Raw genomic sequence first — 57,671 nt, forward strand, 5'->3', positions numbered from 1 at the left:
AAGCACGTGGCCCTGGTCATCCAGAGAGCAAACGGTGTGGCTATCGATGTGTTTCTGGTAGAGCGTTCGAGGCGTATTCATGGCTGATTCTTTCTCTGTCTTATTCGAGATCACGGGTACAACATGCTTACAGCATATTGATCCCCGATCACGCATCAAGAGCGTGAAAGTGAACGCGTTCAGCACGAATTGTGAATAATCGAAGTGGCGCGTTCTCAGTATGATTGCTCTATTCGCCTCAAGCTTTAGAGATCATCAAGGCAGCACTCACCATAAGAAACAGACAAAACCAAGTGCGTAGTGACCTTTCGGGTAAAGCGTGGGCGAGCTTCACTCCCCAGCTGACACTTAGCAGGCCACCTACCGCCATGGGCAGGCCAAGATGCCATTGGACATGGTCGTGGAGCGCATAGGTCAGCAGTGTTACACCCGTACTCGGAACGGCCAGTGCCAGCGATAACCCCTGAGCGACTACTTGGGTTGTACCGAAGACGGTGGATAAAACGGGGGTGGCCAATACCGATGCTCCCAACCCGAAAATCCCGCCCAAGATCCCGGAGCCCGATCCCAAGACCATTAACCATGGCCATGGATGTCGCAGCTCTTTGCTTGGCGGCGGTTTGGGTAAGTACATCTGTAAATAGCTGTAGGCCGAAAGCAGCATCATGAAGACCGCAAAACCTATGCGCATCGCATCGGGATCCAAGCCTACGGCAATGATCGATCCTATCCAGGCGAAGACAAACCCTGCTGCCGCTAATGGCGCCGCATGACGCAGTAAAATTCGTGTTCGTTGGTGGTACCGCCACAGCGCGAGCATCACGTTGGGCACGACCATAACGAGCGTCGTCCCCTGAGCTAGCTGTTGATCCATCCCGAACATCAACACCAAAGCCGGGATTGCAATGAGTCCACCACCGATCCCGAATATCCCTCCGAGCGTACCCATTGCAGCACCCAGCAGCAGGTACATAGCCCAATCGATCATATGAGGCTGCCCGCCTTTAGCTTATGAGTTAGAGGGTTGATAGAGACTCGCGCGCATTGCATCGCGCTAACAAAGAAGTAAATTGAGTACCGCTCGTGGGGATGAGTCGGCGAGCCTGAGAAGTTAAAGCGGACAGCCCTTTGCCCGCAAAATAGCGTCGAAGCGATTCGGGTCTAGTGTGCCGGCTTCAATAGCCTTCAATGTTGCCTGCTCGCGTGCAAGCAAATCGTGGCAACGCACAAGCAATTCAGGCAGCTCTGAACGGGCGGCAGCAACTACACCATCGCCGTCGCCGATCATCAAATCACCAGGTGTGACCAGCATTCCAGCGCAGGAGATCGGGACATTGATTTCTCCTCCACCATCGGTGCTTGGCCCTCGATGCACCCCGCCGATAGCGTAGGCTGGCAACTCGCCGGTCTGCCACTCATCGAGATCGCGCAGAGCGCCATTGATTACCACGCCAACGATCCCGGCCTTTAGCGCCATAGCTCGCATGATGCCCCCGAAGACGGCTCGCGTGAGGTCTGCACTACCGTCAATCACGAGGACATCGCCAGGACGTGCCATCTGCATCGCTTTTAGGATCATCAGATTATCGCCAGGTCTGACTCTTACCGTCAGGGCGCTGCCAAGCATTGGCGCATTTCCGTGAAACGAACGTAATCCTAATCCACCGACATTGCGTCCAAGGCAATCACTGACAGCCGCAGCAGGGATTTTGCTGAATTCTTTGAGCCATTTTTGATCCAGAGGTTCTACGTTTGGATTGATCAGGTAGCCAGCAGGCCATTGGCCCGAAGATACAACATTAAACATAAAACCCTCGCTGCCAGGCCGCACTGGCTATTGTTGGGGAAATTCGCGGCCACGAGCGTAATTACGTTGCTAGCTTCAAACAATGGCGATTCAGTGATCAAACACTTCACGAATCGTGGCGTATTCACGGGCTTAAGTTTTCTTCCGCTCCGATACTTGAAGAAGGGCTGCGGTGGTCTACCCATCGTGGCGTGCGACAATCGATGTCACGCAGAATCTTGCGGAAGCGGAGTACTACAGATGGTCTTTGCCTTCACCCTTAAATACCAACTTACGTCTGACGAGAGCGATATGGACTCGCTTGTGGAACGCTTGGCTGAAGAAGGCTGCGATGATGCATTGGTCGGAATCGGACAACCAGATCGCCTGGCATTGGAGTTTGTCCGTGAAGCTCCCTCTGCGGATGACGCAATCGAGGGTGCCATAGAAGACGTGCGCCGAGCCGTACCTAACGCACGCTTGATCGGGGCAGCTCTCGCTCCAGCCTGACTGCAGGCGCCATACATTGCGCGGGTGGTTCATGTGAGATTCGATAGACGAGATGTTGGGCTGCGGAGCTTAAGATATTTTGCTATCGCTCCTTCGGGCTTAAGCCCGGCTCGACCCCAAGTCTTCTCATACCCTGGTCGAGTCACGGAAGCGCATCACGGCGACCTATTTTTTCTAGGCGTTGCCAAGCTGTCCGCTATCCCAGGCCTCGGTGAGCTCGTCTATTCGATCCGCAATCTGAGGCGTTTTTGATAGGACTAGGCAGCGCGTGTTGCCGATAAATTCTTCAATCAGATACACGGCGTCGCCGACATCGAGTTCCAGTTCCTGCAACGCCTCATCAGGAATTCGAATCGCACCGTCACCATCCCATTCTTCGATGATGATTTTCATAGGTGGCTTTTTCACGTGTGGTCTCCGTTGCTATGAGCAGGCAAGCCGTTCCCGTCTTTAGATTCTCAGTGGCACGTTTACAGATCAGGATAATCATCAAGCTTAAGGCTAGGAGCGCCTCCGTCCTCCGGTTCGCGCTTAGGCGTATGTATGACTCCAGCTTCAGCATCAGCACGCATCTGCTCGAGCTCTTTGTGAAATGCCTTGTCTTGAACCGTGGGTTTGCTGGTGTACGGTTTTCGGTCAGGTACAGGCTGGGCTGCATAAGTCGTTACCGCGTCTGGGTCGTGTTGCAGCTTCTCTTGAACTTGCGATTCCAGCATTGCACGGAGCGCGTCTTTGTCGGGACGATTCAGCAATTTGTTTATCCTATTCGGAAGCCAAGCACTAACTATTCGATTGGTACATTGAGCAGTTGGTGAGGGCAGGGCCGTTTATATTTGTGGTCACATCGCAGATTGGCAGTTGCCCGGATTGCAGGTTAAAAATCCTGGTAAGCCTACCAAGCCTTGGCGGCAACCGCCTGTGATGAAAATGATGTCATAGCTACGGTCTTGGATGCAGTTTTCGAGATAACTGAAGTGACCAAACCCTCACCTGCCTTTTTTTGCATGGAGGTTCAGAGGGCAGTGAGCAATCTTTCGAGCTGTTCTCGCTCCCAGGCGCTCAATAGCTCGATGGGATCGGCGCCGTCGCGCTGTCAGAGTTCAAGTGTACCGACTCGGCCATCAGGCGACCTGCAGTACTCGCAGTAATCCAGGGTGTCACAGTCATTGAAGAGTGTGAGCTGCCAGCCATCAATCTCCACAGGCATGAGGCCGTAGTAAATCTCATTCCATGATTGAATCGAGCTTCGCATCATGAAGCGTTTGCCGAGCGCGATGTCCGTCAGCACCTGGCAGACCTCGAGGGCGGGGAGAGGAGAGGTTGTGTTCAAATCATTCTGCGCTCGAGTCATCGCTTGCCCGGCTAAGCGGTGGTGTGCAGTGAATGGAGAGATCGCTCCTTCGGGCCAATGGGCCCGGCTCACATAATCAGCCGAGCATCTCCTTGATGATAGATGCAACGTTCTTGGCATCGTCGATTCCTCGGTGATATGTACCCTGCCAAACTAGGCCCATGGCCTCTACCGTTTGCTTAAGACCCTTCTGTTGGATGTCGTATAGGCCGGCATGCCATTTCCTGGCATTGAAATGTGGCACGCCTTCGAGAAGGGAAGGGCAGGCAGCAAAGCCAGCATCGCGCTCAAGCTGTCTCGCATCGTAGTCACCCCATGACGCCCAGGCAGCGTTTGGATACCGCGCAACAAATATCCGTAGCTCTTCGCCAACCCTTTGATAGGTACGGGCACCGTCCACGTCGGCTTGTTGAATGGAGGTAAGTTTTATGCAGAAGTCGGTCAGGGTAGGGTGGATTTGAGGTCGGACGAAACGCTGGAATTCATCGACGATCTCAAGCGATTCCAGGTCGACAACTACCAGGCCAATCTCTATCGTTTCCATCTGTTCGGGGGTGACTATTAGCGGTCTTGTTGACTCCGACTCGTCCACCTCATCGCAGGTTGCCTCAAGGTCTACGCAATACAGATAGTGGTATGGCGCGAGCAAGTTATGGATTGCTTGAAGGTGAAGGAGCTTTGCTTCAATGCTCATGGCAAGGATGTCCTAACTTTGATCTGTCCAAGATACATCGACACGTGTATACAGCCACGTTCTGACTGAGTTGTAAGAGGCATGCTGCTTTTGTTCAGGCGTAGAGGCTAGGCGATTTGTTGGGCTTCGGAACTAGCTTCAGTGGCTATCGTTCCTTCGGGCTTAAGCTCGGCTCGACCTCACGTTTTCACGTTATGTGGCCTACCGCACCGCTCGGCTATCATTTAAGTGCCCAATCGCGAAGGTATCCCTCATGGCTACTGCCACTGTGAATTCTAAAGGCCAAATCACCATCCCTGTCCAGGTAAGGGCTGCTCTAGGCCTGCAACCAGGAGATGAGGTCGAATTCGTCAATCTGGAGAGTGGCCAGTTCGCCATGGTGGCAGCAGTGTATTCCGTTGAGCGACTGAAGGGCATGATTCGCAAACCGAAGGTCATCGTGAGCATTGATGACATGAACGCAGTTTTTTCGCCGAAGGAGTAAATGCTCGTCGATAGCGTTTACTAAGAAGAAAGGCTGGCTAAGGTTTCTCTCGTGCTTCGTTCCAAGGCGGCTTCTGAGATGGGTTGTTGCTATCGCGTGTTCGGGTCTAAGACCCGGCTCGTCGAGTCACTGCTTTATTTCACCTCGGCGTTACCAGGCTGTCCACTACTCCAGGCTTCAGTGAGCTCGTCTATTCGATCAGCGATTTGAGGCTTTTTCGATAGGACAAGGCAGCGCGTATTGCCGAAAAACTCCTCGATCAAATACAGCGAGTCGCCAACATCGAGTTCCAGTTCCTGCAGCGCCTCATCGGGAATTCGAATCGCACCGTCACCATCCCATTCTTCGATCCTGATTTTCATAGGTGGCTTTTTCACGTGTGGTCTCCATTGCTTTGAGTCGGCAATGGTAACGTGCTTTTGCGTCCAGGCTTATAGGGCCGCGAGCAAAAGTTTGAGCTGTTCTCGCTCCCAGGCACTTAAAGGTAGACAGCCAATGCGATACCGCTGAGTTTGCTTCACCCACTAGCAAATGCCGTGAACTCTGAGAGGGCTGATTTGCCCATCGACCTCGCTCGCCCCAAGTTACAAACCAGGGCGGCATCAACTCGACACCCTCAAGGCACTATAGTCAACAGGTCACTTCGTGATGATCAGGCATCATATCAAGGGCGCCACTCATGATTGATATGGCAGCAGCTGCAATGCACGTTTAGACCCCTGACTGTGTAGGATTCATTCTGAACTGATGAAATCTGCGGGATAGGCTGCGGTATCGAGACACTATTTTGTATGCTCGTTCTGATGGTTTTTTGAGTAGCTTCAATTGAACCCACCCAGTCCCGACCATTCTCATAGGGAATGAATCCCAGTCTTATCGCCAATGCTGAGGCGTTGGAGTTGGCCCATTCGATAGCCAGATCGCATATCCCGTGAGTCGATTTCATGATGTCAAACCAGTGCATGCGTTCGGCCAACACACCTTCCTGACCCCGACGCCAAAGGGATGCTGTCCTCCTAATTTGTTGCGCACCCGCGTCGAGGGCCTCGCCAATCAAATGGCCGGTACCATAGGTGCTACTGGTACAGGCATCGCGCTGGCCGACCGCAACCAATTGCAATCCACTGGCCTCGGCCATTTCAATGATCGAGTGTGACTCATTGTCACAAACGCAAAGATCAAAGATCAAAGATCAAAGCCTGCGGCAGCTCTACGGGATCACGTGTATGTGGAATTTCACGGTTGTACTCGGTCGGCGTAGGAACTTGCGAAGGCTCGGGCCGCGTTCGGACGATCTTTTGATCTTCACGATGTTACTTCCTACGAGGGAGCGTCAGTCTGCGGCAACAGCTGCACACCCAGGAACAGCGCCAGCATTCCATCGAGCCGCAACGGATCGACTCCGCTCAGTTCGGCAATGCGCTCCATCCGGTAGCGCAGACTGTTGCGGTGTATTCCCAATGCCTCGGCACAGGCCTGGCTCTGGCCGTCGTGTTCACACCAGCTGCGCAGGGTCGCGATCAACTGGCCGTTGTTTTCCTTGGCGATGACCTTGCGCAACGGGTTGAGCAATTCATCGATAGCATCATCGTTTCGATGACGCCAGAGCATCACCGGCAGGCGATAACGGTTCAGGATCAGCAAACGATTCTGCGGCAAGACATCACGGCCGTAGGCCAGCAAGTCGGTGACTCGCCGGTAACAGCGCCGCAACCCCTGCAGACCTTCCGCCTGACCGCCCACGGCAATCCGCAGAATACTCCAGCCCTGACCGTCGAGTTTTTCCAGCAGTCGTTCATTTTCTATCGACTGGGTCGTCGCACGACACCACAGCAATGACGACCTGGCCGAACTCATGCACCAGCTGTCCGGATAACGTGAAACCAACCAGGCACTCAAGGCTTCAACCGACTGCCCGGGGCCATGCTCCACCCCCAGTTCGAATAGATAAGGAATGCGCGGCAGTTGAGGCTTGAGTCCCAATTGCTGAGCTTCGTCAATCAAACGCGGCGAATCACCGGCCTCGCTGAGCAACAGGGCCAGCAGGGCATCGCAACGCTGGCGCCGCCATTGCTGTTCGTCCTGCTGGTTACGCTGGCCCAACAGCATTTCGGCAGTCATGCGTACCAGCTCGGCGTAGGTTCGCAGTTGCTCCGGTTCACCGGTGATGCCCAGCACCCCGATCAGTCGCTGGTCGAGGAACAGGGGCAGATTGATCCCAGGCTGCACGCCTTTTAGGTGTTTGGCGGTCTGCGTATCGATTTCCACCACGCGACCATTCGCAAGAACAAGCTGTGCACCTTCGTGACGGGTGTTGACCCGCTCCGGCTCGCCACTACCGAGGATCAGGCCCTGGCTGTCCATGACATTGACGTTGTAGGGCAGGATGGCCATTGCGCGGTCGACGATGTCCTGCGCCAGGTCATGATCCAGTTCGAACATAGCGGCGAGATCCTTGAAGGCAGTTGCTTGTGGGGTGTTCAGCGGCACAGGCCGAGCATCCAAACCCTGTGCGCAGGCACAAAGACAGGAACCCTGGGGTGACCGAGACTCTGGGTGCGGTCAACGTTACCCTCGTATCGCAAAAAATCATAATAAAGAGAGAGCCGTCATGTCACAGAGCGCCCCCGCCACCCTGGCCACAGCTGACGATAAAAATGCCGTCTACAAGCGTATTACCCTGCGCCTGATTCCCTTCATTTTCATCTGCTACTTGTTCAACTACCTCGACCGGGTCAACGTTGGATTTGCCAAGCTGCAGATGCTCGATGCCCTGAAGTTCAGCGAAACCGTGTACGGCCTCGGGGCCGGGATCTTTTTTATCGGTTACGTGCTGTGTGGCGTACCGAGCAACCTGGCGTTGACCCGGTTCGGCCCCCGGCGCTGGATTGCGCTGATGATGATCACCTGGGGCATCCTCTCGACCTGCCTGCTGTTCGTCACCACCCCAATCGAGTTCTACACCTTGCGCCTGTTCACCGGTGCGGCTGAAGCCGGGTTCTTCCCCGGTGTGGTGCTGTACCTCTCGCAGTGGTTCCCGACCTTCCGTCGTGGCCGCATCATGGCGTTGTTCATGTCGGCGATCCCGGTTTCAGGCCTGCTCGGTGGCCCGTTCTCCGGCTGGATTCTCACCCATTTCGCTGCGGGCCAGGGCGGCCTGGCCGGCTGGCAGTGGATGTTCCTGCTGCAAGGCATCCCGACGGTGATTCTCGGCGCGCTGGCGTTTTTCCTGCTCAGCGACAGTTATGCCAACGCCAAGTGGCTGAGCCCTTACGAGCGCTCGGTGCTTGAAACCGATCACGCAGAAGACCTGTCCCACAAGCCGAAAACCACGACCGATTCGCTGTTGGCAGTGTTCAAGAACCCGACGATCTGGGCGTTTGGGCTGATTTACTTCTGCATCCAGAGTGGCGTCTACGCGATCAACTTCTGGCTGCCGTCGATCATCAAGAACCTGGGCTTCAGCGACAACCTGGTAATCGGCTGGATCAGTGCGATTCCCTATCTGCTGGCCGCACTGTTCATGTTGATGGTCGGCCGCTCCGCCGACCTATGCAAAGAGCGTCGCTGGCATTTGGTGGTTCCGATGCTGATGGGCGCGGTCGGCCTGCTGATTGCGGTCAATTTTGCCGCCTATCCGGCCATCGCCATCCTTGGGCTGACCATTGCCACCATGGGTGCCCTCACCGGTCTGCCAATGTTCTGGCCGGTGCCTACGGCAATGCTAAGCGCTGGTGCGGCCGCCGGTGGCCTGGCGCTGATCAACTCCATGGGCCAGATGGCCGGCTTTCTCAGCCCGTACCTGATCGGCTGGGTCAAGGACAGCACCGGCTCTACCGATGTCGCGTTGTACCTGCTGGCTGGGGTGATTATCGCGGGTAGCCTGTTGGCGCTACGCATGACGCGTACATTGCGGGTGTAACAAAGCTAGAAGATCAAAGGGTGCAGCCTGCGGCAGCTCATACACCGACCCTGTACATCCGTGAATTTCCGGATGTACATCAGTCCTTTGCAGGAGTTGCCGCAGGCTGCGATCTTTTCCCACGGGTAACGCGAATCGCAAGCCGGCAGCATTGAGAGGGAACGCAGAACGGTGTAATAAAGAACCGGGACAGATTGATTTTAACCAGCGACAAAATGTCGATCAGAGAAGCAAAGACCTCTGCCCACCCGTCTCTATTCATGAGGGATGCGGTTTCGTCGAGAATCTCGGCAGGAGGGAGAGTGATACTGAAGGTTTCGTCAGCAGAAACATTTATGAGCTCGCGAGGTACAATACAACCAGCTTGTAGCGACGTTTCTGTTGGCCCTCCAGTCTGTACTGACCTCACTGAAGAGCGGTGCCTCAGACCCTGTATAGCCTTAGAATATATCTGTACCGTTTCTTGAGATTCCCACATGAGTAACACACTTACGGAAGAAGAGATGCGCCGTGCCCTGTTCGGTGCATCAGATCCTGCTCAACCTATCACCGAGCCAAAGGCCATTGTGCAGCCACCTTTGGCTAGCCCGTCGGCCCCCAAGAAAGCGTCCAGCAGGCCAACGTCTCCTAAGCTGAGGGTTACGCTGCATGTGACCCGGGAGTTCGAGGGGGAGGGAGAGATCTTCACTTATGATGCCAATACACTGAGCACACTTGTGGCTGAGCAAGAAGCGAAAAATGCAGCCAAGAAGAAAAAATTCAGATATTTCGACGTCGTCTCGATCAACCCCATCTGATGGCTGTGTTAATCGTTTTGGCCTCCAAACCGGAAATACGTCAGCCAGACTGACTCGTCTTGGCCTATGGGCTAGCCTGCTTCGTGCAGCAGTATCACATGGTAAGCGGTCTCTTGATGTGTCCAGCCCTCAAGCTCTAGTTAGATCGACTCCTCAGGGCTTCCGGTATCCGCCTCAATGGCTAGCAAAATCTCGCGTACCACATCCTTTTCAAGCTACATCGCACGATCCCATTGGTTTATAGATGACTCCATACACAACTGATCGATTCAGACGCCGTAGCGCTTGTTTCCACCGGAAGTGATGCAGTACCGACCGCCTCTCGGCCCGATACAAATATTTCCAGAAGAACAAGGACAGGAGGATCCGTACTCGGGAGTCTGCCTGCGGGCCGGCTGTAATGGTGGAGGCGAGGGTTTTGGTTGTGAAGCGACGTAGCAGTTTGACCCGCTGCAAAGGCTTTTGGATGAAAGCCATTTTGCGGGTTTGCCGTCGATGCTTATACGCACCCAATCATTTCGCTTTTCGAAGACCTGAACCCTGTCCCCACGCTTCAGCTTGGAGATGACTTTTCCGCCTGGTTGATCCCTGATGTTGAGCTTGTCCGCGCTCACGTACTGGTCAATTGGCGAGACCGACGCTGGGGAAGAAGGGGAGGGAGTTGAAACTAAAGAGGTTGGTATGCTCTGAGGGCTTGGCTGGGTTGGTGCAGGAGGGGTGTCTTTTTTACCCATGGCCCATAGAACGACGCCAAGAATTAGTAGCGGGACAAACCATGACTGAGATTTTTTGCGCATATCCATCGCTCTAGTTCAGCAAGCAATACGAAGGTTATCTTCCTAGACAACCCGGCTTCATCGGCTACTGCGAGCTTAGCCAAGCTTCCATTTTTTGCAGCCTACCTAGCTCGTAAAGCTTGGGTTTTCCCAAATACAACATCGCAAGCAACTGCTGTCTTTCGGCTTCAGAAGGAAACCACTCATCGATCTCAACATTGCAGCGCCGGGCCTCGCTCAGTGTCCACTTGATGACCATGTCGGAAGCTGCTCTGTAGTGATCCGCCATGAAGAGTCCGTTGCCTTCCACAATCCGTGTACGCCCACCAGAATGTGGCGTGCGCTTCATGGCCGAAGCAACCACCGGAATTTGGTGAGCGGCCCAGTTCGCGTGGTCTGCAGCCGACCGGATCGAATATCGGGGGTTTTATCTCTCAAGATATCGACACAGGGCACCGGAATTCTTTGTACGCCGACCGGAATTTGGTGAGCGCTTTCTGGGCGAAGCAACCACCGGAATTTGGTGTGCGGCCCGGTTTACGAGGCCTGCAGCCGACCGATATTGAATATCGGGGGGGTTTATCTCTTAGCCTCCAGCAGCATCTCTCCTTCGTCTCTGCACTCACCAACTCCGTATGTTGTCGCTGAACACTCCGTGAGCTTTCACATGTTCGTTGTAGGCATTAACGGCTTCGCTGTTCTCTGCCAGCCATTGCTCGCACTGTTTCCTACTCAGTGCCTCAGCCAAAGCCTGCTCCAATTGAAATCCTTCGTGAGTTTGCATGGTCTTGTCCCCTCAACCGCGATACCCAAGTTTACCCTTAAGCAAGCACCCCATTTCAAGGCGGCTAATAGAACCGTTCATGATTGGAACATTCCAACTCGCACGGCTAGCCGCTTACGCGAAGAAGCGACTGCATCAGCGGATGTCGGCTGGTACATCGACCGTACCACTTTGCTCAGATTGATCAGAAGATCATCCAATCCGGGATACGAAGGCAGCTGAGAGACAGCATCTCCATGAAAACCGCAACGCCTTCGAGCTGAACAAAACACCCGCAGATCTCTACCCCTTGTCGACTGCCTTGACTCTTGATTTGACCGCAAACCCATTTCAGCGGTTTACTGTACGAACATACAGTATTCGGCGATTTGTATTATGGTCACCATCCTTGGGCCGCTATCCAGCAGCGGCGTTCAGCTTCCGTTTTATTCCTACCGTGTTCCTGCAGGCTTTCCGTCGCCAGCGGCGGATCACCTTGAACAAAAGGTCTCATTGGACGAGCTCCTGGATCTTCGCGCTCCTCACATGTATCTCGTGCGCATCGAAGGCGACAGCATGATTGGTGCCGGTATTTTTCCTGGTGATCTGGCCGTTGTCGACAGATCCATGGAAGCGGAGTCCGGCCATATCGTCATTGCCGCCGTGGATGCCGAGCCTGTCTGTAAGCGGCTGGTCAAGGAGTGCGGGCAGATCATTCTGAAGTCTGAGAACCCGAAATACCCTTCGCGGTACATGATGGATGGAGAAGAGCTGTTGGTCTGGGGCGTCGTGATGTACAGCGTGCGCAGCCATGAAAAAGCCTGAGCCGGCCTTCGCCCTAATCGACTGCAACAGCTTCTACGCATCCTGCGAACGTGTATTCAGACCCGATTTGCGCAACACCCCAATCGTCGTGCTCAGCAACAACGACGGGTGTGTGATTGCCCGGAGCTACGACGCCAAGCCATTCGTGAAAATGGGTGAGCCGTATTTTCAGATCAAGCACAAACTCAAGCAGCACGGCATCGTCGCGTTCTCGTCGAACTATGCGTTGTATGGCGACATGAGCCAGCGCGTGATGAGCGTGATCGAGTCCCTCGTGCCTGCGGTTGAGGTCTACAGCATTGATGAAGCCTTCGCTGATTTGGCTGGGGTGCCTGGTGATCTTGAAGCGCTTGGACGGCGGATCCGTGCCCAGGTTTATCGGAGCACTGGCATCCCAGTCGGTGTAGGTATCGGCGCCACGAAAACCTTGAGTAAGCTCGCTAATCACGCAGCGAAGAAATGGCAGGCACAGAGTGGTGGAGTGGTCGATCTTCGAGATCAAATCAAGCGCGATTGGGTGCTGAAGAAATGCTCGGTGTCAGACGTGTGGGGTGTAGGACGAAAGATGACTCTTCACCTCGAAGGCATGGGCATCAAGACAGCATGGGATCTTTCCAAAACCGAACCCTGGATGCTTCGCAAAAAATTCAGTGTGGTGATCGAGAAAACAGCGCGTGAGTTAGCCGGTACTCCGTGCCTTGAGCTCGATGAACCTGATCCACCCAAGCAAGAGGTTTGCTGCAGCCGGATGTTCGGAAAGCGTCTCGCAGAGATGGCACCAATCAAGGAGGCCGTGGCCACTTACATGATGCGAGCCACGGAGAAGCTCCGAGCCCAGCAGTCCCTTTGTAAGAAAATCAGGGTGAGTATCCGTACCGGCATGTTCAATCCGGAGGAGGCCAAGTACGCCAATGGTGTGTTGGTAGAATTGCCCTATCCAACGGATGACGTACGGTTGATGACAAAAGCTGCGGTGGAAGCAGTGGATCGGATCTACCGTCCTGGATTCAAGTACAGCAAAGCAGAGGTGCTCCTTATTAGCCTTTGCCAAAAAGGCGAGTACACCGAAGACCTTTTCTCCATCTCGCAGCCACTCGCAACGGAGAAAGTGATGAGCGTTTTGGATGCCATCAATGGTCGATGGGGCCGAGGCACCATGCGCTTGGCGAGTGTGCCGATCGATCCGGATTGGGGTATGCGAAGGGAGATGATGAGCCAGAGCTTTATAACGAGGGTGGATGAGCTTGGGACAACTGCTACCAACCAAGCCAGTGAGCGTGCCTCCGCCTTTCTCATCCTGAGAGTGTTCGCCGCCACCGCATCAAACTACACAGCGAAAAAGCAGACCTTAAATAAGTGAGCTAGTCTCTGATTCAAGGACGAAATGGCATTGCTGTAAAAATAGGTAGGTTGCTCATGAGTCAAATGAACAAGCGTTATTAAGTTTGTCGATTAAAGGCAGCCAATGGATTTTATCTATTCTAATGCTTGCGGCTTACAGGCGTTTGTCGGGAGGTCATATGAACAGCACAACCTTAAAGGTTAATTTTATTGGCGATGAGTTATTGGGAAAAAACTTACTTGCTGAAAGCTTAATGCGATTTTTAGAGGATGAGGTTGCTGGTGTTAATCCACATATTCAAAGAGAGAGTGGTAACACCATGGATATGGGTGCCACTCTTGCAATAATCTTAGGTTCAGCATCAATTACTGCTATAGCCAAAGGTATCGGGAATTGGATAAGAAAAAATAATGAGGCTTCAATAATATTGACGATGGGAGATCGAACTCTCGACGTGAAAAATGTTAGAGCTAGTGACATACAGCAGATAATTTATGCGTTTATGTCAGAAAATGAAAAATTTAAAGGTTGATGCTGCAATATTTTTAGGTGCGAGTTCTTATCCAAAAGCACCGCACCTTAATGATGGAGGAAGCTCTTTCAAAAGCGCGCACTATCGCTTGAAAGTTGAATTGATGAAATCGCTTGTAGATGAAAGTATGGTTTTGGATCTATTTGACTCAATCTGGTCAGCAAGCGATCAATATGAGAAGATTGAAGAGTTTTTGTTGGCTTCAATATCATCGCAGCCATCAATAAAAAATCTTTTTATTTTCTACATAGGTCATGGAGGGGTTAGTGATTCCGGTCAGGAGTATTTTTTAACAATCAGAGATACGAGACGGTCATCATTGTACCAGTCGAGTTTACTCGCAAAAGTGGTTGCTAGCTTGCTGCGAAAGAACGCGAGGGAGTTAAGGCGCTTTATCTTTTTGGACTCTTGTTTCTCTGCGGCTGCCATTTCTGCCTTTCAGGGCGCGGAACAAAGTGTTGTCAAAGAGAAATTGTCTGAAATACGATGGGATACGCCTAACACAGTGGCCGGTGGTACAGCAATTATTTGTGCAGCGGCTAAAGGGGATGCGGCAAAATACTTACCAGATGGAACCATGTTTTCAAATGCGCTTTTAAGTGCGCTGACTCGTGGGGATACTAATAAGGGTGAGTTTTTAACTTTTGAGGATATTTATGAGGTTGTTAGGTTTAATATAGAAATTGAGCATCCGGATGATGGTGTGCTGCCAGAACTACACACTCCAGATCAAAAACATGGCCTTATTCATAGATTGAATATATTTAGAAATCCGTGCTGGGTAGCTAATTCTGAGCATTCAAAAGGAAATGATTTTAACGACATAGCCTCCGCACATGCTGGAGGTGCTCTGGATCTTGAAGTAAGCGATCCCAGTGAAGCTAATGACGACGGCTCGAAAGTAGATGTAAATGTTGGTGCTCCTACCGAATTGGCCGATGCTGTGCCTGAGGTGAAGCAATCACTTTTTGAAAAAACTGTCGCTAGGTTTAAAATTAAGTATGCGGTAGTATTAATAGTTAATGCTGCATTAGTGGTTAGTATTTACTTTACATTTCCCTCCGTGGCGGAGTTTTTTTCAGCGGGTAAAAAGACGCAAGGAGAGGTTGAGAAGCCTATCGATACTCCTCCTGCAGCTCCATCAGAAGCGCCTGCGCCTGCGCCTGCTCCTGCTCCTGCTCCTGCTCCTGCTTTGGCTAAAAAAGTCTTCATTGATGTAGATCCAAAGGATGCAAAGATAGAAGTGGTGGGGGAGAAGCTATATGACGCAGGGATGGAGCTTTTACCAGGTAACTATAATTTACGTATTTCCCGTCCAGGCTATGTAATCTCTAATGAGAAACTGCAGGTCGGAGGTGATGCGGATAGCGTTCATAACAATTACTCACTTAAATTTAGAGAATTTAAGGAGGTTAGGAGAGTTTCTGGGGCTGGGTTTGGTTGGCACAATGTCGCGGTATCTTTCCCTCGTATGGAGCTGATCGCGTGCAAGAGATCAAGCGAGCTGTATGTCAAAGATGTAGAAGTTTATGATCTCTCAACGTTAAAAAAGAAAAAAGATATAAATTCGGATTATTGTGCAGGGGTATATGCAATTGATGACGGGGATTGGTTTTATCAGTGGAGATTAGGTGATGATTGGGCTGTTGTTAACGCTAATTCAGGGGCATTAATTGAATTTAAATTTCAAGGTGATAACGATGGTGTAAACACACCTCAGGTTGTGACAAAAAAGAACAAGGCTTACCTTGAGAGGTTAAAGTGCAAGTCCGAAAGTTCAGTTTCTAAATTTGTTTATTCAGGTTGTAACATTTCTTTGAAGTACGGCCCTCCAATGGCGGGTGGTCAGTTGCGGCAGAGAACCAACGAATGGTTTTTTAACGAGAATAGAATGTGTTGGGGGGTTTTTAATGGTAAAACTTACTGTGCTGACGCTTCAGGATTTAATTTGAAAATTGATGCAGGGATAATGCTAAAAGGACATGCATGGGATATAACTGATGTCGACTGGATGGATGATGAAAAAACAATCGTAACATCAAGTCGGGATGGGACGATTAGACTGTGGGATAAAAGCAGTGGCAAGCAGTTAGCTGTGCTTCAGTGGTTGCCGGAAGCAAGAGAGGTTTTTACATTTACAAGTGACAGTGGTGATGATTTTATATTAGGCAGATCTAGCAATTTCTTCGTTTTATGGAAGCGTGAATCTGAGGGCTCATAAAAGTGAATGCTTTTATTTTGAGCCTAAAACAAATTTCAGCACCGACTGAGAGGGGGCGCGGACGACTCTATAGTTGCGGGAAACAGTCTGGCGAAAATTCGATTGCTAATATTTGCGTAATCCTATTTATAATATATTTTTAGGCACTAAAAAAAAGAGATTTCCTATGTCCAAACTCCCCGAATTTTGCCAGCTTCAAGGCGCTTAGCCGAACAGCTTATTGAGCTTGAAGCAATGAACGGTAGCCTCCAACAGGAAATTGATTTCGAAAAGAAGCACCGTGCCTTGCTTGCCGAATATGGCTGTAGCCTGAGAATGTGGTCAGCCTCCTTGATCCACAAACGTCCCGTCATGCACCGACTGTTGACGTAAAATCTAGCACTCGCAAGCTGCGCCAGTTGAATATCTATAAAAACGCAGAGTCTCGTGAAGTCGTCGAAACCAAAGGCGGCAACCACAAGACTCTGAAAGAATGGAAAGCGAAATTCGGTTCTGACACGGTGGAGTCCTGGCTCGCCAAGTGAGGTTGGTTTGAGTACAAAAGGGCCCCTAGGGGCCCTTTCTGCTATCTGAAACTGATTAAGGTAGGTCAGATATTCTCACTGTGAATTTGCGCCTGCATCGGTCTGGCTATTTGATCAATAAGCGTCACAGCTGCGGGAGCTGGAAAACTCCTGCAGTTTGAGTTTCGACTCAGCGGTTGGCGTCGGCCAGACCCATCTCAATGAAGCGTACTGAGTTTTCCATCGCCTGCTGACCTTCTGGCAGCATGTTGGCGTAGAAGTGCCAGGCGTGGAACATCGCAGGCCATACTTCCAGGTTGACGCGAACGCGGTTATCAGCCAAGTGAGTTGCAAGACGCATCGCGTCACTCAACATCAACTCGTTCTCGCCGATCTGCACCAAAATTGGCGGAAGACCAGTGACGTCCGCGAACACAGGAGAGGCCAGAGGATGATTGGCCAATGTGTCGCCCAAGAACGCTCTGGCCAGGATATCCAGCACAGGCTTGGAGTTCAGAGGATCCAGACCTTCACGATTGCTCATGGAAGCACCGGTGTGTTCAAGGTTTGCCCATGGCGAAATGGAGGAGCCAACCGCAGGCAATGGAAGTCCTTTGGATTTTGCCGCAACCATCACGCTGACAACCATCGCGCCGCCAGCTGACTCGCCAGAGAATGCAATCTTGTTAGCTGGGATTTTCTGCTCAAGCAACCACTCGTAGGCGCGCAATGTGTCGTCAATGGAAGCTGGGAACTTATGCTCAGGGGCAAGGCGGTAGTCCGGCATGTACACACGAGCGCCGAGCATTTTTGCGTAGTTACCGCCGATGCCGTGGTAGCCGTCTGGACGGCCAACAATGTACGCCCCGCCGTGTATGTACATCACGACTGCGTCGGTTTTGATCTCGTCGGGAGTGACCAGTGTGCCCGGTACGCCGCCCATATCGACCGCTTCGAATTTGACGCCAGCAGGCGCTGGATTTTGCGCGAGCATTTTTGCGTAGGAGTCGCGGATGTCGCTCATTTTTGTGGTGGTATCAATTCCCTTAAGAACGGGTACCAGATCGCTAAGGCTGTTGGCCCAGGTTTGGACGGCTGCTTGTACTTTAGTGTTCATAATGACCTCAATTGATCGTTGGGCAATGGATTAGCTAATTGAGATACTATGCTTAGTATTGGGGAATATGGTTCCCCATAACAGGTGCCAAACCGCCCGAACGTTGAGACTCCTGAGGCCCCCATGGAACTCCATAACCTGAACGATATCGCAGCGTTTGTAAGCTCGGTAAACGCTGGAAGCTTCACTGCGGCTGCAAAGCAACTTGGCCTTACTCGCTCGGCGGTGGGGAAGTCGGTAGTCAGGCTCGAGGCTCGTTTACAGGTACGTCTACTAAATCGCACCACGCGTAGTTTGAGCATGACGGATGACGGCCAGGTTCTTTATGAGCGCTGTGTGGGCGTTCTTCAGGATCTGGACGACGTGGAGGATGCCCTTGCGTTTCGTCGTTCGACACCCAGTGGCCGGCTGCGGATGAGCCTGCCGGTTGCGTTGGGCAGACTTCATGTCCTTCAGCACATTGAGTGCTGTCTTAAGGATTGGCCCTCCCTGAGCGTGGATATCACCTTTTCTGACAGGCTGGTCGATCTGATCGATGAGGGATTTGATTTGGCCATGCGCATCGGGCCACCTAAGGAAGACTCTCGGTTGCTCACGCGTACCGTGGCCTACCAACAAATGATTACCTGCGCTTCACCCAAGTATCTGGCTGAGCATGCCGAGCCTAAAACGCCTGAGGATTTATCCGAGCACCAGTGCCTGCATTTCGTGAGCGGTGGGAGATTGCTTCCTTGGAATTTTCGAGTGAATGGGAGCTCCGTGCCCGTTACTCATGGTGGAAGGCTACAGATGGACAGTGCTGAGTCATTACACCAGTCAGCTGTCGCTGGCCTGGGCATCGCGACTCTTCCTTCCTACGTGGTGAACGACGATTTGAGGAGCGGCAAGCTTGTTCAATTGCTCGCTGGGTATGCAGAGGCCGCAGAGCCTATTCGGGTGATCTACCCTAGCAAGCGGCACCTATCTCCAAAAATTCGACTCTTCATCGATAAGCTCGTGGAGGCTTGGTCACCATGCCCACCATGGGAGCAGCATTCTGCGGAAGGCATTCACTCTGCCTGACCCGTGAGCGAAGCCCGCGCGGCTAATCAATACCTAGTATATGCATCACGCATTCATCTCACTTGAGCATCGACTTCCAGGCGTGGGCACTGCGCCCGTATTCCGTGCATCTGCCAAAGGAGCCAGTGCCTCAGAGGCTTAGTGCGCCGGTGTTTTCCACATCCTCAATATGATTGGTGAAGATGCTCATGACTGCGTTTCGTAGGAGCTACTGGCGCTCCTTGCGGGGGAAGTGACCGTGCAGACGCTTGACAGCGGTCAAATATCCTAATAAAAATGAAGCGCTTCATAAATATCTCTTTCGAGAATAAATACAAAAAATAGAGTCGTGAACAGATCACGGATTTTGTTGGCTTAGGGCCGCAGGCTGTGAGAATGAAACGATTCATATTTGCCGTTTTCCTAGGCAAGTCTGGAGATCATAATGGTCACTGCATCATTAGCCTTCGCTCGGTCAATCACGCCGGCAGCCCGCGCCACTCTCTTATCTAAAGTCACCGACCGCTCCGGCACGGGGGCACTGGCTTCGCCACGCAAATCTCCTAAAACCACCCGCCTACATGATTCCGAAATTTTCGGTCAGCCACTGCGGCATTGGACGCGTGTGAGCATCACCGCGTCTTGTTTCTGTTTTTTCAGCGCGGGGAATTTGGCATGACGAATCTTAGACATTCAGGACGCACAGTTCTCATTACCGGGGCGGGGGGAGGTATCGGTGCTGCGATCGCCCGGCTGTATTGCGAAGAGGGCGCGCGGGTTGCCTTGGTAGATTTCGACGAACAGTCAGTTTCCGAGCTTTCCCGGCAACTAATTGCTGCCGGACATGTGGTGGCCTGGGCGAAAGCTGACGTGTCAGATTTCGCTCAATGCAGTCGAGCCTGTGTTGAGCTTACCGAGCAGCTCGGCCCGATCGACACCTTGATTAACAATGCAGGTATCTCACCCAAACACGAGGGCGCACCAGCGCCGATTTGGGAAATGGATCCTCAGGAATGGGATCGCGTCGTTGGTATCAACCTGACAGGCTCATTCAACTTGGTCAGAGCTCTCGCACCAGCGATGGTCGAACGCCGTTTTGGAAGAATAGTGAACATGTCTTCCGTTGCTGGCAGCGCTTACCTCCCTATCGTCGCGGCGCATTACAGCGCCACGAAAGCCGCAGTTATCGGTTTCACCCGTCACCTGGCAGGTGAGCTCGGGCCCTATGGCATTACGGCAAACGCACTGGCTCCGGGACGCATCGAAACGCCGCTTCTTAAAACCGTTTCTGCGCAAGCGAACCAGGCAGTCGTTGATGAGACTCCGTTGGGCCGTCTTGGAACGCCAATTGAGGTAGCTAAAGCAGCATGCTTTTTGACTTCAAACGACAGCGACTTCATCACTGGCCAAGTCGTGGATGTGGCAGGTGGCTGGTTGATGCGCTGATCCAGCCGGGCTCGTATTCAACGTAACGATTTATCTCACGGTTTTTTTTAAGCAGCGGGTGGTGGCATGGTTCGAACAATGGGTTTTCCTGGCCGATACGAGCAAGGGCCTGGCGCGCTAAAACAGCTTGGCAGAATCCTTTCGGATATGGGGCAATCGCGCCCTTTGGTGTTATGCGACGAGTTTGTCTCGAGGCACTTATGGCCTGAAGTCGGGAATGCATTGTCCGAGCATGGCATCGAGGCGAGCAGTATCGTTTTTCCTGGTGAATGCACCAAAGCGGCAATTTCCTCCCTCTGTGAGCGATCAGCAGATTACGAGCCAGACACCATCATCGCTTTGGGTGGGGGAAAGACAATTGACACTGCTAAGGGGATGGCCGCCCAGCTCAACGTTCCGATCGTCGTATGCCCGACGATCGCATCGAGCGATGCCCCAACCAGCCGATTAATTGTGCTCTACGACGAAACGCATAAAGTCGTCGGTGTCGAGTACCTGAATATGAACCCTTCTGCAGTGGTCGTTGACACTGAAGTCATCGTCCGTGCGCCTGCAAGGTTTTTCGCCGCCGGTATCGGGGACGCCATAAGTAAAAAATTTGAGGCGCAACAATGTCAGTCTGCCGGAGGCAATAACTCTTTTGGTACTCCTGCGCTGAATACAGCGTTGCTGCTAACCGAAGCAGTGTTTACGACACTCATGACCTACGGATACAGCGCTTACCAAGCAGTATGCCGGCACGAAGTTAATGATGATGTCGAGCGGGTTGTTGAAGGAACCGTCCTTATCAGTGGCGTTGGGTTTGAGAGTGGCGGCTTGTCGCTAGCCCATGCGCTTGTGCGAGGTCTTACGGCAATTCCTGCGATTACTTCCATGCTGCATGGTGAGCTTGTCGCATTCGGGACGCTGGTGCAGATGTCCGTCGAAGAGCGCTCAGACTCAGAGATCCTAGAGGTCGCTCAGCTTCTGAATGATGTGAATCTTCCCGTTACCCTCTACGGCCTTGGCCAGACGTCTCCGTTTACCTCTGAGGAACTGGACATTGTCGTCCAGGCAACACTGGGTGCGGTGTACGCGAAAAATATGGCGCCAGCCCTTACGGCTGAACGACTCATCCGAGGACTCGCTCGTGCTGACGAGCTTGGACAACGATTTGAACGTTTCAACTAACCGCTAAATGCAGCACAGCTAATCCAAGAATAAAAGAGGCTCAGAAAATGACAGACAAGACCGTTCCGCACATTCATGACTTGCTCAAAGACTCCCCTAAGAACTGGGGGAAGTGGGGCCCGGATGATGAGGTAGGTTCACTCAACTACCTTACAGGTATCGAAGTGCTCCAAGGGGTCAAAGAGGTTAAGCAAGGCAAGACATTTACTTTGCAGGTGCGGATGGCTGATCCTGCAGGTGACCCGGTCTGGCCTGGCCGCTCCCAGTCAAAACGCATGAATATCATGGATCGTGGTCACTACAACTGTGGCAAAGGCCCACACTTTCCGGGTTCTTACGAGTTCGCCGACGACGTGATGTTTTTTCATCTTCAAGGGTCAACTCAGTACGACGCCCTTGGGCATGTCTGGTACGACGATCAGATTTGGAATGGCTACAGCGCCGATACCACTATCGGCTCCCTGGCCAAGGCGAGCGTTGCTCCATTGGGTGAAAAAGGCATCGTTGGCCGAGGCATTCTGATCGACATAGCGCGCCACCGTGGTAAAGACGTGCTGGATGCAGGTGAAACTTTCAACCATGAGGATCTAATGGCTGCGGCCCGGGCTCAAGGCGTCTCTATCAACAAGCGCGACATTCTCATCATCCGCACTGGATGGATTGGCTCGTTTTATAAACGCGACCCGGAAGAGTTCTACAAAGACTTTATCGAGCCAGGCCTGACCTACAGCCCTGAGCTGGTGAAGTGGTTTCAGGAGATGGAAATTCCGAACATTGTCACCGACACCATCGCTAACGAAGTCACCGTCGATCCCGTGTCAGGGGTTGCGTTGCCGTTGCACAACGCACTCATGAGGAACTTGGGCATCACTCTCACTGAGATCGCTCAGCTTGATCCTCTCGCTGAGGACTGCGCTGAGGACGGTCAGTGGACGTTCCTCTACACCGCAGCCCCTCTAAAGGTCGTTGGCGGAACCGGAGCTCCTGTGAATCCGATCGTCATTAAATAAGTGTCTTTGCCTGGGGGCAGCAGAAACGCTGTTCTCAGGTTCTTCCCTTCAATTAACGGCTCCCGAACGGCAGGCTGTTGGCTTATCATCCTCTGCGCAAATCGAGGGCGTTCTTCTGATCGTCCTGTCTCCGCGCTACGATTGAGGATGCTGAATCTCCAATGAAAAAAATCGAGAAACCGAAGCTCAAGGATGTGGCTGAATTGGCGGGCGTCTCGATGGGGAGTGCTTCAAGAGCATTGGCTGTCCCGCACTTAGTGAAACCTGCAACCCTGGCCAAAGTACAAGCAGCTGTTCAAGAGCTCGGGTACGTGCGAGACGGGGCCGCGCGTGCTTTGGCATCCAGGCGCACGCACAGCATCGGAGCCGTGTTTCCTACTTTTAACAACCCTGCGTTCGCTGAAGCTGTCCAGGCCCTCCAGTTAAGGCTAACGGAGCTTGGGTATCACCTAATCATTTCTTCCCATGAATACGACCAGGCGCAAGAACTGGTAAACGTAAGGAACATGATTGAGCGGGGCGTCGAAGGCCTACTGTTGGTGGGTACTGAACATAGTCCTGAAATTTATGAAGCACTAACTGCCGCCCAATGCCCATTCATTCTGATGTGGTCGCTAGATGGTGCTCACGACCATCACTGCGTGGGGTTCAGCAATGAGGAGGGTGGTCGATTGATAGCCAAGCACTTGCTTAGCCTTGGTCATCAAAGTATCGCCATGATCAGTGGAGTTGTTTCTAACAACGAACGAGCAAAATACCGTCTGAAAGGAATCACCGCTCAGCTACTCGAGTCAGGGATAGAGCTTTCAAGTGAACGGATTATTGAGCAGCCATTCACGATTGAGGGAGGGCGCGCCGGGCTGCGGATTGCTATGGAGCTTAACCCCAAGCCTACAGCCATTGTCTGCAGCACTGACCTCACCTGTATCGGAGCGTTGGCGGAAGCGCGCTCCAATGGGATCGACGTCCCCAAAGAACTATCAGTCAGCGGGTTCGATGATATCGAGTTCGCGGCTGCCTACGTGCCAGCCCTGACGACCGTCAGGGTGCCGACTTCGAAAATTGGTATCAGCAGCGCTAACAACATCGTTGCGCTGATCGAGGGGCGCCCACTTGCACGCCGCGAGCGCATACAAATCGAACTCGTCGTCCGAGATAGTACGGCGCCACGGCCCTAGAGCGTTTCCAGGAAGGGACTAAACTCTTGGTGCTTCATTGGCATTGAACCAGCCTGGGCGGTACTCGCTCCAGGTCAGTTGCCAGAATCCCTCATGCTTGCGACGAAGTCGCATCCGGTAATGCGCGCCATAGAGAGGCGTGCCATCTTGCGTGTGTGAGTTTCCAGGAATGACTCTGCCGACAATCATTTCCGCTACACCCTTTTCCTCGTCGGACTTGATCTCCAGCACGTCCGCGAAATGCTGCATCCACGGCCAGGGCCTGCGAAATTCTTGAAGGAGCCGATGATCGCGTGGCGCCCTTCAATAAGGCCCATCGGTTGGAAATCGCCAGCGGCGTCGTTGGTAAAGCAATGAGCAAGCAGCTGCATGTCAGCCTGATCCAGCGCCCATGAGTAACGAGCGTAGGTTTCAGCAATACATTCCGCACTGGTCACCGAAGCCGTTGAGTTAGGGAAAGCAAGCCATGGCGAATTCAGCTCGCTAACGATGGTCGGGGCTGGGTCGCCAATCCTCCATCCGTCGTCACCTGGTGGAAGCTGCCAGTGAATTGCAAGCGAGTAGTCCCCGGTTATCCAATTCAAGGCAATCAGCACGCTGTCGAGGCGCCAGGTGCCTGCTGTCTTTTTCATAGAGCCTGTGACAGTCATTCCAAATCCGAGAGTGGCCGACTTTGTGGCTTTGCTGATATGGCCATAGGCGTAGAAACTGAAATTGGCGTCGGTTTCTCCACCACCCACATAGTGATTGGTTGCCTTCACTGAAAAGCCATCAGCCTTGGCACGGTCTTGCTGGAAGGCTCTGACAATCTTGCCTCCACCCTCATGAGCGGACATGTGGCTTGTTACCAGCTGGCAATTGTCAGTGAACATATCCCCAGCAGATTCCCAATAACCGCTCTCCCAGGCTTCCAGAAAGGTGGCTATAACGCCCTTAATGTCGGTGCGATCACTTGAGCCGGTCACTGGGTCACCTGCGAGACAGGTTGGCCTATGGGAAAGTGTGGCAGGACATACTCAGCCATCTCCTCCAGGACATCAGCGGCTGGTCGCTGCAGAGGTTTGATATTCAGTGCGACGTGTGAAACACCTTCATCCTGTTGCCGTTTCCAGAGATCCACGAGAGCATTACGCCCGATCCTTATTCCGTTGTAGCCGCGTTCCAGCGGTGTGCTCGGATCCTTCGCCAGATCGAAAAACGTCGCGTAGCCGTATGGTTTTGCATTGCCGGTCTGACTGGCAGAACGGAACTCGCGGATGAGGCCGGGCAAACGATTGAAGTCGCTCAGATGCCAAATCCAGGCATCGGCATTATTGGCTATCCACTCAAGCGTCTGACGGGCCCGGCCCACGACAATCATTGGGAGTCGAGGGCCAACTGGCTTGGGTACCATGTCTAGCAAGCCTTCCAGCTGGCCGAAAAGTTTGGTTGAGACGCTTGGGAAGCTGTTTTCAGTGACTGTCTTAATCAGCTCGAAGCCTTCCCGGTATCGTTCTTCTCTCGCTTCGAAATCAATCCCGAATGCGGGATATTCAATCGGGCGATCTCCGCTGGAGAGCCCTAACAAGAATCGTCCACCGGTGAGCTGGTCAACCGACACAGATTGTTTAGCAACGATCAACGGCTCGCGCAGTGGAAGAACGATTCCTGTCGTTCCCAAAGCAATTTTTTTAGTTACGGCTGCCAAATATCCAAGGTAGACGAAGGGGTCGATCATCTGCCCGGTGTCACCAAAGCTTGGATCGTAGAAGGGCACGTCCCTCATCCATAAACTTGCAAAACCAGCCTCATCCGCGATTCGAGCAAGGCGCTGATGATCCTGCAAAGTAGGGAACGGCGAATTTGGGTAGCCTTCCAGAGGCATGATGTATCCGAAGGTGAGGCCTTCGGGCTGGAACACTCGCGAATAGGCCGGGTGAGCTGCAAGCTCGGGACTGAGCTCAAGGGAAGGGCTGAGAGAAGTCATTGCTAAACCTCATTATTTCAAGCCGATTACTACTGTGTAAGCGGCTTTCAGATGAACAGGTCTGCATGGTAGTGAAGGTATTGGGGAAAATGTGTCCCCTCTGATGGGGCGCGATCCACTGGTGGCCGCTATCCACTCAATGAAAAATCTGCTGGGTCAATCGCTTGAACTCGTGCGCAGTTGGCGTCTTAGATGAGTCGCGGCCTTCAACGGGATGAGTCTTACGCGCTGTGACGAGTGGTCACAGATGGTGTGAATTTCTGAGTATTCTCCTGTGCGAGAGCATCACCTACTCTCACTCAGCGATTGAAATCCTGGCTCGCTCGCCAGTCACACGTTGAGAGAAATTATAATGAATACGCCCGTTAAACCTGATGAACTTGCCATTCCTTATGCTTTGCCGCAGGTGCCTTTCATGTCTCCAGACATGGTGCATCCAGGCGTTATGACCACTTGGCTCGAAGACGATAATCTCTGGGTGCCTGTCACCAAGTCAGTATCTTTCAAACCACTGCTGCTGAGCGTTAGCGGCGGGTACTACATCAACTTGCTCCGAGTGCGGCAGAGCGGGGTTTTGTCACGTCACCGCCACTCAGGTGCAGTGCATGCGATCGTGTTGAAGGGGCGTTGGTACTACCTCGAACACGACTGGGTTGCTGATGAAGGCTCCTTTGCATTCGAGCCGCCAGGGGAGACTCACACTCTGTTCGTCCCTGAAGATGTCGAAGAAATGATTACCTGGTTCCACGTTCAGGGTGGCTACACTTACGTCGACCCCCAGGGTGTCGCGGTTGGCTATGAAGACGTTTTCACCAAGCTGGAAGCTGCCCGCAGCCATTACAAAGACTTGGGCTTGCCGGACGATTATATCGAGCAGTTCATTCGCTGATTTTGGGTCAAAAAAAACGCGCTCCGGCGCGTTTTTTTGTGTAGATAAACAGGTGGATTCAGTCGCCTAAGGAGCGTACCGAAATGGATCAATACTCTCAAATGCTAGCCTTCATCTGGTCAACAGAGTGCGGAAGTTTTTCTGCTGCCGCCAGGGCGCACGAGATGACTCCGTCGGCCATCAGTAAATTGATAGCGCGGCTAGAGGATCGGCTTCGGGTTCGGCTTTTCCAGAGGGGTTCCCGAGTCCTCACTCTGACGGAGGAGGGGGCAGCTTACCTGCGCAGTGCGAAAGCTGTGGTTGAAGCTATGAGTGAGGCTGACTCTCTGGCAGAAGGGCTTCCTTCAAGGGTCAGTGGCACGCTACGCATCCACACGATGACCTCTTTTGCAAAGCAGCAAATCGTGCCTTGGTTGCCAGAATTCCTCGACACTTATCCCGGTCTTGATGTCGAGATTCAGTTAGGCGCCCAGTTCGTTGACCAGTTCGAGCAAGGGTTGGACATAGCAATTCACAGTGGGATTCTTCCGAGCTCATCCAGAATTGCAAAGAAAATCGGCGAATGTGAATGGTTGTTATGCGCTTCGCCTGATTACCTCGAAAAGTATGGAACACCGCTGCAGCCGAAAGACCTGATGAACCATCGCTGCTTTATCTTCAGTTTCGTCAGCCCCTGGAACAAATGGGCGTTTATCCAGGATGGTCTGGGCGTTACGACCCCTGTGAAACCGAGGGGTTCGTTTACTCAAGGCGAGCTGCTAAGAGACATGGCCAAATCAGGAGCGGGCATAGTCCGCCTTGCAGATTTTCACATTGGAAAAGACATCCAGGAAGGCTCTTTGGTACTCCTGCTCGACGAGTATAAAGCGGAGATCCTGGAGCCGATTTACCTCCTCTACTCAGACCGTAAACATCTGAGCCCTCGCATCAGAGTGTTTATCGAATTTTTCCAGCAAAAATGGATTGATCATCCATGGAAGGTCGTGAGAGGACTACCCGAAGCGCCTTGATAGCCACTCTGGCACCTCCACAAATTTTCATTTTACCCTTGGGCCAACCTGCAACTTTGGCTCCTAGGCTCAGTGAGCCGCTGATCCTACTCGTTGGTAACTTCGCGCCTGCCCTGTGCTCGACAGATCATTCTCAGTTTGAAACCAAGTCCCCCGAAATTTCCTGGACGAGTGCTTCGGTGGGGCTCCTCTCGTTTTGTGCCACTGACCTGTTCCTACCGTTCACAGCAGGTGTGCTCGGCTAGCTATATTCAACCTTAAAATTGACCCATAACCTCTGTCCATGGTGAGCAGTTCGACAAGCGCTGATTCATCTCAGATGCTGGGGTCGCAAGTGTGCAAAACACGAATCCTCAGCCGGAGAATAAAAATAAACACCCGGAGATATCCCCATGGGATTTGCTCAAGACAAAATCGAAGCATTACCTGCGATTAAGTGCGTGCCGAAAGGGGCAGGTGTAGCCTCATGGGGAGCGATGGCTCTTCTATGGCTCGTCTATGCCATGGATGCCAACTCCCGCCAGATGTTTTTCATGGTCTTGCCTTCCATCACCAGCGAATTTAAAACAAGCGCAGAGCTAACCGGATTGCTTGCTGCCTTCATCACGATCGCGACGTCGTTGATAGCAGTGCCTTGCATGATTTGGGCTGATAAAGGTGGCCAAGGATGGATGCGAAAATATCGCCATCTGCCGATCGTAGTCGCCTACACCCTTTTCACCTTTCTGACAGGTCTGAATTTCTTGACCGGATCGCTGGGAGTGCTCGTCGCACTTCAGGTGATGTCTCACGCATTTGGCGGTGCCGGTGAAGCCATCGAAGTTACCTCGTTGTCCGAGTGGTGGTCGAAAGAGCGACGAGGCTTCGCATTGGGCCTTCATCACACTGGATATCCTTGGGGCACATTGATCGGCGGCCTGGCGATCAGTGCACTGCTGAATGCTTATGGCCCAGAAAACTGGCGCTTGGCCTTTCTGATATTTCCGGTGCCGATGATCATCATCTTCTCGATTTACTGGTGGTTCAGTACGAAGAAGCGATACGAGTCATTTGTTGAGCATGCTCAAGCTGTAGGCGAAACGCCACCGGCGTTGGAAGCTGCCCAAGGCGTCGTAGAAGTACCCAAAGGTGCTTTCAAATCGGCGATGAAAAATCCAAACATCAGCACCATCGCATTGATCTCGATGTTTGCGATTGTGGGCTACTTCGGCATCAGCTTCTGGCTGCCTCAGTACCTGGCCTTTGTTGCTCATTACAACTTCGCGGAGGCTGCTGCTTACTCGGTGCTCTTCACCATCACCGGCGGCATCGGCCAGATCGTTTGGGGATGGATTTCAGACCGAGCTGGCCGAAAACTTTGCCTGGTACTTGTTTTCGCGTGGCTTGCGGTGGGCATGTATCTCTTCAAATACTCATCAGTCAGCCTGACCTGGCTGATTGCGATTCAATTGTTTGCTGGGTTCGCAATGAACGCGCCCTACACGTTGCTGTATGCCATCGCGTTCGATTCTGCAAAGCAAGGCACGACTGGCCTTGCAGGCTCAATCGTCAACGTCGGTATTTACGCCGGTGGCTTCGGGCCTTTCGTGATCGGGATGTTCATCGGCGCTGGTGGTGGCTTTGAGCAGGCTGCTGGCTACAACTACGCGCTCTACTTTATCTCCGGCCTCATGGTACTAGCGGCCATCATCACCATTTTCTTCACACGTGAAACTACCGGCTGGTTCCTTAAGTACGATAAGGCGCTGGTCTCGAAGCAATCTTGCAACATGGGTTTGTAACAAACCTGTTGCACCTGCACTTACAAGAAAATCCCGTTGGGGATAGCTGAAGCTAGGAGAAAGTCATGACCCTTATTAATGATGCCAAATGGTTGAGCCAATTCGCCGATGAGTTAAACGGTGATGCTGATTGGACTGCCGCTGCTCGCTATTTCGATGGGCGCATTCAATTCAAGCACAGCACAGGCTTCTCAACGCTTGCGGTTCTCGCCGGTAAAGTCGTTGCGGTCTACCCGGAAGGAAGCCCCTTGGGCGCGGATATCATCGTGTCTGGTTCTGATGATGAGTGGCAACGCGTTCTTGACGGAAAGATCGACTGGTTTGAAGCGTTGTCCCCAGGGTTGGGCAAACTTGAGCTTGAGGGCAACGTGGTTGCCGCATGGCAGTACGTTGATGTGATGGCCCGCTCGTTCGACGCAATGAAACGTGTAGGGAAAACCGATACAACCCCTCCAGTTTCCTATTCTCCCGGGCCGAAACCGTCCGGCAAAGAGACGGTAGGACGGTACATTACCGTGGATGGAATTCGCGTTTACTACGAAGAATCAGGGGAGGGGCGTCCACTCGTTTGCTTCCACGCAGCATCACAAGATTCTCTAATGTACAGGCACGTACTGGACGGTCTCTCAGATGAATTCCGCGTCATTGCGATTGACGCCCCTGGGCACAGCAAATCAGAGCTACCCGAATCAGGCCCATTCCACAGCCTCACTCGCCATGCGGAGTTCAACGAGCGTCTTATGGAGGCCTTGGGACTTGAGAGGCCCGCCATCATGGGATGCTCGATGGGTGGCAATCTGGTGTTGGAATTGGGGGCGCGTCGACCCGATGCGTACAGCGCGATCATTTCAGCTGAAGGGGCAGATTTTACCCCAACGGTTTCGGAGTTCTTCCTCGATATGTTGCTCATGAATGGGCCGGAGATCATCGGTGCCTGGTCTCGTTCGATGACGGGCAATCGCACTCCACCAGATCGCGCGAGGGAGGTGGTGTGGCAGATCTCGCGCACCACGCCGCAGGTGATGAAAGGTGACCTGACAGGCTATGCAAACTTTGATCAGCGGCAACATGTAGGAAAGATCAAAGCCCCTGTTTTGCTTTTGCGGGGTGATGCCGATTGGTTAGTGTTCCAAGAGAAGGTCGAAGAAACAGCCTCTCGCATCCCAGGCAGCAAAGTCGCGGTACTTGCCGGCACTGGACATTATCCCATGACGGAAAACCCTCTGGAGTTCTGTGACACCGTGCGCGCGTTCCTTCAGGAAGCCGGTCACGGTCGCAAAAGCTGAAAGACATGATTGAAAGGCCCGCTTGGAAGGCGGGCTTTCCGGGGTGCATTCAGTCTGCAGGTCGAGGGTCGAAAGAGACCTTCGCCAACCTGGGCGCAAGACTTGGTCTTGCGCCAACCCTTGAGGCTCCTGCTTTTTTTACTTAGCCGCTACCGCTACGCGCGTACTCAGCTCCCGCTGCTTTATTTCACTTAAATCCCTCTCAACTATCACCTCTGCGGCCTCGCATTGCTCGTGAGGCCGATCGTCAGACAGTCGCGAAAATTTCCTTGTGATCTGTGATCACACCGGATAGCATCAATTTCAGAGCGTACATCTGAGCGGCGGCAATATGTAAAACCTCGCTCGAACGATCACTCCTAACCATAAATACAAAAGTTGGAGAACATCATGCGAAGTACAACTACCTCTGCGACTGAGCGTGCCCCCGTTGCAATCGTTGGTGCTGGCCTGATTGGCAGAGCGTGGGCGATCGTTTTTGCTCGCGCAGGGCACCCGGTACGTCTGCACGACATGGATCTGCAGACAATGCAGAACAGCCATACCTACATCGAAGCGAGACTCAATGAGCTCGCAGAATTCGATCTTCTCAATGACGCCCCCCTCACCGTACTTGCGCGCATTACGTGTGTTCCCGACCTGGCAGAAGCGCTACGTGACGTGGTGCTGGTGCAAGAAAACGTTCGGGAAACGGTGGAAGCAAAAATCGACATTTTTAGTCGAATGGATGCGCTGGCTCCCAAGGACGCGATTCTTGCCAGTTCAACCTCATGGCTACCGGCCTCTGAGTTCACCAAGGATCTGCCAGGACGGGGGCGTTGCGTAGTTGCTCACCCAACCAACCCGCCTTACCTGGTTCCGCTGGTAGAACTGTGTCCTGCGCCGTGGACAAACTCCGAGGTCATGGTTCGAGCGCATGAGATCTACACCGCAGCCGGACAGAGCCCTGTCGTCCTGTCGAGGGAGATACACGGCTTCTTGCTCAATCGAGTTCAAGCCGCAGTCCTGAACGAATGCTTCAAATTGCACGAGGACGGTCTGGCCAGCTCGGAGGATATTGATCGGGTGCTGAAAGATGGACTCGCCCTTCGCTGGTCGTTTATGGGCCCGTTCGAAACTATCGATCTCAACGCCCCTGCCGGCGTGTCCGACTATGCCAAACGCTATGGTCAACAAAATCGCGAAACGATCGGTTCCGAAAATGCTTTTGACTGGTCGGAATCAGCCGTAGCCAAAGTGCATGACGAGCGCCGCCAAAAACTTGAGCTCGAAGGAATTGCATTACGTTCCGCCTGGCGCGACCGACGCCTGATGGCTCTCGCTGCTCATAAGCGTCAAGCCCCAAATTCTTGACAGTTCTACTTCATCCTGAACACCAAAATAAAAGTACCCAGGAGATCACCATGGCTCGTAAAGTCATCATTACTTGCGCGGTTACCGGCGCAATTCACACACCTTCCATGTCCCGTTACCTGCCGGTCACGCCAGGCCAAATTGCCGAAGCGGCGATTGGTGCTGCTGAGGCGGGCGCCTCAATTGTTCACCTACATGCTCGTAACCCAATTGACGGCAGCCCCTCTCAGGATCCTGAACTGTTCAAACAGTTCCTTCCTGCTATCAAAGAGGCTAGCGATGTGGTGATCAACCTGACGACAGGTGGTGCACCGACAATGTCTCTTGAGGATCGACTTCGCCCGGCACACCAATTCAAACCGGAAGTGGCCTCACTAAATATGGGCACGATGAACATGGGCCTTTACCCAATGCTCAATCGGTTTAAGGAGTTCAAACACGCCTGGGAGGAACCTTACCTGGCTGGCAGCCATGATCGTATTTTCAAAAACACATTTACCGACATTGCTCATATCCTTGAGTCATGCAGTGAAAACGGTACCCGTTTCGAAATCGAATGCTATGACATTGGGCATCTCTATACCGCTGCACATTTCATTGATCGCGGCCTCATCAAACCCCCATTTTTGATCCAATCGGTTTTCGGCATTCTGGGCGGTATCGGCGGTCACCCTGAGGACGTCCTGCATATGCGGCGCACGGCCGATCGGCTCTTCGGGGATGACTATCAATGGTCGGTTCTTCCAGCAGGCAAGCAACAGATGAGCATTGGCGCTCAATCGGCCACCTTGGGCGGACACGTTCGTGTAGGGCTCGAAGACTCGCTTTGGGACGGGCCGGGTCAATTGGCAAAGAGCAACGCCGATCAAGTCTTGCGCATGCGCAAGATTCTTGAAGGACTTTCTCTTGAAGTTGCGACACCCGATGACGCCAGGAAAATCCTGAAACTCAAAGGTGGCGATAACGTCAACTTCTAAGCGCTGCACTCCCCCTGAAGTTTATCTAGAGGATATTTCGTCAAGCGGCGCTGCACAGCAGCAGCGTCCTGGGACTCTATCCTCATGAGGAGAACCTGAACCATGTTAGCCACGACCCATACAAAAACACAAAAGGGACAGTCGCTGAACGCTTTAATGTTTCGCAAACTAATGCCGATGTTGGTCTTTGCTTACGTCATAAGCTTTCTGGACAGAACTAACATTTCACTTGCCAAAACTCACATGGCAGTCGACTTGGGTATTTCCGCTGCCGCCTACGGGTTTGGCGCAGGGCTCTTCTTCCTCAGCTATGCGCTCATGGAAGTACCCAGCAACCTGATCATGCACCGAGTAGGTGCCCGACTCTGGATCACCAGGATCATGATCACGTGGGGGTTATTGTCTGCCGGTATGGCCTTCATTACCGATGAGACTACGTTTTACATTGCGCGTGCACTACTGGGGGCGGCTGAAGCAGGACTATTTCCAGGTGTAATGCTCTATCTAACCTATTGGTTTGGTCGGGAGCAAAGAGCACGAGCCAGCGGCTATTTCCTCATCGGGGTCTGTCTCGCAAACATCATCAGCGGCCCGGTTGGCGGGTTGTTGTTGCAGATGGATGGAATTCTGGGGTGGCACGGCTGGCAGTGGCTGTTTTTCTTGGAGGGCATTCCAGCTGTTCTATTTTCCGTCGTTATTTGGCGAAAGCTTCCGGACGGCCCATCTACTGCAAGTTGGCTATCAAAGGAACAAGCCATTGAAGTAGAGCAAAGTCTCAAGAAAGAACATGATGAAGAAATCGCTTCCGGCAACGTTGGTCATTCTTTTAAGGGCGTTCTTAAAATCCCTCAAATTTGGCTTGCCATCGCGGTGTACTTTCTACATCAAATTAGTGTGTATTCGGTAATTTTCTTCTTGCCGGGCATCATCGGTACCTACGGAGGGTTGTCATCCTTACAAATAGGGCTGTTAAATTCAATCCCATGGATAGCTGCAGCACTCGGCGCAGCATTCCTTCCAAAATATGCAACAACTCCAAAGTTATCTCGCAAGATCATGTTTGGAGGCCTTCTCCTGATGTCGGCCGGATTGACCCTTGCAGCTTACACCACGCCCTTGATCGCACTCATAGGATTTACTCTCACTGCGTCGATGTTTTTTGTTGTTCAGCCTGTGATATTCCTCTTCGCCAGTTCAAGGCTAGCGGGAGCTGGTATGGCGGCAGGACTTGCGTTAGTAAATACGTTCGGAATTACCGGTGGTTTCTTCGGCCCTTCATTGCTGGGCTTCGTAGAGCAAACGACAGGGAGCACCAAGAATGGACTCATCATTGTCGCAGCGCTTTTGACCGTCGCAGCATTCCTGAGTACCAAGTTACGTCAAGCACAGGAAACGATCACTACAACTCGGGACAACATAGTATTGCCCCAAGCCGCGCCGTGCATTACTGAAAATTCGAGGATGAAATGAATACCATATCCCTGGCACTTAAACTCCACCCCAACGATAACGTTGCGATCGCACGCGCTTCGATCTCTCGAGGAACGGTGGTCACCGAGTTCGGCAATATTGTGGTGCGTACCGATGTACCCGCAGCGCACAAAATTGCCCTTGCGCATGTGAACGCAGGCGAACCTGTTCTGCGTTACGGCCAAATTATTGGCTTTGCTACGCAAACCATCGAGCCAGGTGATTACGTACACACGCACAATCTTGAGATGGCGACGTTCGAGCGGGACTACGCGTTCGGCGAGGATGCCAAAATCGCCTCACCAGCCACCTCTCCCGTCACGTTCCAAGGTTTCGTCCGAGCGGACGGACGGGTTGCTACTCGAAACTACATAGGTGTCGTGAGTACAGTGAACTGCTCTGCTACAGTGACCAAAATGGTGGTTGAGCACTTCTCGCGAAACGGTGTACTAGATGCTTATCCGAACGTGGATGGCGTGGTGCCGATCACCCACAGCTTTGGTTGCTGCATTGAGCACAACGGCGAGGGGGTGAACCAACTGCGGCGAACGCTTGGCGGGTTCATCAAGCACGCCAACTTCGCTGGCGTGGTGGTCATCGGCCTTGGCTGTGAAGCCAATCAGATGGGCGCGCTGTTCATGGCCCAAGGCATCGAGACCGGCAAGCTTATCGCTCCTGTGGTCATCCAGGACGTTGGCGGAACCCGCAATGCAGCTGATGCCGCCATCGCTGCAGTGGAATCAATGCTGCCGGTTGCCAACGAGTGCCGGCGCGAGCCGGTCTCGGCCAAACATCTCACCGTAGCGCTCCAATGCGGCGGTTCGGACGGGTACTCAGGCATCACGGCCAACCCTGCCCTCGGTGTTGCTGTCGATATGCTCGTAGCGCAAGGTGGAACGGCCATCCTGAGCGAAACGCCCGAGATCTACGGCGCTGAACACCTCCTCACTCGCCGTGCGGCAACCCATGAGGTTGGCCAGGGTATCGTCGACCTTATTAAATGGTGGGAAAGCTACGCAGACCGCGAAAAAGGCAGCATCGATAACAACCCCACTCCCGGCAACAAGGCTGGCGGCCTGACGACCATTCTTGAAAAGTCTCTAGGCGCAGTTGCCAAAAGCGGCTCTTCAGCACTCATGGGGGTCTACCGTTACGCCGAGCCAATTACAGCCCGAGGCTTGGTGTTTATGGATGCACCTGGCTACGACCCGATGGGCGCCACAGGACAAATCGCCAGCGGCGCGAACCTCGTTGCATTCACCACCGGACGCGGCTCGTGCTTTGGCGCCAAACCTGCTCCTTCGATCAAGCTTGCGACCAACACCAAAATGTACACCCGGATGAAGGATGACATGGATATCAACTGCGGGGACGTCATGGATGGCGATGCCACCCTTGAAACCAAGGGCAAGGAAATCTTCGATATGCTTATTCGCGTGGCGTCTGGAGAAAAATCTAAAAGCGAAGCGCTGGGCGTTGGCAACGAAGAAACAGTACCTTGGATGATCGGAGCTCAGATGTAAGAAGCGAGCAAAAAAAGAGGCGCCCTGTATACCAGAGCGCCTCGTTTTTATAGCTTGTCGGTAAAGTTAATCAGTTTCGACAGGCTTGATTGCATCGGCCACGATCAGCGCCCCGGTATTCAGGATAAATTCGGCGGCACTTTTAATGTCATTCTGCAGTGACTCGCAAGCAGCAACGGGATCGCGCTTCTTTAAAGCATCAACCATCGCAGCGTGATGACTGGCTTGTACTCGCTGTACCACGCGTTCATTGCCTGATCGCAGATCATAATTGAGGATAGGCCCGATTCTTAACCACAGGGACTCAACGATCTGGAGCAGGATGGGCATTTCCGCCTGATTATAGATTGCGAAATGCAATTCTTTATTCAGTGCGATGAGTCGTGACTCATCGGGAGCGCTTTGTGCAAACTCTTTGCAAAATGCTTCGTGTATATCCTCTATTTCACGCAGCGCCTCTGCGCCAACCAGTTCCGCAGCGCGTGCCGCAGCCTGCCCTTCCAGATTCAACCGAATACTGGTGATTTCGCGGAACTGGCTGACCGTTAGTACAGGAACGCGAATATATCGATTTGCCGCCATTTCAAGCGCCTGCTCAGCGACCAACCTGTGTACCGCTTCGCGGACAGGCATAACGCTAACGCCAAAAGCATCCGCAATGGATCTGAGTGAAAGCTTCTCCCCGGGCATCACACGTCCACTTATCAGCAGATCACGCAGCTGGGAGTAAACGTCCGCACTGAGGGTCTGGTGGATCATTGGCGTTACAAGTGTGGATATGTTCATGGCGAGGATTATAGGCAGATTGAACCGGCTGGCATAGAAAAATAAGACATCTGTGATCACGGTTGTGAAGGGCGATAGAAAATCCGAAACAGGCCGTATTTGGGCATCAGAACACTCACATTGCTTCAGGAGTCCCGAAGCCTTTATGTTTTCGACAGCGAGATCGGTTTGCGTCGTTTTTTCGGGTGGGTGAATACGGAGCAGCATTTAATAGCTTGGTCGGCCTTTCTCCATACCGCCGAAAAGAATCTTGCGCAAAATTATGAACCGTGATCACATATCACAAGGTGCTCGTGCTCAGATTGAAAGCCGACTAGCATCGATCTACATAAAATAAGACTGGAGAACGGTCATGAGCGCACTACGACAACCGGGGAGTCACTTGCGCGGGCCTCGCCCGTTAAGCCCTATCTCCACATTGCTACGAAATTTTCTTCGAAGAATGCGCTCGCTCGACACCTCACTCCGATGCGTAACGTATTTGCACGGTTGCTATCTAGGAGAACTATCCCAATGGTCACCAGGCTGGGTTGTGCACCAGGCAGAGCCCACCCTCAAATGCAGCTGTCTCCCGGCTGTCTATTTGGAGCAGCAAAGGTTCGTGCAGCAGGACATGTCTGGAGCTGAAAAATACCTAGCACCTAAAAACCTCGCAGCTGCTCATAAATCTACCGGCTCCGATATAACGGGTAAGCGATTCATCCACACAGTTGAAAGGAGTGATCAGCAATGAAATACCGCTTGGAAGACCTAAAAGTTGACGCTCACCCAAAGAGTTGGGTGGCACCTACAGCTTCTGTCATAGGTCGGGTGCGCTTGGAGGAAAACTCCAGTGTGTGGTTCGGTGCTGTAATTCGCGGCGATAACGAGTTGATCACGATAGGTCAGGGATCGAATGTCCAGGACGGTGCCATCCTTCATACGGATCCGGGGTTTCCATTGACCTTGGGGAAGGATGTCACCATCGGTCATCAAGCCATGCTTCATGGATGTGAAGTCGGTGATGGCAGCCTGATTGGTATTCAGGCCGTCGTACTCAACGGTGCTCGAATTGGCAGGAACTGCCTGATTGGTGCTAAGGCTCTCGTTACAGAAAAAATGGTTATCCCGGATGGGTCATTAGTGCTGGGCTCCCCTGCCAAGGTGGTTCGCGTACTCAATGAAGAGCAGCAAGCAGGACTACGCGCCAACGCACAGGGGTACGTTGTTAATGCAAGTCGTTTTTTAGCAGATCTTGCAGAAGACGCCAGCGATTCGTTAACGATCGAAGTCCGCAGCCTTCATGGTGCGCGCGGATAAACAACACGGCGCGAAGTGCCAGACATTTTTCAGCTCAAGGATCGGATTGAGCAACAAAACTACGCTTCCCCGAAGTGGCTCTTGACGTGATTATCCATAACGACATCATGTGGCAGTAGGTGGATTTGGTCTTTGTGGAATTCCAGAAGCTCTCATTGCCACCCTAATGTCACGAGTACTGCGTTGTTCCTGGGCTCGGGCACGTACTGGCTTATCGAACTGGTTAATCGGGTGGGATCCGGCGTTGTGGTTCAGTTTGGGTACGAAAGCAATTTGCCATTCCCGATTCACACGCTAAATAAAAAACGGCTCGCCAGCAAGACTGTTGGCGAGCCGTTGTAGATCTATCACGAAACTTGATCAGAGATACTCGACATTGCCGTCGATGCTGATCGCTTGGCCTGTCACATTGTGAGCGGCGGGAGAGCAGAGAAATAAGGCCATTGCTGCCACATCCTCAGGTGGAGTCATCCGGCGTAATGAGATTTTCTTCAACGTTTGTTGGAGCATCTCAGGCTCAGAGATTCCTAATTGCTTGGCGCGATCACTGATAACGCGATCCTGGCGAGGGCCTTCGACGATACCCGGTAGAAGTGCGTTGACCCGAATGTCCTTTTCGCCCAACTCCGCTGCCAATGACTTCATCAGCCCTACAATTGCCCATTTGGTCGCCGCATAAGGGGTTCTCCAAGCGTAACCTAAGCGCCCTGCGACGGATGAGATGTGAATGATGTGAGCATGTTCAGACTCAACCAGCAGGGGGATAGCATGATGAGCGAAGCGGTACTGTGCATTGAGGTTTATGTCTATCGTTTGTTCCCATTCGGCATCGCTGATCGTGTCAATTCCGCCGGTCGGCCCTGCGATGCCTGCATTATTTATCAGTACATCGAGTCCATTCCCCCATTCCTTTTGTATGTCAAAGACGCGCTTAACTTGAGCAGAATCGGAAACATCGGCCTGCGTGGCCAAGGCTTCTGGGTAGCGCTCACGAAATTGTGAGATTGCTCGCTCACTGACATCACATACATGCACTTTCGCCCCGATTTCGAGATAGGCAGCAGCAATTACTTCCCCAATTCCCGCTGCTCCCCCCGATATCAAGACCTTCAATCCGGAGTATGGGGTGAGTCGTTTCACAACGTTCATAGCTATTTACCCTGTCTTATTTTTGTGGGACGTATTCCGCAGTCGACGCATGGTGTGACTAGGAATTCTCGTATAGTGATATGTGATCACAGTTTTTTTGTCAAGACAGGATTCCATCGTGGATGGAGAGGCGGCGTGATCGCACTCTGGGAGGAAAGGGGAGCAACGATCGTTAATCTGGCCTGATGCTGGCACTGCACTGACGCCCCAGTACATGACCAAGTCCACTCATGGTGTGCTTGAATGGCACGTATTGCTCGCTGGTGGAGAATCCTGACCACACTTTTGGGCATTCGCCTACGTGCCTATTGAGGGGATATTCAAGGAAGAAAAGCGCGCAATTGGACATGGCTGGCAAGCCAAAAGCGTCAGCGAATGCCTTGTGATGTGCGGGAGACACTGCGCTGACTGGCTTCTAATCCAATATTTGACTCATTGTGTTTATCGGAATTCCGCCATGGTCGGATAGTCCGTGTAGCCGCGTTCCTCACCTTGGTAGAACGTCGTCGGGTCTGCTTTGTTCAGGGCACTGCCGTGTTTGAATCGCTCGGCCAAATCCGGGTGGCCAGGAACGCGGTGCCAAACGACACCAGATCAGCATCGCCTACTCATCAACCACGGCAACCCGGAAAGCACATACGAACTTCGTGACGCCGTCGAGCTGCGTGCTGCTAGCCAGAGGGAGAATGATCGCCAGATCAAAGAGGTGAGGTTGCCGACACGTCTTGGCAGTCCCGCCTTTTCCGGTCGGCAGAAACACCCCCACGGGCGTGGGGAAGACTTGTTCCTGATCTCCAGCCTCAGCCTGTGTCTGGATACACCCCCACTGGCGTGGGGAAGACAGGGTAAAGCCTCGGGTGATCATGTGCGCTTTGGAAACACCCCCACGGGCGCGGGGAAGACGTGCGGCGGTACTCGGACACGATCTTGCCGATGGAAACAGCCCCACGGGCGTGGGGAAGACTCGATAGGAGTCGCTTCATGAGAAAGTCAGATGGAAACACCCCCATAGACGTGGGGAAGACTCGGCAAAGATTAGTCGTGCAGTAGGTGTGCCGGAAACACCCACACGGGCGTGGGGAAGACATCACCGAAGCCCTGGGCAAGAAGTTCGACGAGGAAACACCCCCACGGCATGGGGAAGACTCTCGGCAGACTTGGCCGATCGTTCCTTTGTCGGAAACACCCCCACGGGTGTGGGGAAGACTGGGGTCATATCAGATCACTACCTTGCAAACTGGAAACACCCCCACGGGCGTGGGGAAGACAGCGGGGTGATCACAGCCCAATAGCAACGCATGGAAACACCCCCACGAGCGTGGGGAAGACACCTCAGCAGTCAGGTTGGTGATGCTTGAACTGGAAACACCCCCACGGGCATGGGGAAGACCGGCCCCAATCCGAACCGTCTTGGCCCCAATTAGAAACACTCCCACGGGCGTGAGGAAGACGGGCAGCTGGGCTATGACCTGCTGCAATTCGAAGAAGCACCACCATGGGCGCGGGGGAAGACGACAGACCCTTAATACGGGTGAGGCTTCCCACAGAAACACCCCCAGGAGCGTGGGGAAAGACTCGCTTATCGCGGCAATGGTAGACGCTTGGTTAGAAACACCTCCACGGGCGTGGGGAAGATCGTCGCACTACGTCGCCCTGCAGCCCAACACCCTCACTGGCGTGGGGAAGACAATCGGTAGCTCAGCAAGGTACTGGTCAACTTAGAAACACCCCCACTGGCGTGGGGAAGACTTGGCGGTACCGACCAAGGGGTTCTGGACGGCGGAAACACCCCCACGGGCGTGGGGAAGACTTCTCGAACCAGTACGAACCTTGACTCTTCTTGGAAACACCCCCACGGGCGTAGGGAAGACGCCAGCATTTCTAGAGGCATCCCGTAGACGATGGAAACACCCCCACGGGCGGGCGTGGGGAAGACCCAGTCGGATCTAGCAAAGCCTGCTGCGTGTAAGAAACACCCCCACGGGCGTGGGGAAGACCGCTTGCCAAGAACGGCAGATTCCTGCTCTTTGGAAACACCCCCACGAGTGTGGGTAAGACGGCTTCACCAATACTTTATCGATGTCGAGTGAGGAAACCCACGGGCGTGGGGAAGACTTCGGCTGGTGCGACAGGGTAGCCGAGGCGTTGGAAACACCCCCACGGGTGTGGGAAGACTCGGCAAAGATCAGTCGTGCAGTAGGTGTGCCGGAAACACCCCCACGGGCGTGGGGAATCGTACCGTCATTGCTGTGCAGGCGGATTCCGTCGGAAACACCCCCACGGACATGGGGAAGTCGTTGACCAGGAAGTAGCCAACCAGACCATGGAGGAAACACCCCCACCGGCGTGGGGAAGAATACACAGCCGACTTGTCATAGAGCGCGGGGTAGGAAACACCCCCACGAGCGTGGGGAAGCCCCCCGACGCCGTCATGCTGTGCAGGTCTTTCTCGGAAACACCCCCATGGGCGTGGGGAAGACCTCATAAACAGGGTGGTGCCTTGGTCGTTCTGGGAAACACCCCCACGGGCGTAGGGAATACATCTGGAACGGCATCGACATCGGCATGTAGTTGGAAACACCCCCATGGGCATGGGGAAGACCAGGCCTGGGGTTCTCTTTTTTTTTAAGCCCTTGGAAACACCCCCACGAGCGCGAGGAAGACTGCCGGCGGTTTAGCATTGAAGGCTGATAGATGGAAACACCTCCACGGGCGTGGGGAAGACGCATCGCCCTGAGTGACATTTTCCGCTGCGATAGAAACACCCCCACGGGCGCGGGGAAGTCGACAGACCCTCAATACGGGTGAGGCTTCCCACAGAAACACCCCCACGGGCGAGGGGAAGACGCGAGCAGGCCGCTTTCGATATCGGCTAAATCAGAAACACCCTCACGGGCGCTGGGAAGACTCCGGCCAGATGCTGCACATCGCCTCAATCGAGGAAACACCCCCACGGGCGTGGGGAAGACTCGGCAAATATCAGTCGTGCAGTAGGTGTGCCGGAAACACCCCACGGGGGTGGGGAAGACTTCAAGACCGCCAGGCGCGTCGGCATGGGTGAGAAAATACCCCCACGGGCGTGGGGAAGACAGTGTCCGATCAGCGCGCCGGCGACACAAGATGGAAACACCCCCACGGGCGTGGGAAGACCCTTTTGCGAGATGGCGCGCGATCTCTGGCGTGGAAACACCTCCACGGGAGTGGGGAAGACGCGCACGAAGGCCTGCACTGCAAGATCGACGAGGAAACACCCCCACGGGCGTGGGGAAAAGACTAGCCATATTCGGCCCAGGCGTCCGGGCGCTTGGAACACCCCCATGGGCGTGGGGAAGATCGTCGCACTACGTCGCCCTGCAGCCCCACGTTAGAAACACCCCCACGGGCGTGGGGAAGACCGGCGCACCACGTCACCCTGCAATCCCACGTTGGAAACACACCCACGAGCGTGGGGAAGACTTGTCCAGTACGCAGGATTTGACCGGCCTGGTGGAAACACCTCCACGTGCATGGGGAAGACTCGACCAGGCTCACCGTCGATACCTCTCCCGTGGGAAACACCCCTTACGATTGAGGGGAAGACCGCTGAGTCTGGTCAATAACCGTGTTTCAGACGGAAACACCTCCACTAGCGTGGGGAAGACCATACTTTTATCGATCTGCCGGATGGACAGTAGGAAACACCCTCACAGGCGTGTGGAAGGCAGGTTGACGGTCGCAGAGTACAGGTTCGACTTGGAAACACCCCCACTAGCGTGGGAAGACGAAGCCATGGGTTACGCCTTCGGGGCCGTCCCGGAAATACCCCCACGGGTCTGGGGAAGATTCGAAGTCAGCGAAGACCATGCCCGCGCCGAAGGAAACACCCCCACGGGCGTGGGGAGGACTTCATATTGCACAGCGGGATAATCGGATCGTCGGAAACACCCCCACGGGCGAGGGGAAGACTGATAGATCTGAAAGGACGCGTCATCGCCGAAGGAAACACCCCCACAGGCGTGGGGAAGATGCTGTGATAGCACTCCCTTGAGAGGTGATCGTAGAAACACCCCCACGGGCGTGGGGAAGACACCAACATATTGTTAAAGAGCCCTTTTTTCAAACACAAAATATGCGAATCAGATCGTTTTAAGTGTCGGAGTTTCCACAATCAATTGCACTTCAGAAATGCTCAGCATTTCGAAACCAGGCGAGTGGCCTTGATGAACAGACGTTGGCTGGCAGCCCTCCCTTTACTCCCAGTTCTGAACGGTAACTCGACGATCTCTGTATTTTTTGTGTTCACCAAACTGCAGGGGCACATCGTTCAGCGTCAGTACCTCTCCTTCGTATTCACCTTGTAGCACTCGCAAGGCAAAGGCGCGGTTCTTGTCGGCTGCGAGCAGCTCCCCCGCTTGCAGCGCTTCTGTCACCACGCCGAACTGGCCTTGGTAAATGAGTTCGGTCGGTACGCAGCTTTTGCGTCCCAAGTAAAGATCCCAGACTGGGCTAACCAGTGCGCTGCTCACTTCATCCGCCAGTGCTGCCGGTGCTTGTAAGGCAACCGCATAGGCAATGTCCTGTAGGTAGTAGCGATAAGTCATTTTAGTGCCACCCCCCACCGCTTTCTTCCCATCGCTAGTTTTTGGAATCAGAAGGCTGGCCCAAGGATCTTGGTCATCGTAGCCACTGCCGACCATGTGGAAGTCGCGCAGCAGCGGTTCGCGCGGCGAGGGCTTGCCCTGCCGGTCTTTTGGTACATAGGCGATCACCTGCATATCTAAGTCAGCCCATGCTTTTAACCAAGTGCTTTCATCGCCACCGGCGCCACGGGCACTGCAGAGCAAACCCAGGACACCAGATTTGGTCGGGAAGTCGAGGCTGTCACGTCTCCCAAATTTGGAGTCATGTCCCCAGGCCTGCAAGGGCGCCTCCAACCAGAGAAGCAGATACGGATTGCTCATAGGCACCTCACTTCACATGGCTTTGCAACGCAGTGATCAGGTCATCGATGCTGAAGTCTTCATCCTCGCCCCAATCGTAGCTGGCCAACTTGCCGAACAACGAGCCGGACAGTTTCTCCTTCTTGTCCAGGTAGGTTTTGAGCGCATCGATACTAGGCTGCAGGAAGCCACCATCCCGAGCCTTGACGGCCGTCTCAAATGGAACCTGCAGGCGCTGGCCCTTGCGTACCATCACGCGAGCGAGCTCCCAGGGACTAGCGCCGGATTGGGTGGTCTGACGCGCATTTGGAATAGCGACGAACAGTGCCTGAGTGAAGGCAGCAATGGCTTTTTTCAAGTCATCCTCACCCATGGACTGAGCCAATTGCCCAAGATCTAGGCTGACGTAGCGATAATAGGTAGCGGAATTAAACTCCAAACTGCCCATATGTGCCGAGCCTGGCTCTGATTGAAGGTCGTCCAATGCAGTGAAAAACTCTACTTCATTGCTCACCTTATGGGTGGAAATGGCATGGGCGAATGAGGCAGCTGCCTCTACATTCATGTCGGCCGCCTTAGCTACCATGCGGCCGAACAGGGCAATGTCGAGCGCGTCCACTGCTGGATTGATTGCTTTTTTGGCAACTTTAGCCAGTTCCTTATCTTTCAGTTTGGACTCGTCAAATTCTTGCAAGCGGGCATATTCGGCAAAAGCTTGGGCTTCGCTCTCACTGATAAATAGCAGAGTATCGTCGACAAGAAGTTCGGCCATTTTTTTACCACACGTCCGAGCTCCTGCCTCATCAGCTCCGGCTGTCAGGCAAGCCTGAGTAAAAAGGTGCTCCACATTTTTAGTTCGTACCGCGAGCTTTATGCCAAAGGTCTGCATGGCCAGCCGTACCTGCCGCTTCCAGCACTGGGAGCTCACCCTAGCTCGAGTTACGCCGCCGACGATGGCGGTTTTCGGAGCGCCCACATCGTCACGGTTCAAACAAGTCACCGGAAAGGACTGCAGGATGTGGTACTCGATACGGGTATTGGTGTAAGTGTTGGTCACGTCGAATATCCTTTTCATGCGAAGGGGTTGTCGAGAAGGGGGACGATCTGCAGCAGGCCGCAGCCAAAGGCACGGCCGCGACCAATGCCTCGTGCAAAGCTGTTGCGGAAGAGGTCGGGGTCGCAAATACTGAGCTGACCTTGCACGTGAGCCTGGGCCAGAGTCACTGGATTTTGCTGTTTGTCGTTAAAGCGCTGCACGTCCACCCGATCCACCTGCAGACTCAGGGCGGAGACCTGGAAGCCCCAGCTCTGCGCGGCACGCTCACAGAACCACTCCCCAATGGCTTCGCGTCCTTTTATGGGCACCAACTTGCGGCTGGCATTGTCACGGCGGGTTGGATTGACGATTACGTTGAAACGATATTGCGTGTGATCAAGAAAGCTGTTTGGGATTGGCTTACTTTGCACTGAGCCGTACTGACCATCGACGCAGTCCGCAGGTGGACGGTCTGCCAGCAATAGAATTCGTCGACCGGAAAAATCGCCACCCTGATCCGCGAATAGGATGCCACTAGCCTGACCAGCACCTTTTTCCTCGGTGCTGCGCACATCCTTATACAGGCTGTAGACAACCCGATGCAGTGAGTAAGGGTCGGTGATCCGTAGAGCCTTGACCGCCTTGCGATCTAAATGCAGCACGCTGGCAATCATGCTCATGCGTCCTTCTCCTTTGCACCCGCTGGCTGACCGTAGAACTCCATTGCCCACTGTGCCTTGACCTGTTGAGCGTTGAACGAGAAACGTCGTAATTGCTTGAGCAGCCGCAGATAGTCGAGCGATTGCCCCGCCTTACTATCAATCAGCGAGAACAAGGGTCGAAGAATCCGGCATAGCTCCGACAGATCATCACAGGCTAGCAAGCGCCGCAGTCGAGCTTTTGCTTGATTACTGTCAGAGCCATTCTCATAGCAAATAGCAATGGCTCTGCCCAGCTTTAGAGCACCGTTGTGCTCGGTTTTCGCCTTGGCAATAGCGGCCGCCACGGTGATAAAAGGCAAGCGTTGCTGTTCGAACTCCAAGTCAATGCCGTAGGCGGCTAATAACTCCCAGCTTTGATACTCGGTGGCTGGGTTGTCTGCCCGCCGTAGGCGTGCGGCCAAGCCCTTGTTCTGTATGCACTGCTGAATTACTCCGCTGACAAAACGCTCGTCTCGATCGAGCTTGGTTTTGTCCGGGATCAGTTCCTGAACTTGTATTGACTCCATCCCATTACGCCTCCTGCTTCAAATATGTGCTGTTGTTCGGACGGCATTTGGCCCAGGCATCGAGCTGGCGTGCAGTCTCCTTGGGGCAAAACCGGTCGTAGGCCTGATGGCAATAATCGGCAAAGCGCTTACGTAATCGCTGACGCTGCAGTAGTCCCTGTTCATCGGGATTGCAGCTGTCGACGAGTTCCTGAAAGTTACGCTCATTGAGTTGCCAGAACAGATGGGTTGCTTGAGCCGCTAACTTGCCGCCATCCACCTTTTGCTCCTTGAAAAAAGCCATCACCCGGCCATACAGCCTCTTGGCCAGTTCATCCAAGGCATCCATTTCAGCCTTTAGCTGGGCAAACCAGAACTCACCCAGCATGTCGCTGCGCAGCCACACCACTGACTCGACGAAATCATCATTGCCGGAAGCATACTGCTCGCCGGCATTACTACTGACACGCAACCCGCCTGACCAGATGGCAAAAGCCGCAGTTGCATCCCGGGCGCGATCCACACAAGCGCGAACTTGCCAGCTTTGAAAACCTTGGCTGCGCCCTTGCTCGAAAAAGCTGAGCAATGCAGTTAATTCACGCCAAGGGCGTTTCTCAGGGTCAGCCCACAGAGCCCTGGGGTCTTTACCTGTGTAATTGACTGCCACCGTAGGGTCAGCAACGCCTTCTTTGTAGCCCGGATGGGCAAGGCCTTCGGAGTAATGAAGGCCGTCATCGGTCAAAAGACAAAAACGGCATAGCGGCACAAGCCGACCTTGTAAGGATTGCTTGTGCGCTTGAGCCACGAGGCAATCCTCGCCAGCGGGCATCTGCTGCCAAGGTGCGGTGCCTAAACCTTGGGGGAATATATTGGCCTGCTCAATCTGCTTGGTGCTCAGTAGATTCAGCCAAAGCGATTGCTGCAGGTTATCGCCAAGCAGGAGGTTATGTAGCAGGCCCATGTGAGCTACTGCTGGCCCGGGTTTGCTGGAGGAGGGCTTGCCCTTGTCATTACGCTTGCCTTGGTAGCCGAGGCTCAGGGTTACGCTGTTATCGGTTTTTTTTCCTGACAGAGCAAAAGCCATCAGGCTCACCAGTAATACCGCTTTTTCCGCATCATCCAGTGCACGCTGTACTTGAGATTGGCTAAGCACGGTGGTGTTACCGGTAGATACTTCTGGCAACACAGCGCCATAGCTTTGCACCGCAGCTGCAGCAATAGCCGGCATCTGTAAAAAAGGCCGCTCGCCATATAGATAAAAACACTCGTACCAGCGATCCACATAGGCAAGGCAGCGCAGGGCCAATCCTTCGGCTCCCAGCGCCCACCACTCCTTTTCATCGGCGGGTGTTTCCGCCGCCTGGGCGATAGCCAGTAGTAGCTTCATTAGGGCGATTTTTTGTACCGGGTTACCGCCTAAGCTCCGATAACCAGTATTCGAGAATACCTGCCGCAGACTGATTCGGCCGACGTCGGAAACTGGTATCCAGGGTTCATCCACCAGATTGAAACGATTTTCCATGGTTTCTATCCTTATTGTTTGATCACTCGGTAACCCAGATCATCGCGATAATCTAATTGGCGTTTCTCATGCGCTCGTGTGCCTTGCACGCTGTGAATACCGCCGAAGTCATCCACCAGCCCCACACGCAAGATGGCCTCGTCGTGTTCCGGGCTGCCTAGATAAAAACAATGTTGCAAGCCAAACTTGCTTAGGGTTTCGATGGGCAGTTTCAGCGGCGCATCTTGCACCCGCACTGAGACGATCTGGCGCATTAGCTTCGCGCTGATCTGGCGCCAGTCGTGCTTGCCCAGTCGGTGGCGTTCCCAAGGCAGATGCACCTGTTCACCGCTGAGGAGGGTCAGAAGGCTGACTTTCTGCTCCGGTACTTGAATCAGTCCGCGCAATAGCAGTACATCGTGGCTTTCCATTTCGCTATAGCGGGTCTGTGCCTTGCTCTCAGGCAGGGTATTGCCCAATTCCGCTAGGGCTATCTTGGCCAATTGCCGCATGGCCTTACGCCCGGTGCGCCAACGTGTGCCGCTGTCCAACTCATGTAACCAAGTGGCCATAGCCCCGTCTTCATTGCGTTGGACATAGGTCTGCTCAACCAGAGAGCGGATTTCCTGCGGCAGGTCGAGGGTTGTCCGCTCCTGCCATACTTCCAGGCTACGGCAGAGCACATAGGGGCTGTAGACAAAGGCGGTATTACCAAATGCTTGCTGCGGTGCCGCGATCGCTTGTCCAATATCTGGCGCCAGCAACCAAGCCTCACAACGTGCATGTTGTACTCGGGGCGTTTCCTTATGCCGCCATAGCCTACCCATGCGTTGTAGTAGCATGTCGCTGGGAGCGAAGCGGCTAATCAGAAAGTCCGCATCGATATCCAGTGACTGCTCTAACACTTGAGTACCGATCAAAATTCGCCCATGCAGTTGGCGTTCCGGCCAGCCAGGCTTGCCAAAAAGGTTGACCCAAAGATCTTCTATGTTCTGCCGATCTCCGACGGTGAAGCGCGAATGTAGCAGTCCGCACGCTAACCCTAACTCGCAGGCCTTGGCGGCCAGATCGAGGTAGCGCTGCTGGGCTTCGATAACGGTGTTTTCGATCCACAATACTTGCTGGCCCTGCAGCGCGCGCTCGATGGCTTCCTCGATGGCGAGCTGATCCTGATCAAGCAATCGGATGGTAATCGATTGGTTGTCGATTGTTGCTACGACCAGCTCGTTGATATCGCCCTGACGGGACACCGCTGTGATCAGCGGGTATGCATCGCTGGACAGTTTGCAACCAAGAAGTTGCTGGCGACGGTCGCGATTAAGCGTCGCGCTGAGAATTATCACGGTGCAATGCAAGCTACGCAGTAGATCAATCAGCGCATCGAGCAAGGTGCCGGTATAAGCATCATAAGTGTGCACCTCGTCGAGAATCACCACCTTGCCTGCCAGACCGAAAGCTCGTACAAAACCATGCTTGACGTTCATCGCGGCCATCAGTGCTTGGTCGATGGTGCCGACTGCAAAAGGGGCCAGCAAACCTCGCTTGGCATGGTTAAACCAGGCGCCGCCAGGGCGGCCTTCTTCCCCCATTTCGGTATCCAACAGCCAAGCATTTCCGTGCAAAAGTAAAGAGCTATGCTGGCAATCCTTTGCAAGAATGCTTTGGAGGAACCTGTTGAAGCGTTCAAAGATTTTTTTTGAGGTGAGCTGGGTCGGCAGAGCGAAATAGATACCACTGGCGTGCCCGCTGTCCAGCATGCGGTAAGCTGCATATAGGGCCGCTTCTGTCTTGCCGAGGCCCATCGGGGCTTCCAAAATATAGACGCCTGGCTCCGTCACCACATCCAAGAGTTGTTGCTGGGCTGGACGGGGAGCAAAATCGAATATCTGTAGGAACGACTGTCCTGGCTGGTACGCCGGTGGACTAAATCCGGCACGATCCAGTGCTCGGGAGATATTGCCCTGCCAAGGAGCGGTGGGATCCTCAAAGTGTTCGCCGGAGCCGATCCAGTCAGCGACGGAGGTCAAACCGGCCAGCAGCCGCGCTTGTGGCACTGAGTTCACTTGCGGCCAATTCGCGCCAAGCAAAGTTTTCAGTTCCGCAACCAAGGCCTCACGCTCTTGCTGCCACAACAGCCCCCCGAAAACATCGTCGCTTGCCCTGCGTCCTGCTACCGGAGGTGAAAAGCCATGGTGCTGACCGAGAATTTCCGGCACGAACTCAGGTGCATGGATTGCTTTAGCGGTGACCTGGCTGACCCCCGCATGTCCACCCCATTGACTTTCTAATGTTGGATTAATACCCGGCTGGGCCGGTAAATTGGTGCAGCCTGGGGTACACGCCTGGCGCAGCTTTTCGACAAAGTACGGACTGACCTTGCCAATATCGTGGAGGGCAGCAACAAGGTGAGCCCCACGGGGAAACAGGGTGCCTTGGAGAGTAATCGGATACCTTGAAATTATTTCCCTGGCGACCTCACCAACGATCTGGCAATGGTCGACAACTGTTCTGCCGAGGACTGTTGCCCCATCAGATTTTTGATGAGTCTTCGCGGGGCACAATCTAAAACTCACAACCTCACAGGTTGGTGAGGAGCCTCCATGCGTTCTCTTTAACATACGATCCCTGTTGAGCCGATGTCCGCTAAAAAATTTGGCAGGCTACCTTTTACCAGCAATCTGGCTTGAAGGCGGAAGCTTCATCGCATGGCCAACCCGCAACACCTGGGTGCGAGCCAACACCAAGGCAAAGGTAAATGAGGTTGCATTGAGTGCCTAGCTCCTGAGCTCCTTGGCCGCACGTAGCCTACCAAACCGAGACCTACTCACTCAGGCGTCATGAGCACCGCTAACGTCATATTGATGAATTCTTCGTTCTTGCTGATCGTTGCCAGCGCGCCGCGCACATTGCCTCCAACCTCACCTGAGTCTCGCTGCTCGACCCACAATGTGAGTTCCATGATGGCCGCTTCGAGCGAGACTTGGTTTTGATAGATTTTGGACAATAGGGAAGGGAGTAGGTCTGAATTTGGCATCTGTGTTCCTCCATGGAAAAGGCAAGCGTAGCAGTATAAAAATTAAGGGTTAGCTATGTCAGTTCGATGCCGAAGGGGGGAGACACAATTGGTCGTGAATTCGTTCCGGCGCGTTCCTTGACTACTGGGTTTCATAGACAAGACTGAGAAGGAATTTTTCCCCTTCGGACGAAACGTCATGATTTCAGCTCTTGAGCTCCGACATATCATAGAGAGCGGTTTATTACCCCGCTCTTGCACCTGCACCGTGAACCCAAAAGGGTCGCTTTTGATCAAGATGGTTGAGCCTTCCTCGGGCCGGGTCGAACTGTTTGTCCCCGGCGTGTTGGCTTCGCATCTCACGTCCAGTCGAGCGATTTCAAATTTGATCGGCGAACTCAGAATTGAAATGGCGGCTCGCAAAACGATCTGTGCGTGATCGCTACGGCATATGGTGGACTGGCAGCATCAGAGCCCACCAGCTTACGACGACTCAAGTCTTGCGGATGGGGTGATCAGGCTGCAGGAGGGACGCCACCGAGATGACCAGATCGTCCAGTGACCAGAGCTTGTGCAGATAGATGGTTGATGGTGGTACCGTTGCGCGGTCGATCAGATACCCGGAGGTCAAATTGCAGCGATGTACGGCCATCTACCCCTGACCATTTCAATGAATTCGATGCCTTGGATCTGCCCCGGAACACCATGGTCTGCGATCACCAGCTGGCACTGATCATGCGCTTCCAACAGATAGGTTAACGCACATCAGCAGTGTCGAACGCCACTGCTTTTGAGCCTATCTCAGCCACGATATCCACCATCAGCGAAGGGGATAATCCAGTGCCGTGCCGAATGCGACGTCCCTCAGCAATTGGTGACCTCGCGGGCGGAGGGAGGGTAAGGGCGTGTTCAAAACCGTCGTTGTGCAAGTCATGGCTTACGCAAAGCTCGGTGACTATGGTGAGTACAGCTGTCCCGAATGGAAGACTTTCCTTCGACCCAATTGGCCCCCGGCTGAGGACTTGCTATTTGATGCCTTTACCCGACACCTACGTGCATGGGTACTAAACCCTTAATATTGAAAAGACTGGCTGGGGATTTTTCGGCCAGTTGCCTTCGCCTGATGCAATCAACATGAGCAGCAGGCGCTCAACTCAAGGTATAACGCCTACCCTAGCGGACTCGGAGAATCTTGGCTTTCTTGGCTTCTTGCGATGATTGAATCACTCGATACTCACCGGGCGTCATGCCGAACCAACGCAGGCAAGCCTTGTGGAAACTGCTGTGGTCATGAAAGCCGAGCAGGTGAGTCACATGCTGCACATTGAAATGGGAATGACGCAGGTAGAAGTCGGCCAGTTGCTGACGCACATAGTTCAGGATATCCGTGAACTGCGTACCTGCTCTTTCCAGTGCCCGTTGCAGTGTGCGCTTGCTGATGCTCAGCGCGGCCGCAATCGATTCCATATCACACGCTACCTGGGTTTTTTCCAGACTCAAGCGTTCGGTAATCAGCGCACGGATTCTGCAGACCACGGTGGAGTCATTCAACAGGTCAAGCTGAGCATTGGCATAGCTGTAATGGAGCTTGGCCAACCCTTCGTTGGCTGTGCTCAATGGACGCAAGATTTCCTCGCCATCGAACAAGATGTTGTCATAAGCCGCCCCAAAATGCAGCTCACAGCCAAACAGCTGTTGATGCTCGTGGATGTCTTTTGGTTGGGGATAGCTGAATTCCACACTCAGCGGTCTCAGCGATTGGTCACCACTCAGCCAGCGGTAGGCACCTAGCAGGGTTGCGAGATTGGCATCGGTGTACTGGCGGGGCTTGATCGAGCCGCGCTGATGGTGATCGAGCGTAACCAGGCGGTAATGCTGGTTTTCTTGGACAACAAACAGGGTGAAACCCGTACCGAGCAACGGGTTGAAATGAATTAGTCGTTCGAATGCCTGTTTCAGGTTCGAACTGGACATCATGGTATAGCCGACGACTTGAAAAATGTCCGGATGGAAGTTCTTGGCGGACTTCAAACCAATGTTCGGATCACCGGAGGCCCGAGCTGCCAGATCCCATAAACGGTAGAGTATGCTTCGTTCGCAGAAGGATCTCGGTGTAGTGGTGAGTTTTACATCAAGCCCAGCCTCCTGGCACAGACGGTCGACATCCAGACCTTGCTCCGACAGTGTGTTCACCAGTACGCGGGCATAGCCTGCACTCATTTTATACATGACGATCCCATCTCCCTGTTGAATTCGACATCCATGGCCGCTCAAGCGAATATCGGCGTCCTTATGCTAGCGGAAATGTTGGGTGTGCTGGAGTGGTGGTAGTGCGCCATGAGCGATCGTAGGTGCTCCATGGCATCCTCATATTTTAGATCGGCCTGTCGTCGCTGTTCTTGGTACTGGCTGAAAGCTGCCGGATTCAGGTAGGGCCGATCCAGAATATTCAGGGCCGCGCAGCGCAAGCGCTGGGCTTCGCTGAACAGCTGATGGTTACGCTCAAAAGCTTGTTTGAGGCAGGCTTTGGTTTGATGGGACACACGTGTGTCGTTCATGCGGTAACCTTTTGACTGATCTATTTTTATTTTTTTTGGCTGAACCTCGCTCTGTGGTGGCGGCAGGCCGGCTACGGTCAGAAATGTCAGTGTACAGTTTCAATATTTCAAAATGACGCCATGCAGTAGGTCTCCTTGATCCGCCTCTACCATTTACCGCTCGATATCGTCTGAGTATTGAGCCCTCCCAATGGGCATCTAGGTATGTGCTGTCCCCACCTTTTGATCCGACAACTCACAACTGGGACTGGACGTAACGGGACGAGGTTGGCGCGTTGACAGCTGATGTGGCGCATTTTAGTAAAAATGGGCGAATCAGGTCTGACGTTGGCATCGAGTTCCTCCGTCAAAGAGGACAGCATAGCAGTTGGAAATTCATAGGAGCGTCAAGGCAAGCTGGGTATGCGAAAAGCAATTTTCGCCTCTGTGTTTTTCATGTTTGTCGAGGGCCAAGGGCGCAAGCCGGAGCTATTCATCGGATTCGCAAGAACGTTCCTTGCCGTAGCTGTCCGTAGCCGCTAATAGTTAGTAGTGAAATGACTCAACGGTAAATTCGAAGAGGACGTGAAATGGCCCTGAGATTCGATGTTATACCTGCCTTACCCATGGATACGGACTGCATGCGCAACGGAACGCGCTCTTTCTGTAAAACCGCGACCATAGGTTTTAACCTCTACGACAACGAAAAAAAGCTGCGGCTACAGACCATCTATCAGACCCGTGCAGAGGCGGAGTATGTGTGCCAGCGGCGCAACCTGAAACGGCTTCAATCGTCCATTCAGAACGGCAGGCGCAACTCGATATAGGCGCTCAATCTGATAGATTCTGAGAGCTGGCGAAATGCTGTCTGAGACTTCCAGTCAGTCGATGAGATCTGTAGGTCTCTGGCTCGTTTACCGAAGTAAACGACAATTTTGATTTCGCCAGTCGGCCGATGACACGGCTCTTTTTGGAGCTTCTGATTTACTGTTACTGGAGTAATAAATTGCTAAATCGTCCAGATAAAGATGCGCTTCGTGCGATGCTGGAATCTCAAGTTAAAGAAAAGCTGCAGCGTGACCCTGACGCGGTAACGACGTATGCCGCCCAATCCGAGCCTGAGCGGAAGCGATACACCACTAAGCCCACGGTTCAAGATAAAGCGTTCATTAGAGAACTCGACCAGATGCGGGCAGATGCTGAAGCGGGGGTGATTCATAGGCCCGAATGCGAGCACTAGAGCGATGTTGATGCTGGAATTGCGCTCGATGATTTTCCTGGCTTAAAAGACGCAGGCAACCCATCAGAGCACTGGTGAATTTAGTCACTGGTGGACTGAGATCGGTCGCCATCAATGCGATGGATCACGTTTACCAACAAGGTCGACCCCCAGATCAAGCGACGTCAGGTAATTTTTCAATGACGTGCCAATCTGTTCTGCTGCGCCTCTATCTCTGCTTCTAGCAATTGGCGCCGGCTATGTTCGTGCTTTTGGACGAGTGAGAGATACTCGTCGACGTGTTCCTGAGCGCGATGCTCCTGCTCCAAAAGCGACTCACTTAAAAAATTGAATCGCAAGGATTCCTCAAGCGTCAGGCCAACGAAGACTTCGTTGCCTTGCAGGTCGTTACTGAGGGCTCGTATTTTCTTGAGGTACGCGCGCTGCGTGTCCGTGAGCACTAGCATTTAGATCTCCTGGTAACTACCACTGCAAGCGTATGTCGCAGTGCGCAGAGTCCATCCCCCAACACTTTAAGGGCTGATGGTATGGGGTCAGCGGCGCTCGAAAGTTCCACCCAATTTCATCGGCGAAGAGGGATCTACCAATCGTGATTTGCTACGGCGTACGGCTGGTTTCTGACCGCCAAAGCCGGGCATCCGCGCACAATCGTCGTCACCTATTGGGAACCATGCTAAGTGGGGGCAGATAATGCGCCCCGGCCCACTGTCCCCCGGTCGGCACTTGTGTGGAAGGTCTGAAGGCGTGCACGAACCGCCAATTCGAAAGTCGCGCCGTGAAACCGCCCGATTGCTGCACCAACCTTCTGCAAACGCTATTCTACAAGCCGGTACTTCAAGCTTTTTAATCACCAGAGCAACCCACGGATGGATATGTCTACGTCGGATAAAAAAATGGAATGGGGCCGTGTCGGTGCAGCACCCGCAGCACCCGCTGGTCAGTTCGACAGCTTAGTCACGCTTTGCAAGGAACACCCTGGATATGGATTGCTGGCTTGTAGCATCGCGGAACGCTTTGATCCACGCGCGATTACAGATAGCGAACAGGCCACCCACTTGATCACAATGCTATGCAGGCGTTTTGCAGAGAATGAGAGCGAGGCGCTAGCTGCAATCCTCCACCAGTTGTCGAAATTTCGAGGAATGGGCGCGCTATCTGACCTCGATACCGCTGCGCTCATATCAAATGCCTACGCACTCAGAGGTGTGAAGTCGTGAACGACTGAGGGGGGGCGCAGGCGCTTGACGAAACAACAGTAGCGGTGGAGAAATTTCAGGAGCTTCTGGTGCCTTCGACCGAAGTGGGCGTCGAAATCGCCTATCGAACTGTCCGGAATTAGTTGACCATTACAGTGGGGGTTAAGCGGTGCGGTGACGTGCTCTCATCTCTCTTGGATGCTCGGCGTTCAAGAGTGAGCACACAGCCTCTGCATCAGCCCTGACTTCGAATACGCCATGCTTGCTAGCTGAGCCTCCCTCCACGAGATCTACAACCCTATATCGCTTACTGCCATCGTCCAATTTGGTGGTTCCAATCACCTTGAATCTCGGCTGCATGGTGCGTTCCCTGCTAAAGAATGGTGCTCTACAAGTACCGGTAAGACGCGATGATTTCAACAGCGGTGCAGGATTGAGCTGAGACAATTTATGACAGCGCATCATGCTTTCCCCGTGGGAAGGACGGCGCATCAGTGAGTTGAGGGCTTTGCATTTCTTCATTACAAGGAATGTCTACAGAGGTTGTTAAAAAGGCTCTAGTTGCTCACGCTCCCAAGGAAGAGCCATAGCGCTGCCAGCTTTCAAGAGACCCGACACGTCCCTCTGGCGACCTGCAGTCCTTGCAGTAATCATTTGCCTATGCGCTCCGTACTCCGGGCACATCCATGTTGATCTTGCGCCAAGCAGCTTCGGAAAAGCTGTAAACCGAAAATGCGATCATCCCCAAGGCCATCACCATCAAAATCAAACCTCCCGCCGGCAGATTCTGAAGAGCATCGAGTGCCTCCTTCATGCCCGGTGGATCCAAGGCTTTGTAATTCGATCCGCTGATCATCAGCAGCAGGGCGATCTCGATAAAGACGACACCACGGGCTATCAGACCGAATTGAGACACCGGTCGTACGTACCGCATAACGTCTTCGTCAGCTTCGAAATATTTCTCGAACGTCGCCTTCCAGCCCTTGATGATGTGTGCAATGCCTACGCCTAGTGGTACGAGTGCGACGAGGTATACCAGTAAGTTTGAGTGTTCCCAGGACAATAGATGCGCCAGCAAATCCCTGGTTTGCCCACCTCCGGAATTGCCCGAGCTCCTGATGCCACTTATGAGTAGGCCCAAGGCAAAAAACGCCAGCGCACCGTTGACTACACCACCCGCCAGCAAACCTGCACGGATTACCACTCCCTTCATTTCTTTACCGTGATGATCAACGTCGCGTATTGCCTGCAACACTCGCCAAGCGGCGAAGGCGAGCAGACCAGCCACCACCAGTCCGACCAAAACGTAGCCGAACGGCTGGCTCAGCAACGCTTCCAAGCTCCGGTGACTATCCTTCGGTTTCGTCGAGTCGATAGCCGCCAGCAGAGCGAAAATACCTATGATCAGATAAAGAGCGCCTCGAGCGGCATATCCACCTCGTGCGACTACGACAAGGCTCTGTTGCACGGACATAGGATCTAATTCCAAAGGAGTTATACAGGAGCAGACCTATCTAGTCGGGAAGGGTTCGATTGCAGGTTGGGTGCATGTCGACCTGCAATCCTCGAAATAGTCCAGGCGTTCGTAGTCATTGAAAAGCGTGAGTCTCAAGCCATCAACAGGCATGAGGCTGTGATTCGATCTCATCCATGGCTGGCTGGTGGCCCGTTTCATGATGCGTAAGCCAACCGCGACGTCCTTCAGCACCTGAGCGGAGAAAAAAAGGGTGTTACTCTCGTTCAAGCTGCCTGGCATCGGAGGTTACGGCTTCCATGATAGACATCAGCTCCTCAAGCAATTCTGCATAGTAGCGAGTGAGATAGCCGGCAATGGCATCGTTTCGAAGGATACGTACGAGATAACCCTTGGCCACAACCAAGACCAGCATCGTCTCACCCAGTGTGTCCTCAACCTGTTTGTAATCGTGCTGGAGGTTCTCCATCTCTCGCTCCATGCGGGCTATGTCGACGGCACTGACGTCACTTAGTTTTTTCTTCCTTTCAACCAGCATCTCCGGTCGCGACGCCGCCAAAACCATTCGTGCGTAATTTCTCGTAAAGCAGT

The 57,671-nt window shown here is 53.4% G+C and carries 52 protein-coding genes and 5 pseudogenes (1 of these 57 running past the window's edge); 26 read left to right on the forward strand and 31 right to left on the reverse strand.

All coding sequences use genetic code 11. The annotated features are described in order from the left end of the window. Positions 1-238: 238 nt before the first annotated feature. Both F8N80_RS14235 and F8N80_RS14240 read right to left on the reverse strand, forming a co-directional pair. Positions 239-988 carry a sulfite exporter TauE/SafE family protein gene (locus F8N80_RS14235; RefSeq protein WP_150784068.1) on the reverse strand — a complete coding sequence of 250 codons (750 nt, stop codon included), beginning with the start codon at positions 986-988 and terminating at the stop codon, positions 239-241. A 123-nt stretch (positions 989-1,111) separates the two neighbouring features. Continuing rightward, positions 1,112-1,807 carry an RraA family protein gene (locus tag F8N80_RS14240; protein ID WP_150784069.1) on the reverse strand — a complete coding sequence of 232 codons (696 nt, stop codon included), beginning with the start codon at positions 1,805-1,807 and terminating at the stop codon, positions 1,112-1,114. A gap of 240 nt (positions 1,808-2,047) precedes the next feature. Here F8N80_RS14240 and F8N80_RS32165 point away from each other — a divergent pair. Further along, positions 2,048-2,281: pseudogene (locus tag F8N80_RS32165) on the forward strand (hypothetical protein); the annotation flags it as partial. A gap of 189 nt (positions 2,282-2,470) precedes the next feature. On the opposite strand, the gene F8N80_RS14250 reads toward F8N80_RS32165, so the two are convergent. From F8N80_RS14250 to F8N80_RS14265, 4 genes and pseudogenes are all read right to left on the reverse strand, one after another. After that, a complete protein-coding gene (locus tag F8N80_RS14250; RefSeq protein WP_224790679.1) occupies positions 2,471-2,689 on the reverse strand; it encodes an AbrB/MazE/SpoVT family DNA-binding domain-containing protein in 219 nt (72 codons plus the stop codon). Positions 2,690-2,766: 77 nt separating this feature from the next. Further along, positions 2,767-3,048 carry a hypothetical protein gene (locus tag F8N80_RS14255; RefSeq protein ID WP_064676392.1) on the reverse strand — a complete coding sequence of 94 codons (282 nt, stop codon included), beginning with the start codon at positions 3,046-3,048 and terminating at the stop codon, positions 2,767-2,769. Between the two features lie 260 nt (positions 3,049-3,308). Beyond that, a pseudogene (locus F8N80_RS31565) lies at positions 3,309-3,767 on the reverse strand (DUF7693 family protein). Then, positions 3,724-4,341 (reverse strand): 3'-5' exonuclease, encoded by a 618-nt coding sequence (locus F8N80_RS14265; RefSeq protein ID WP_150784072.1) that lies wholly within the window; start codon positions 4,339-4,341, stop codon positions 3,724-3,726. Before F8N80_RS14265 ends, F8N80_RS31565 begins: the two are co-directional and overlap by 44 nt. Before the next feature lie 253 nt (positions 4,342-4,594). Between F8N80_RS14265 and F8N80_RS14270 the strand changes: the two genes are divergently transcribed. After that, complete coding sequence (locus tag F8N80_RS14270; protein ID WP_150784073.1) at positions 4,595-4,825, forward strand: AbrB/MazE/SpoVT family DNA-binding domain-containing protein; 231 nt, start codon at positions 4,595-4,597, stop codon at positions 4,823-4,825. 134 nt (positions 4,826-4,959) lie between these two features. Here the strand turns inward: F8N80_RS14270 and F8N80_RS14275 are convergent, their stop codons facing one another. From F8N80_RS14275 to F8N80_RS14285, 3 genes and pseudogenes are all read right to left on the reverse strand, one after another. Next, positions 4,960-5,202, reverse strand: coding sequence for an AbrB/MazE/SpoVT family DNA-binding domain-containing protein (locus F8N80_RS14275; protein ID WP_150784074.1), 243 nt, complete (start codon positions 5,200-5,202; stop codon positions 4,960-4,962). A 641-nt stretch (positions 5,203-5,843) separates the two neighbouring features. After that, a pseudogene (locus tag F8N80_RS14280) lies at positions 5,844-5,984 on the reverse strand (glycerate kinase); the annotation flags it as partial. Between the two features lie 161 nt (positions 5,985-6,145). Beyond that, entirely contained in the window at positions 6,146-7,267 is a 1,122-nt protein-coding gene (locus F8N80_RS14285) for a sugar diacid recognition domain-containing protein (protein WP_150784075.1), read from the reverse strand. Positions 7,268-7,436: 169 nt separating this feature from the next. On the opposite strand from F8N80_RS14285, the gene F8N80_RS14290 reads away from it, so the two are divergent. After that, positions 7,437-8,747: an MFS transporter gene (locus F8N80_RS14290; RefSeq protein WP_150784076.1), complete on the forward strand. Its 1,311-nt coding sequence runs from the start codon at positions 7,437-7,439 to the stop codon at positions 8,745-8,747. Positions 8,748-9,223: 476 nt separating this feature from the next. Beyond that, positions 9,224-9,544, forward strand: coding sequence for a hypothetical protein (locus tag F8N80_RS14295; RefSeq protein ID WP_150784077.1), 321 nt, complete (start codon positions 9,224-9,226; stop codon positions 9,542-9,544). Positions 9,545-9,813: 269 nt separating this feature from the next. Here the strand turns inward: F8N80_RS14295 and F8N80_RS14300 are convergent, their stop codons facing one another. The 3 genes from F8N80_RS14300 to F8N80_RS14310 form a co-directional block, all read right to left on the reverse strand. Next, positions 9,814-10,347, reverse strand: coding sequence for an SH3 domain-containing protein (locus tag F8N80_RS14300; protein ID WP_318185860.1), 534 nt, complete (start codon positions 10,345-10,347; stop codon positions 9,814-9,816). Between the two features lie 58 nt (positions 10,348-10,405). Further along, entirely contained in the window at positions 10,406-10,669 is a 264-nt protein-coding gene (locus F8N80_RS14305) for a hypothetical protein (protein ID WP_150784079.1), read from the reverse strand. A 273-nt stretch (positions 10,670-10,942) separates the two neighbouring features. Continuing rightward, on the reverse strand, positions 10,943-11,104 hold the full coding sequence (locus F8N80_RS14310; RefSeq protein ID WP_150784080.1) for a type II toxin-antitoxin system CcdA family antitoxin: 162 nt from the start codon (positions 11,102-11,104) through the stop codon (positions 10,943-10,945). A gap of 372 nt (positions 11,105-11,476) precedes the next feature. Here F8N80_RS14310 and F8N80_RS14315 point away from each other — a divergent pair, with 372 nt between their 5' ends. From F8N80_RS14315 to F8N80_RS31570, 5 genes and pseudogenes are all read left to right on the forward strand, one after another. Beyond that, on the forward strand, positions 11,477-11,908 hold the full coding sequence (locus F8N80_RS14315) for a LexA family protein (RefSeq protein ID WP_440131187.1): 432 nt from the start codon (positions 11,477-11,479) through the stop codon (positions 11,906-11,908). Beyond that, a complete protein-coding gene (gene umuC, locus F8N80_RS14320; RefSeq protein WP_224790680.1) occupies positions 11,895-13,268 on the forward strand; it encodes a translesion error-prone DNA polymerase V subunit UmuC in 1,374 nt (457 codons plus the stop codon). Before F8N80_RS14315 ends, umuC begins: the two co-directional genes overlap by 14 nt. A 160-nt stretch (positions 13,269-13,428) precedes the next feature. Further along, the gene (locus F8N80_RS14325) at positions 13,429-13,782 is read left to right on the forward strand and encodes a hypothetical protein (protein WP_150784082.1); all 354 of its coding nucleotides are present in this window, start codon (positions 13,429-13,431) and stop codon (positions 13,780-13,782) included. Further along, a complete protein-coding gene (locus F8N80_RS31190) occupies positions 13,763-16,003 on the forward strand; it encodes a hypothetical protein (protein WP_191632925.1) in 2,241 nt (746 codons plus the stop codon). Before F8N80_RS14325 ends, F8N80_RS31190 begins: the two co-directional genes overlap by 20 nt. 166 nt (positions 16,004-16,169) lie before the next feature. Further along, positions 16,170-16,527: pseudogene (locus F8N80_RS31570) on the forward strand (histone-like nucleoid-structuring protein, MvaT/MvaU family). A gap of 169 nt (positions 16,528-16,696) precedes the next feature. Here F8N80_RS31570 and F8N80_RS14340 read toward each other — a convergent pair. Next, positions 16,697-17,623, reverse strand: coding sequence for an alpha/beta hydrolase (locus F8N80_RS14340; RefSeq protein ID WP_191632926.1), 927 nt, complete (start codon positions 17,621-17,623; stop codon positions 16,697-16,699). A gap of 123 nt (positions 17,624-17,746) precedes the next feature. Here F8N80_RS14340 and F8N80_RS14345 point away from each other — a divergent pair, with 123 nt between their 5' ends. The 5 genes from F8N80_RS14345 (at position 17,747) to F8N80_RS14370 (ending at position 23,468) form a co-directional block, all read left to right on the forward strand. Next, entirely contained in the window at positions 17,747-18,685 is a 939-nt protein-coding gene (locus tag F8N80_RS14345) for a LysR family transcriptional regulator (RefSeq protein ID WP_150784084.1), read from the forward strand. A gap of 654 nt (positions 18,686-19,339) precedes the next feature. Then, positions 19,340-20,110: an SDR family oxidoreductase gene (locus tag F8N80_RS14355; protein WP_150784086.1), complete on the forward strand. Its 771-nt coding sequence runs from the start codon at positions 19,340-19,342 to the stop codon at positions 20,108-20,110. Positions 20,111-20,188: 78 nt separating this feature from the next. Further along, positions 20,189-21,280: a glycerol dehydrogenase gene (locus tag F8N80_RS14360; protein ID WP_224790681.1), complete on the forward strand. Its 1,092-nt coding sequence runs from the start codon at positions 20,189-20,191 to the stop codon at positions 21,278-21,280. Between the two features lie 47 nt (positions 21,281-21,327). Continuing rightward, positions 21,328-22,290, forward strand: a complete 963-nt coding sequence (locus F8N80_RS14365; RefSeq protein WP_027620510.1) for a cyclase family protein — start codon at positions 21,328-21,330, stop codon at positions 22,288-22,290. 161 nt (positions 22,291-22,451) lie between these two features. Then, positions 22,452-23,468 carry a LacI family DNA-binding transcriptional regulator gene (locus F8N80_RS14370; protein WP_007913182.1) on the forward strand — a complete coding sequence of 339 codons (1,017 nt, stop codon included), beginning with the start codon at positions 22,452-22,454 and terminating at the stop codon, positions 23,466-23,468. 194 nt (positions 23,469-23,662) lie between these two features. Here F8N80_RS14370 and F8N80_RS14375 read toward each other — a convergent pair whose 3' ends face one another. Together F8N80_RS14375 and F8N80_RS14380 are read right to left on the reverse strand one after the other, a co-directional pair. Beyond that, positions 23,663-24,433, reverse strand: coding sequence for a nuclear transport factor 2 family protein (locus tag F8N80_RS14375; RefSeq protein WP_191632927.1), 771 nt, complete (start codon positions 24,431-24,433; stop codon positions 23,663-23,665). Further along, complete coding sequence (locus F8N80_RS14380; RefSeq protein ID WP_150784088.1) at positions 24,430-25,434, reverse strand: LLM class oxidoreductase; 1,005 nt, start codon at positions 25,432-25,434, stop codon at positions 24,430-24,432. The genes F8N80_RS14375 and F8N80_RS14380 overlap by 4 nt, the downstream gene beginning before the upstream one ends. A 352-nt stretch (positions 25,435-25,786) precedes the next feature. Between F8N80_RS14380 and F8N80_RS14385 the strand changes: the two genes are divergently transcribed. The 8 genes from F8N80_RS14385 (at position 25,787) to F8N80_RS14420 (ending at position 35,723) form a co-directional block, all read left to right on the forward strand. Beyond that, on the forward strand, positions 25,787-26,323 hold the full coding sequence (locus tag F8N80_RS14385; protein WP_150784089.1) for a 2,4'-dihydroxyacetophenone dioxygenase family protein: 537 nt from the start codon (positions 25,787-25,789) through the stop codon (positions 26,321-26,323). Positions 26,324-26,406: 83 nt separating this feature from the next. Further along, positions 26,407-27,333, forward strand: a complete 927-nt coding sequence (locus F8N80_RS14390; protein ID WP_150784090.1) for a LysR family transcriptional regulator — start codon at positions 26,407-26,409, stop codon at positions 27,331-27,333. A 392-nt stretch (positions 27,334-27,725) separates the two neighbouring features. Next, entirely contained in the window at positions 27,726-29,114 is a 1,389-nt protein-coding gene (locus F8N80_RS14395) for an MFS transporter (protein ID WP_150784091.1), read from the forward strand. A 65-nt stretch (positions 29,115-29,179) separates the two neighbouring features. Continuing rightward, positions 29,180-30,400: an alpha/beta fold hydrolase gene (locus tag F8N80_RS14400; RefSeq protein ID WP_150784092.1), complete on the forward strand. Its 1,221-nt coding sequence runs from the start codon at positions 29,180-29,182 to the stop codon at positions 30,398-30,400. Positions 30,401-30,790: 390 nt separating this feature from the next. After that, the gene (locus F8N80_RS14405; protein WP_150784093.1) at positions 30,791-31,753 is read left to right on the forward strand and encodes a 3-hydroxyacyl-CoA dehydrogenase; all 963 of its coding nucleotides are present in this window, start codon (positions 30,791-30,793) and stop codon (positions 31,751-31,753) included. Positions 31,754-31,803: 50 nt separating this feature from the next. Then, positions 31,804-32,730: a 3-keto-5-aminohexanoate cleavage protein gene (locus F8N80_RS14410; protein WP_150784094.1), complete on the forward strand. Its 927-nt coding sequence runs from the start codon at positions 31,804-31,806 to the stop codon at positions 32,728-32,730. Positions 32,731-32,832: 102 nt separating this feature from the next. Next, positions 32,833-34,200: an MFS transporter gene (locus F8N80_RS14415; protein ID WP_150784095.1), complete on the forward strand. Its 1,368-nt coding sequence runs from the start codon at positions 32,833-32,835 to the stop codon at positions 34,198-34,200. After that, a complete protein-coding gene (locus F8N80_RS14420; protein WP_150784096.1) occupies positions 34,197-35,723 on the forward strand; it encodes a UxaA family hydrolase in 1,527 nt (508 codons plus the stop codon). Before F8N80_RS14415 ends, F8N80_RS14420 begins: the two co-directional genes overlap by 4 nt. Positions 35,724-35,789: 66 nt before the next feature. Here the strand turns inward: F8N80_RS14420 and F8N80_RS14425 are convergent, their stop codons facing one another. Next, positions 35,790-36,716, reverse strand: a complete 927-nt coding sequence (locus tag F8N80_RS14425; protein WP_224790682.1) for a GntR family transcriptional regulator — start codon at positions 36,714-36,716, stop codon at positions 35,790-35,792. A 522-nt stretch (positions 36,717-37,238) separates the two neighbouring features. Here F8N80_RS14425 and F8N80_RS14430 point away from each other — a divergent pair. Beyond that, the gene (locus F8N80_RS14430) at positions 37,239-37,808 is read left to right on the forward strand and encodes a gamma carbonic anhydrase family protein (RefSeq protein WP_150784097.1); all 570 of its coding nucleotides are present in this window, start codon (positions 37,239-37,241) and stop codon (positions 37,806-37,808) included. 109 nt (positions 37,809-37,917) lie between these two features. Continuing rightward, positions 37,918-38,106 carry a hypothetical protein gene (locus F8N80_RS14435; RefSeq protein ID WP_150784098.1) on the forward strand — a complete coding sequence of 63 codons (189 nt, stop codon included), beginning with the start codon at positions 37,918-37,920 and terminating at the stop codon, positions 38,104-38,106. A 62-nt stretch (positions 38,107-38,168) separates the two neighbouring features. On the opposite strand, the gene F8N80_RS14440 is transcribed toward F8N80_RS14435, so the two are convergent. From F8N80_RS14440 to F8N80_RS14480, 8 genes are all read right to left on the reverse strand, one after another. Further along, complete coding sequence (locus F8N80_RS14440; protein WP_150784099.1) at positions 38,169-38,957, reverse strand: SDR family oxidoreductase; 789 nt, start codon at positions 38,955-38,957, stop codon at positions 38,169-38,171. 4,229 nt (positions 38,958-43,186) lie between these two features. Then, positions 43,187-43,897 (reverse strand): type I-E CRISPR-associated protein Cas5/CasD, encoded by a 711-nt coding sequence (gene cas5e / locus F8N80_RS14450; protein ID WP_150784100.1) that lies wholly within the window; start codon positions 43,895-43,897, stop codon positions 43,187-43,189. A 7-nt stretch (positions 43,898-43,904) separates the two neighbouring features. Beyond that, a complete protein-coding gene (cas7e, locus tag F8N80_RS14455) occupies positions 43,905-44,933 on the reverse strand; it encodes a type I-E CRISPR-associated protein Cas7/Cse4/CasC (protein ID WP_150784101.1) in 1,029 nt (342 codons plus the stop codon). A 14-nt stretch (positions 44,934-44,947) separates the two neighbouring features. Continuing rightward, the gene (gene cas6e / locus F8N80_RS14460; RefSeq protein ID WP_150784102.1) at positions 44,948-45,592 is read right to left on the reverse strand and encodes a type I-E CRISPR-associated protein Cas6/Cse3/CasE; all 645 of its coding nucleotides are present in this window, start codon (positions 45,590-45,592) and stop codon (positions 44,948-44,950) included. Next, a complete protein-coding gene (casB, locus tag F8N80_RS14465) occupies positions 45,589-46,140 on the reverse strand; it encodes a type I-E CRISPR-associated protein Cse2/CasB (protein WP_150784103.1) in 552 nt (183 codons plus the stop codon). Before casB ends, cas6e begins: the two co-directional genes overlap by 4 nt. Positions 46,141-46,144: 4 nt before the next feature. Next, entirely contained in the window at positions 46,145-47,641 is a 1,497-nt protein-coding gene (gene casA / locus F8N80_RS14470) for a type I-E CRISPR-associated protein Cse1/CasA (protein WP_150784104.1), read from the reverse strand. Positions 47,642-47,652: 11 nt separating this feature from the next. Continuing rightward, positions 47,653-50,193: a CRISPR-associated helicase Cas3' gene (cas3, locus tag F8N80_RS14475; protein ID WP_224790683.1), complete on the reverse strand. Its 2,541-nt coding sequence runs from the start codon at positions 50,191-50,193 to the stop codon at positions 47,653-47,655. A gap of 251 nt (positions 50,194-50,444) precedes the next feature. Then, positions 50,445-50,654: a hypothetical protein gene (locus tag F8N80_RS14480; protein ID WP_150784106.1), complete on the reverse strand. Its 210-nt coding sequence runs from the start codon at positions 50,652-50,654 to the stop codon at positions 50,445-50,447. A gap of 178 nt (positions 50,655-50,832) precedes the next feature. On the opposite strand from F8N80_RS14480, the gene F8N80_RS14485 reads away from it, so the two are divergent. Continuing rightward, positions 50,833-51,072 carry a DUF1652 domain-containing protein gene (locus F8N80_RS14485; RefSeq protein ID WP_150784107.1) on the forward strand — a complete coding sequence of 80 codons (240 nt, stop codon included), beginning with the start codon at positions 50,833-50,835 and terminating at the stop codon, positions 51,070-51,072. A 734-nt stretch (positions 51,073-51,806) separates the two neighbouring features. Here the strand turns inward: F8N80_RS14485 and F8N80_RS14495 are convergent. The 3 genes from F8N80_RS14495 to F8N80_RS14515 all read right to left on the reverse strand — a co-directional run bounded on the left by F8N80_RS14495 (position 51,807) and on the right by F8N80_RS14515 (position 54,856). After that, a complete protein-coding gene (locus F8N80_RS14495; protein WP_150784108.1) occupies positions 51,807-52,862 on the reverse strand; it encodes an AraC family transcriptional regulator in 1,056 nt (351 codons plus the stop codon). A gap of 41 nt (positions 52,863-52,903) precedes the next feature. Continuing rightward, positions 52,904-53,191: a hypothetical protein gene (locus F8N80_RS14500; protein ID WP_150784109.1), complete on the reverse strand. Its 288-nt coding sequence runs from the start codon at positions 53,189-53,191 to the stop codon at positions 52,904-52,906. A gap of 1,395 nt (positions 53,192-54,586) precedes the next feature. Further along, positions 54,587-54,856: a hypothetical protein gene (locus F8N80_RS14515; protein ID WP_150784112.1), complete on the reverse strand. Its 270-nt coding sequence runs from the start codon at positions 54,854-54,856 to the stop codon at positions 54,587-54,589. Between the two features lie 420 nt (positions 54,857-55,276). Between F8N80_RS14515 and F8N80_RS14520 the strand changes: the two genes are divergently transcribed. Then, on the forward strand, positions 55,277-55,627 hold the full coding sequence (locus F8N80_RS14520; protein WP_150784113.1) for a hypothetical protein: 351 nt from the start codon (positions 55,277-55,279) through the stop codon (positions 55,625-55,627). A gap of 544 nt (positions 55,628-56,171) precedes the next feature. Here F8N80_RS14520 and F8N80_RS32170 read toward each other — a convergent pair. From F8N80_RS32170 to F8N80_RS14540, 4 genes and pseudogenes are all read right to left on the reverse strand, one after another. Beyond that, positions 56,172-56,225, reverse strand: a pseudogene (locus F8N80_RS32170) (hypothetical protein); the annotation flags it as partial. Between the two features lie 39 nt (positions 56,226-56,264). Beyond that, on the reverse strand, positions 56,265-57,080 hold the full coding sequence (locus tag F8N80_RS14530; protein ID WP_150784115.1) for a DUF1206 domain-containing protein: 816 nt from the start codon (positions 57,078-57,080) through the stop codon (positions 56,265-56,267). Between the two features lie 36 nt (positions 57,081-57,116). Beyond that, the gene (locus F8N80_RS32175) at positions 57,117-57,362 is read right to left on the reverse strand and encodes a DUF7693 family protein (RefSeq protein WP_150784116.1); all 246 of its coding nucleotides are present in this window, start codon (positions 57,360-57,362) and stop codon (positions 57,117-57,119) included. Continuing rightward, positions 57,337-57,671: the end of a plasmid partitioning protein RepB C-terminal domain-containing protein gene (locus F8N80_RS14540; protein ID WP_150784201.1), read on the reverse strand. 568 nt of this gene lie beyond the right edge of the window; 335 of the gene's 903 nt are visible here — the last part of the coding sequence; the start codon falls outside the window, past its right edge; it ends in the stop codon at positions 57,337-57,339. Before F8N80_RS14540 ends, F8N80_RS32175 begins: the two co-directional genes overlap by 26 nt.

It is taken from the genome of Pseudomonas fluorescens, assembly GCF_902497995.1.
Classification (GTDB): Bacteria; Pseudomonadota; Gammaproteobacteria; order Pseudomonadales; family Pseudomonadaceae; genus Aquipseudomonas; species Aquipseudomonas fluorescens_BK.

Excerpts from the sequence above, each read along its gene's own strand:
- F8N80_RS14235 (WP_150784068.1), bottom strand. The coding sequence starts at position 988 with ATGATCGATTGGGCTATGTACCTGCTGCTGGGTGCTGCAATGGGTACG.
- F8N80_RS14240 (WP_150784069.1), bottom strand. The coding sequence starts at position 1,807 with ATGTTTAATGTTGTATCTTCGGGCCAATGGCCTGCTGGCTACCTGATC.
- F8N80_RS14250 (WP_224790679.1), bottom strand. The coding sequence starts at position 2,689 with ATGAAAATCATCATCGAAGAATGGGATGGTGACGGTGCGATTCGAATT.
- F8N80_RS14265 (WP_150784072.1), bottom strand. The coding sequence starts at position 4,341 with ATGAGCATTGAAGCAAAGCTCCTTCACCTTCAAGCAATCCATAACTTG.
- F8N80_RS14270 (WP_150784073.1), top strand. The coding sequence starts at position 4,595 with ATGGCTACTGCCACTGTGAATTCTAAAGGCCAAATCACCATCCCTGTC.
- F8N80_RS14285 (WP_150784075.1), bottom strand. The coding sequence starts at position 7,267 with ATGTTCGAACTGGATCATGACCTGGCGCAGGACATCGTCGACCGCGCA.
- F8N80_RS14290 (WP_150784076.1), top strand. The coding sequence starts at position 7,437 with ATGTCACAGAGCGCCCCCGCCACCCTGGCCACAGCTGACGATAAAAAT.
- F8N80_RS14295 (WP_150784077.1), top strand. The coding sequence starts at position 9,224 with ATGAGTAACACACTTACGGAAGAAGAGATGCGCCGTGCCCTGTTCGGT.
- F8N80_RS14300 (WP_318185860.1), bottom strand. The coding sequence starts at position 10,347 with ATGGATATGCGCAAAAAATCTCAGTCATGGTTTGTCCCGCTACTAATT.
- F8N80_RS14305 (WP_150784079.1), bottom strand. The coding sequence starts at position 10,669 with ATGAAGCGCACGCCACATTCTGGTGGGCGTACACGGATTGTGGAAGGC.
- F8N80_RS14310 (WP_150784080.1), bottom strand. The coding sequence starts at position 11,104 with ATGCAAACTCACGAAGGATTTCAATTGGAGCAGGCTTTGGCTGAGGCA.
- umuC (WP_224790680.1), top strand. The coding sequence starts at position 11,895 with ATGAAAAAGCCTGAGCCGGCCTTCGCCCTAATCGACTGCAACAGCTTC.
- F8N80_RS14325 (WP_150784082.1), top strand. The coding sequence starts at position 13,429 with ATGAACAGCACAACCTTAAAGGTTAATTTTATTGGCGATGAGTTATTG.
- F8N80_RS31190 (WP_191632925.1), top strand. The coding sequence starts at position 13,763 with ATGAAAAATTTAAAGGTTGATGCTGCAATATTTTTAGGTGCGAGTTCT.
- F8N80_RS14340 (WP_191632926.1), bottom strand. The coding sequence starts at position 17,623 with ATGAACACTAAAGTACAAGCAGCCGTCCAAACCTGGGCCAACAGCCTT.
- F8N80_RS14345 (WP_150784084.1), top strand. The coding sequence starts at position 17,747 with ATGGAACTCCATAACCTGAACGATATCGCAGCGTTTGTAAGCTCGGTA.
- F8N80_RS14355 (WP_150784086.1), top strand. The coding sequence starts at position 19,340 with ATGACGAATCTTAGACATTCAGGACGCACAGTTCTCATTACCGGGGCG.
- F8N80_RS14360 (WP_224790681.1), top strand. The coding sequence starts at position 20,189 with ATGGGTTTTCCTGGCCGATACGAGCAAGGGCCTGGCGCGCTAAAACAG.
- F8N80_RS14365 (WP_027620510.1), top strand. The coding sequence starts at position 21,328 with ATGACAGACAAGACCGTTCCGCACATTCATGACTTGCTCAAAGACTCC.
- F8N80_RS14370 (WP_007913182.1), top strand. The coding sequence starts at position 22,452 with ATGAAAAAAATCGAGAAACCGAAGCTCAAGGATGTGGCTGAATTGGCG.
- F8N80_RS14380 (WP_150784088.1), bottom strand. The coding sequence starts at position 25,434 with ATGACTTCTCTCAGCCCTTCCCTTGAGCTCAGTCCCGAGCTTGCAGCT.
- F8N80_RS14385 (WP_150784089.1), top strand. The coding sequence starts at position 25,787 with ATGAATACGCCCGTTAAACCTGATGAACTTGCCATTCCTTATGCTTTG.
- F8N80_RS14390 (WP_150784090.1), top strand. The coding sequence starts at position 26,407 with ATGGATCAATACTCTCAAATGCTAGCCTTCATCTGGTCAACAGAGTGC.
- F8N80_RS14395 (WP_150784091.1), top strand. The coding sequence starts at position 27,726 with ATGGGATTTGCTCAAGACAAAATCGAAGCATTACCTGCGATTAAGTGC.
- F8N80_RS14400 (WP_150784092.1), top strand. The coding sequence starts at position 29,180 with ATGACCCTTATTAATGATGCCAAATGGTTGAGCCAATTCGCCGATGAG.
- F8N80_RS14405 (WP_150784093.1), top strand. The coding sequence starts at position 30,791 with ATGCGAAGTACAACTACCTCTGCGACTGAGCGTGCCCCCGTTGCAATC.
- F8N80_RS14410 (WP_150784094.1), top strand. The coding sequence starts at position 31,804 with ATGGCTCGTAAAGTCATCATTACTTGCGCGGTTACCGGCGCAATTCAC.
- F8N80_RS14415 (WP_150784095.1), top strand. The coding sequence starts at position 32,833 with ATGTTAGCCACGACCCATACAAAAACACAAAAGGGACAGTCGCTGAAC.
- F8N80_RS14420 (WP_150784096.1), top strand. The coding sequence starts at position 34,197 with ATGAATACCATATCCCTGGCACTTAAACTCCACCCCAACGATAACGTT.
- F8N80_RS14425 (WP_224790682.1), bottom strand. The coding sequence starts at position 36,716 with ATGCTGCTCCGTATTCACCCACCCGAAAAAACGACGCAAACCGATCTC.
- F8N80_RS14430 (WP_150784097.1), top strand. The coding sequence starts at position 37,239 with ATGAAATACCGCTTGGAAGACCTAAAAGTTGACGCTCACCCAAAGAGT.
- F8N80_RS14440 (WP_150784099.1), bottom strand. The coding sequence starts at position 38,957 with ATGAACGTTGTGAAACGACTCACCCCATACTCCGGATTGAAGGTCTTG.
- cas5e (WP_150784100.1), bottom strand. The coding sequence starts at position 43,897 with ATGAGCAATCCGTATCTGCTTCTCTGGTTGGAGGCGCCCTTGCAGGCC.
- cas6e (WP_150784102.1), bottom strand. The coding sequence starts at position 45,592 with ATGAGCATGATTGCCAGCGTGCTGCATTTAGATCGCAAGGCGGTCAAG.
- casB (WP_150784103.1), bottom strand. The coding sequence starts at position 46,140 with ATGGAGTCAATACAAGTTCAGGAACTGATCCCGGACAAAACCAAGCTC.
- casA (WP_150784104.1), bottom strand. The coding sequence starts at position 47,641 with ATGGAAAATCGTTTCAATCTGGTGGATGAACCCTGGATACCAGTTTCC.
- F8N80_RS14480 (WP_150784106.1), bottom strand. The coding sequence starts at position 50,654 with ATGCCAAATTCAGACCTACTCCCTTCCCTATTGTCCAAAATCTATCAA.
- F8N80_RS14485 (WP_150784107.1), top strand. The coding sequence starts at position 50,833 with ATGATTTCAGCTCTTGAGCTCCGACATATCATAGAGAGCGGTTTATTA.
- F8N80_RS14495 (WP_150784108.1), bottom strand. The coding sequence starts at position 52,862 with ATGTATAAAATGAGTGCAGGCTATGCCCGCGTACTGGTGAACACACTG.
- F8N80_RS14500 (WP_150784109.1), bottom strand. The coding sequence starts at position 53,191 with ATGAACGACACACGTGTGTCCCATCAAACCAAAGCCTGCCTCAAACAA.
- F8N80_RS14515 (WP_150784112.1), bottom strand. The coding sequence starts at position 54,856 with ATGCTAGTGCTCACGGACACGCAGCGCGCGTACCTCAAGAAAATACGA.
- F8N80_RS14520 (WP_150784113.1), top strand. The coding sequence starts at position 55,277 with ATGGATATGTCTACGTCGGATAAAAAAATGGAATGGGGCCGTGTCGGT.
- F8N80_RS14530 (WP_150784115.1), bottom strand. The coding sequence starts at position 57,080 with ATGTCCGTGCAACAGAGCCTTGTCGTAGTCGCACGAGGTGGATATGCC.
- F8N80_RS32175 (WP_150784116.1), bottom strand. The coding sequence starts at position 57,362 with ATGCCAGGCAGCTTGAACGAGAGTAACACCCTTTTTTTCTCCGCTCAG.